The sequence below is a fragment of the Nannocystis pusilla genome, assembly GCF_020073745.1.
Lineage (GTDB): Bacteria > Myxococcota_A > Polyangia > Nannocystales > Nannocystaceae > Nannocystis > Nannocystis radixulma.
The window spans coordinates 114,757-172,118 of the sequence record NZ_JAIRAU010000001.1 but is presented as its reverse complement, the minus strand read 5'-3'; the positions used below and the strand labels follow the sequence as shown (position 1 = coordinate 172,118).

The following is a 57,362-nucleotide window of genomic DNA, read 5'->3' as shown; positions in this document are numbered from 1 at the left end:
GCGCGCTCGACCGCGACGGGCTGCGGCAGATCCTGACTGGAGGGACATGGCCTGCGAGACAGCCGGCGCAGAACCTCGCCGACCTCGAGGCGCAGATCGCGGCCAACCAGGCGGGGGCGCGGCTCATGCGTGAGCTGGCGGCGAGCAGCGGCAGCGCGGCGCTGGCGACCTACCTGCGGGCGATCCAGGACGACGCGGCGGCCTGCGTGGCCGAGCTGATCGCGCGCATGCCGGCGGGCTCGCGCCGGTTCGCCGACGCGCTCGACGACGGCACGGCGATCGCGGTGGCGTTCACGGTCCGCGGCGAGCGCCTCGAGGTCGACTTCACCGGCACGGGGCCGCAATCGGCGAGCAACGCGAACGCGCCGCGGGCGGTGACGGTGTCGGCGCTGCTGTACGTGCTGCGCGTGCTGGCGGGGCGGGCGATCCCCCTGGCGTCGGGCTGCCTGCGGCAGGTCGACGTGGTCCTGCCGCCGGGGACGATCCTGTCCCCGGGGCCAGGTGCGGCGGTGGCCTCGGGCAACGTCGAGACGGCCCAGCGCGTGGTCGACGTGCTGCTCGGCGCGCTGGCGGCCGCGGCCGCGAGCCAGGGCACGATGAACAACCTCTGCTTCGGCGACGCGGGCTTTGGTTACTATGAGACGATCGGTGGCGGGAGCGGCGCAATCGCCGGTGAAGCCGGCGCGTCCGGGGTGCACACGCACATGACGAACACGCGGATCACCGACCCCGAGGTGCTCGAGGCGCGATTTCCGGTGCGCGTGCATCGGTTCGCGCTGCGCCGCGGCTCCGGCGGGGCGGGGCGCTGGCGCGGGGGCGACGGGCTCGTGCGCGAACTCGAATTCCTGCGCGACGGGATCGAAGTCTCGATCGTCGCGGAGCGGCGTACGCGGGCCCCGTTCGGGCTCGCAGGCGGGTCTCCGGGGGCGTGCGGGCGCAACCTCCTGGACGGGGTGGAGCTGCCCGGACGGGCGCGGACGACGGTGGGCGCGGGGCAGCGGCTGACCGTCGAGACGCCCGGCGGCGGAGGTTACGGCGCGCCGGACAGCGGCCCCCGGGGCGCGCTGAACCCGGGGTTTTGCAGGGCCGGGGGGGTTACGCTACCTTGCGGCCGATGCTCGAAGCACTGATCCCGTACATCCGGCCGCCCGAGAAGCTGATCGCCGATCTTCCCGTCATCGGGCCGCTCAAGCTGCAGGTGTTCGGGCCGCTGGTCGCTCTCGGGGTCATCCTCGGGTACCAGCGCTGCCTCCAGTTCGCCAAGAAGCGCGACATGGACGAGTTCGTGGCCCGCGACCTGATGTTCTACATCCTGATCACGGGCTTCGTCATCTCGCACTGGGTCTCGGTGCTGTTCTACTTCCCCGAGGACGTGGCGCGGAACCCCGCGGTGCTGCTGATGATCTGGAACGGCCTGTCGAGCGTCGGCGGGTTCTTCGGCGCGCTGGTCGGGTTCTTCTGGTACCTGCGCAAGATGAAGCAGCCGTACCTGATCTGGGCCGACATGCTGGTGTTCGGCCTGCTCGTCGGCTTCACCCTCGGCCGCCTCGGCTGCGCGTTGGTCCACGACCACCCCGGCGCCATCACCGACCCGTCGCACCCGCTCGCGGTCGGCCCGTGGCCCGGCGGCGAGTACCGCTTCGACAACGGCCTGCTCGAGTTCATGTACCTGGTGCCGATCGTGCTGTTCGTGCACTTCGTGTTCAACTGGGCCAAGTCGGCCCCGGGCCGGATCGCCGGGCTCGTGTGCCTGCTCTACGCCCCGTTCCGCTTCGCGCTCGACTTCATGCGCGAGAAGGACAAGACCTACCTCGGCCTGACCACCGCCCACTACGCGACGATGGTGCTCCTGGCCATCGGCGTGTACCTGCTGTTCATCCGCAAGCCGCGCGAGGCCGACTTCGCCTACGCCAGGGACAGCGAGCGCATCGCCAAGGAGCGCGCCGAGGCCGAGAAGAAGGCCGCGGCCGCCGCAGCCGCCACCTGACGGGTCAGGAGACGCCGAGGACATGCTCCCAGGAGCATGTCCTCGCGCTCATGTGCCTTCGGACATGCCCGAACGGACACGCCCTCAGCGCGGGCTCCAGCGGGGCAGCCAGTCCGCGCCCTTGCGCTCGGTGAGGCGGGTGACGCCGGTGCCGTCGGGGCGCATCAGGTACAGCTCGGGGTCGCCGTCGCGGTCGGAGGCGAACACCAGCAGCTCGCCGCTCGGCGCGAAGGTCGGCTCGCGGTCGGAGCTGGTGCCGGCGGTCAGCGGGACGATCGCCCCGGTCGCCAGGTCGGCGCGGCGCAGCGCGGCCTTCTGCGGGCCGGTGCGCACGCTGTAGACCAGGCCCTTGCCGTCCGGCGTGAACACCGGCTCGGCCTCGCCGGGCTCGAACGACTTGCGCGCGTCGAGGACGTCGGGGGTCAGGCGGCGCAGCTCGGTGCCGTCCGGCTTGCACACGAAGATCCGGTCGGCGCTCTCGCGGTTGCTGATGAACGCCAGCAGAGCGCCGTCCTTCGACCACACTGGGCCCCAGTCGTCGAGCTGGAAGTGGGTCAGGCGCTGCGGCTCGCTGCCGTCGGCGCGCATGACGTAGACCTCGGCGTTGCCGTCGCGGCTCGAGACGAAGGCGATCTGGCGCCCGTCGGGCGAGAACGCCGGCTCGTAGTTGCCGGCCGGGTGGTCGGTCAGACGGCGCAGCTTCGGGGCTGTCTTATCGGCCAGGCCGACAGTATAGATGTCGCGGAAGCTCGAGAAGGCGGCCTCGAACGCCAGCGTGCGGCCGTCCGGCGCCCAGTTGGGGCTGCGCACCTGCGGCGCGGCGTCGCTGCGCCACACCGGCTCGCCGAGCTCGCCCGCGGCCCCGAGCGGTCGCACCTCGATGCGCTCCTCGTGCCCGCCCTCGTGCTCGTCGACGGTGATGACCGCGATCCACTCGCCGTTCGGGGCCACCGGCCCCGGCAGCACCGACGGCGGGCCGGCACCGGCTGTCCCGGAGAGCATGGTCTTTACACCCTGTCCCGAAGGCAAGATGACTTCGATGCTGGCCCCCTCGTCGCGCTCGGCGAGGTAGTAGATCCGCCCGCCGACGGCCTCGCGCTCCTCGGCGGTCAGCGGCGGCGAAGGCGGCGCCGCGGGCTCGGCCGCGGGGGCCTCGACGGCCGGAGCCGCAGCCGGGCCCGGAGCGGCCGGGCTCGCCGGGCTCGCCGGAGCGCCGCACGCCAGCGCCAGCGCCGCGGCGCACGCGGCAGGATGAAGAAACATGGAGCGTCGATGCATCGCGGAGCCGTTCGTGGCGAGGGTGCGAGACGATCGCTCATAGCGCAGGAACGCCGCCGCCGGCAACCCGCGGAGGGCGATCTCGGTCGGATGTGCGAGGCTCGCGGGCGCGCCAGGTTGAAGGCGATGACGCGTGTTCGCTGGCGGTCCACGATCGCCGCCCTGAGCCTCGCGGCCTGCGCCGCGCACGGCCCGACGCCGACCGCGGGGACGCCCGAGGACCCCCGCCGCCGCTCGCCGAGTGGGACGGTCCGAGCATCCCCGAAGCGCTCGTGGAGAGCGGGCGGTGGCCGCGTCCGCGTACGCGAGCGGCATGCGCGAGGCGTACCGCGCGATCGACCGCGGCACTCTCGCTCACAGGCCCGCGGCGCGGAAGGCCGCGAACACGAGCCAGCCGACCAGTGCGGCCAGGCCGACCGGGACCAGCACGGCGGCCACGGCCGCGGCGACGACCAGCCGGCGGTCGACGTCGCGGCGGCGCGCGGGGTCGCGGAGGTGCCCCTCGAGCAGGTCGAGGTTGCGCCGGTTGGCCTTGAAGCCGAAGTCGAAGATGTCCCCGAGGACAGGTACGGCGCCGACCAGGGCGTCGAGCAGCACGTTGCCGGTCATGCGCGCCAGCGTGGCCGGCGAGGCGCCGAGGCCGGCCGCGCGCACGACGATCCAGCCCGACAGCACGGCGCCGATGGTGTCGCCGAGGCCGGGCGCGAGGCCCAGCAGCGGGTCGATGCCGAATCGCCACTCGGTACCGGGGACCCGCACGGCGCTGTCGAGCCAGGTGGCGACCTGGCGCACGTCGTCGGGCGCGCGCGGCGAGGACGGACGCTCGGCAGGCATGCCGGCAATGTGCGTCGTGAAGCCGCCGGAGGCAACGCGCGGCCCCGCCGCTGCGGGGCCGCGCCGGCAGGCTCAGCGGACGAACACCGCCCCGAACGCCTGCAGGTTCTTCTCGCCGTTGTCGCCGCCGCAGCTGGCGAGGTCGCCGACCGAGTGACCGAGGACCTGGCACATGCCCCCGGCCCCGCCGATGCCGATGTACGAGTCCGGCGAGGTGCAGTCGTCCTCCTGGTTGGCGACGATGCCGATCCGCACCTGCGGCCAGCCGGCCACCGGCCACGGCACTGAATTAAAGCCCTCGGCGTTGCAGAACGGCTGCAGCGAGCTGCCGGCGATCAAACTCTTCCACGCGTCGCGCCCGACCCCGGTCGCCACGTAGCCCGCGTTCATCAGGTTCTGCATCGACGGCCGATTGAGCCCCGGCAGCTTGATCGTCTTCAGCACCAGCGGGCCGCCGCCGATCTCGTACTCCATGCCGACCAGGACGTCGGCGAAGGGCACGCTCATGAAGCTCTGCAGCTTGGCCTCGTTGTGGTCGAGGTCGGGGAACTGCGGCTGGTAGGTGGCACCATTGGTCCACAGCGCGGCGGGATAGGCGAAGGTGCCGAGCCGGCCGTCGGCCTTGAGGACGAGGGTCCAGCCGCCGCCGTCGATCGTCATCTCGCAGAACACGTCGAACGGGGGCTGCGGCCCGGCACCGTCCGGATCGATCACGTAGACGCCGTTGCCGGCGCCCGGGTTGGTCTGCTTGATGGCCTTGCAGCTGCCGGCGATCGCACAAACGCCGGCGCTGCAGAAGCCGCTGGCGCAGTCGCTGCCGGCGTCGCACTCGAGACCGAGGCCGCACTTGCCGCAGCTGCCGCCGCAGTCGACGTCGGTCTCGCCGCCGTTCTCGAGGCCGTCGCCGCAGCTGGCTGCGACGCAGCTGTTGTCGCAATAGTCGTCGTCGATCTGGTTGCCGTCGTCGCACGCCTCGACGCCCTGCCAGACCACCCCGTCACCGCACCCGGCCGCCTTGCAGCTGTTGAGGCAGGCGTCGTTGTCGGACAGGTTGCCGTCGTCGCACTGCTCGCCCGCGCCGGGCTGGACGAACAGGTCGCCGCAGAACGGATTCTTGCACGCGAGGGTGCAGGCGCCGGTGTTGCTGTTGGCCTCGCCGGCGTCGCACTCCTCGGGCGGCTGCTCGAAGCCGTCGCCGCAGCTGGCGAGCTTGCAGACGTTGGTGCAGGCGTCGCCGTTGTCGTCGTTGCCGTCGTCGCAGGCCTCGCTCGGGCTCGTGTCGCCGTCGCCGCAGACGTTGAGGTCGCAGCCGGCGTTGCACGGCTTGCCGGGGCCGTTGTTGCCGGCGCCGTCGTCACACTGCTCGTCGACGGCGTGGACCAGGCCGTCGCCGCAGACGGCGTCCTTGCACGCGACGGTGCAGTCGCCGCTGTCGCTGTTCATGCCGCCGAGGTCGCACGCCTCGCCGTGATTGGGCTGGTGAATGCCGTCGCCGCAGGCCGGGAGCTCGCAGCTGTCGGTGCAGTCGTCGTCGTCGTCGCCGTTCTGACCGTCGTCGCAGCCCTCGCCCGGGTCGACGATGCCGTTGCCGCACTCCTCGAGCTCGCACAGCGGCGAACAGCCGTCGCCGCCCTCGAGGTCGCCGTCGTCGCAGGCCTCCTCGGGGCCCTGGTCGCCGTCGCCGCAGACGTTGAACTGACACTGATCGTTACACGCCTTGCCCGGACCGTTGTCGACGCCGTTGTCGCACTCCTCGACGCCGTCGCCGGTGTTGTAGAGGGCCCCGTCGCCGCACACGGCGATCCGGCATGCGGTGGTGCAGGCGGCGTTGTCGGCGTTGCCCGGCCCGTCGTCGCACTCCTCGCCGATGTCGACCTGGATGTGACCGTCGCTGCAGGTCGCGGCCGTGCAGCTCTCGGTGCACTCGTCGGTGTTGTCGAGGTCGCCGTCGTCACACTCCTCGGTCGGCGCGACGATGCCGTCGCCGCAAGTCGCCAGGGCGCAGGCGTTGGTGCACTCGTCGGCGTCGTCGTCGTCGCCGTCGTCGCAGCCCTCGCCGGGGCCGACCGCCCCGTCGCCGCAGACGTTGTCGGTGCAGTTCGCCTTGCAGCTGCCGGTGTCCGTGTTGTCGGCGCCGTCGTCACACTCCTCGCCGGGGCCCTGATCGCCGTCGCCGCAGGTGTTGGCCTGACACTGCAGGTTGCACGGCTTGCCGGGCCCGTTGTCGTCGCCGTCGTCGCACGCCTCGCCGGCGTCGATCTGCCCGTCGCCGCACACCGGATCGGGCCCGCTCGTGGTCGTCGTGGTGTCGGTGTCCCCGGTCGTCGTGCCGGTGTCGCCGGACGTCGGCTCGACCGTCATGCCGCCGGTCATGCCCTGCGTCGTCGTCGTCGGGTCGGTGACGCCCGAGGCGGTGGTCGACGTCGTCGGTACGCCGCTCGAGGTCTGTGCGTCGGTGGTGCTCGAGGCCTCGCTCAAACCCTCGGTGCCGGCCGTCCCGGCGTCGCCGCAGGCCGCGAGCAACAAGCTGGTCGAAAAGACAGATCGCCGCAGGCCACGCTCAATCATCCGCATGCTCACCCCTCCACGCCTCGCGGGTCGCCCAAGGATCGGGGGGCGATCATCCACAGATGTCTCCACGAGACCTCATATGCCTGCCAGAACCGGCAGAGGCACACAAGCGGCCGCGGAGCGGGGCAAAAGCGCGCGGGCGGGCGCGGTCGATCGGGCGATCAGAGCGCGGCCGGCAGCGGAGCGACGGGCGCGCTCGCGCGGCCGCGGACGAACAGGCGCTTCAGACCGAGCTTGGCGGCGAGGGCCGTACCTGTCCCAATGGCCATGACCGCAGGGGCAGCCAGGCCGCCGGTCAGGGCGACCGCGCCGGCGGCCACGAGGACGCCCACCGAGGTCGAGGCCGCCCCGGTGCCGGCCTCGACGGTGGCGTGCACGCAGGCCTGCTTGCCGGTCATGGTGCCGCGGCGGTAGGCGATCACGCCCTCGGCCGCGCCGAAGGCGGCGTCGACGACGAGGCCGACGAGGCCCGCGCGCGCCGCCGTGCGCGCGATCTGGGCCCCCGCGGCCCGGGCGGTCGCGACCGCGGCCACGCCCGCGACCTCGGCCGCGCCGGCCTGCGCCGCGACGTCCGTCAGCAGCGAGGGCGCCGAGGCGGCCACGGCCTCGGCCGCGGTGCGCGTGAGCACGGTCTGCAGGCCGGTCTGGGCCACTCCCGGGAGGACCTCCCGGCCGCCGGCGTCGTACAGCGTGCGCGCGGCGGAGCGTGCGGCGAGAGCGGCCTGGCCGGCGAGCGCCCCCATGACGAGATCGCGGTGACTGCGGGCAGGGTCGGTCATGGTGCTGACGCTAGCAAACCTCGGGAGCGTGCGCCCGCCGCGGCCGCGAGGCGCTGGCACACGCGACCGGAGGTGCGCGAACCGGGCTGCGCACGCGCGGCGCCGAGGCCGCGGGCGAGGGAATGCAACGGCTCTCAGGACATGTTCCAAAGGACATACGACGCCGCTACGGCACGAGCCCATTCCTCAAATTGTTGCCGCGCCCGGTCGGCCACAGCAGGCACGAGGCGCTCGAGCCGGGCACGGTGTAGACGCGCACGCTCTCGACCATGTCCTCGGCGTCCTTGAGCGAGACGACGATGTCGACCTGGCCGTCGCCGTCGACGTCGGCGAGCGTCGGCACGGGCATGGCGCCGCGGCGCGGCAGCGCCAGCTGGTGCTGGATCGCCCCGTCGCTGCCGAGCACGAACAGCGCGCCCTTGTCGTCGCCGGTGCTGTAACTGTTGAACACGACCTCGGGCACGCCGTCGCCCGAGAGGTCGCCGATCGCCACGCCGCCGGCGGCGACCTCGGGGTCGGTGGTGTACTCGGTGCTCCACAGCACCTCGCCCGCGGCGCTCACGGCGTGCACGCGCCCGTCGAAGCCGACGAACACGATCTCGAGGCCGGGCTGGTCGCCGCGCAGGTCGGCGACCGCGACCTGGTTGGTGATGCCGACGATGTTGGTGTCGCCGTAGTCCCACAGGCCCGAGAGGTAGCCGGGCAGGTGCACGGGCGGGTCGAAGCCGGCGCGGCGGCTGCCGTCGTGGCCGACGACCCACACGGCGACGCCCCTCTCGCGGTCGGTCTGGGCCGCGTTCTGCACGCTGGCGAGCATGATGACCTCGCGCTGGCCGTCGCCGTCGATGTCGGCGATCGCCGGGGCGGTGTTGGTGAAGTGGGCCTGCAGCGCGGTCTCCTCGTCGTCGGCGTAGCCCTGCATCGCCTCGGCGAGGACGTGCAGGTAGCGGACGCCGGGTGTCTTCGTCACGGGGAAGATGTCGGCCGCGTCGAACGCCTCGCCGCTGCCCTTATGAAAACTGGCGTAGGCGTTGTCGTGCGGCGCGATCAGGTCGGCCTTGCCGTCGCCGTCGAGGTCGCCGACGGCCAGGTTCTGGTCGTAGCAGCCGGCGAGGTAGCACTTGTCGTCGCAGCCGGAGCTGCCGCTCTGGTTGGGCGGGAAGCCGGGCACCGGGCTGCCGTCGCCGCGCCAGGCGTGGACGACGTCGGTCGGGCCGCCGTGGCCGACGCTGACGGCGATGTCGAGCTCCCCGTCGCCGTCGAGGTCGCCGGCGCCGATGCTGCGCAGCTCGTCCTCCCAGGTGACCGGAAAGCCAGGTGCCATCGTGCCGGTGCTGTCGACCAGATAGACCTGGTCGCGGGCCGCGAACGCGACCTCGAGCTCGGGCCCGCCGATGAAGTCGGCGACCACGGGGCTCGACCAGATCCGCCCGCCCTCGGCCTCGACCTTGAACAGGACCTCGCCGTCGCTGGCCCACGCGAGCAGGGCCCGGCCGCGCGGGGCGACGACCTCGTTGTCGCCGTCACCGTCGAGGTCGGCGACCGCGGGCGAGCCGAGCCAGGCCTCCTCCCAGCGATCCTTGAGGGTGATCGAAAGGACAGGTTCGGCCGCGATCGGCGAACCGACGCCCCCGTCGCAGCTCGGCGGCGTCGGCTCACCGGTCGGGTTGCCGGTGGTCGAGGTGGCGGTGGTGCCCTCCTCGGTGTCGACGCCCGGGTCGACGCCGGTGGTCGGCGCCTGCTCCTCGGTGGTGCCCCCGGTCGGCCCGCTGAGGCTGCCGGGCCCGCCGGTGATCTCGGTGTCACTGCCCGCCGGATTCGTGAGCGTCGCCGACGCCTCGGTCTCACCTTGCCCGGCGGCGGTGCTGCACGCCAGCGCCGCGACCGGCACGGCCGCGCCGAAGATCTTCCACGTCACCCCTGCCCGCATCGCGCACCTCCGCGGCGACGATACGCCAAAACACGTCGGCCCAGGCCGGGGCCCGGGCCGCGCGTCGACGCGCCGGGCGACGGCGCTCAGTCCTCGGCGTCGCGGCTGCCGAAGGCGGCGCGGATGTAGCCCCAGCGCGAGGTCGCGAGGTGCTTGATGACGTCGAGCGTGCCCGCCTTGACCGCGCCCTTGCCGAGCTGACCGTCGCGGTACAGCTCGGAGGTCTTGTGGCGCTGGAGCTTGCCGCTCGACGTCTTCGGCAGGCTGCCCGGGGCGAGCAGCACGACCTCGTCGGGCTTGAGCGCGAGGGTCTCGAGGATCTTGGCGGCGATCTTGTCGCGCAGGTCGTCGGCGTGGGGCGTACGGACCTCGGCGGCGACGATCACCCGCTCGCGCCCGAGCGACGCGTCCTCGACGCCGAAGGCGACCACGTTGCCGCGGCGCACGCCCTCGACCTGCGAGGCCTGCCACTCGAGGTCCTGCGGGTAGTAGTTGCGGCCGTGGATGATGATGAGGTCCTTGATCCGGCCGCATACGTAGAGCTCGCCGTCGACCAGGTAACCGAGGTCACCGGTGGCCAGCCAGCCGTCCTTGAGCGCCTGCATCGTGCGCTCGGCGTCGCCCCAGTAGCCGCGCATCACGCTCGGACCGCGCAGCTCGATCTGGCCGACGCGGCGGTCCGGCACCGGCTGGCCCTCGGCGTCGACGATCCGCAGCCCGTGCTCGGGGAAGGCGCGGCCGCAGCACACGACCTTCAGCGCGTCGTCGGCCGCGCTCGGGGCCGCCTCGCCGCGGACCAACTTCTCGGGGTCGACGGCCTCGGCGCGCAGGTCCTCCTCGAGGCCGACGAAGGTGACCGCGAGGCTGTGCTCGGCCATGCCGTAGCACGCCAGGAACGCGGTGCGCTTGAAGCCCCAGGCGGCGAAGCGGTCGGCGAACGCCCTGAGCGTGTCGTACTGGATCGGCTCGGCTCCGCAGCCGGCCACGCGCAGGTGCGAGAGGTCGACGCCCTGCAGCTCGTGGTCCTTGATCCGCGTGGTGCACAGGCCGTAGGCGAAGTTCGGCGCGAAGGAGACGTGGGCCTTGCGCTCCGACAGCTGGCGCAGCCACAGCGCCGGCCGCTTGAGGAACAGCAGCGGCGACATGAACTGGACCCCGCGCACCTGCAGGACCGCCGGCGCGAACACGAAGCCGATGAGGCCCATGTCGTGGTAGAGCGGCAGCCAGCTGAGGCCGATGGTCTCGTGGTCGGCGTGGAGGCCGGCGCCGAGCGCCCGGATGTTGGCGATCAGGTTGGCGTGGGTGAGCGTGACGCCCTTCGGCCGCGAGGTGCTGCCCGAGGTGAACTGCAGGAACGCGACGTCGTCGGGGCGCACGTCGACGCCGATCGGGGCGGCGCGCTCGTCGACTTGCTTGACGAACGACTGGTAGACCTCGACCGCGCGCACGCTCGGCACGTTGCTCATCAGCTTGCCGAGGATCGGCCGCACCTTGCCGTCGGTGACCACCAGCGCGCACCCGGCCTGACGCAGGATGTGGGTGGTGTTGGCGAGGTAGCCCTCGAACTGCCCGAGGTTCATCGGCGGGTACACCGGCACCGGGATCGCGCCGGCGTACATCGCCCCGAAGATCGCCTCGACGAACTCCGACGAGTCGGGGAGGATGAGACCGACCCGCTCGCCGGCGCGGACGCCCGCGGCCTGCAACGCGGCGCCGAAGCGCCGGGCTCGGCGCGCGGTCTCGGCGTACGAGAAGAACTTGACCGGGTCCTTCTCCTGGACGAGGTGCGAGTAACCACCCTCGGGCCGGCCGTCGGCCGCGCCGTCGAGCGCCTGCGTGAGCGTCTCGGGCCGCTGCATCGCGCTCAGGCCTCGCCGCGCTCCTGCGCGATCACCTTGACGACCTCGCGCGCGACGTCGCCGACGGTGACCACGTGCTGGAACAGCTCCATCGGCATGGTGATGCCGAACTGGTCCTCGAGGTCGGACACCATCTCGAAGCTCTGCATCGAGTCGAGCCGCAGGTCCTGGATCAGGTGCGACTGCTCGGTCACCGGCGAGGCTGGCTTTTCGGCCAGGTTCTCGTCGAAGTAGGCGAACATCTTGGCCAGCACGGCTTCGTAGGTGGGGCTTGCGGCTTCGGTCACGGCGCTCCCAGGGTGACGGCGGCTATATCGCAACTGGGCCGCGACCGGAAGCCGCGCGCGCGGCGGCCTCCGTTAGCGGGGTCACAGCGCCGTCTCGTACACGCGATAGGTGGCGACCTGGTAGCCGCCCATGCTCTTCACCGCGGCGTTGACCCGATCGTTGTCCTCGAGCGTCCAGCCGATCTGGCCCTCGGTCCAGCCGAGCCGCTGCGCGGCCCTGTGCGTGGCGAGGAACAGCAGCGTGTCGATGCCCTGGCCGCGGTACTTGTTCTTGATCCCGAGCAGGATCAGCCGCCCCCCCTTGACGACCTTGCGGACCTTCAGGTCCCACAGGAGACGCACGATCCCGAACGGGAACAGCCGGCCGTCGAGCTTCTTCAGCACCGGGTTGACGTCGAGCATCGTGATCACGAACGCGACCGGCTCGCCCTTCACCTCGGCGATGATCGGCAATCCGGGCTCGAGCACCATCTTGAGGTCCTTGGCGATGTGCAGGTACTCCTCGCGCCCGACCGGGACGAAGCCCCAGTTCTTCTCCCACGCCTCGTTCATGATCTCGAGCGAGCGCAGGACCTCGGCGTCCCAGTCGTCGAAGCGCATGTCGCGGACGGTGATCCCGCGCCGCTCGGCGACCCTGGCCGCGAGCTTGGCGACGCGCTCGGGGATCGGGCGCCGGGGGTCGATGCCCCAGTGCAGCAGGTCCTTGGCCTTTTGCAGACCTGTCCCTTGGAGCAGGCGGTCGTAGTACGGGGGGTTGTACGGCATGTTGATGCCGGGGTCGCGCTCGAAGCCGTCGACCAGCACGCCCGAGATGTAGTTCATCGACAGCTCGAACGGCCCGATCATCGCCGTGCAGCCGCGCGCCTTGAGCCACGCCCTGGCGGTTTCGACCAGCGCCTGCGCGAGCGCGGGGTCGTCTGGACATTCGAACATGCCCAAATAGCCAGTCTCCTGGCCGTGGTATTTCACGAAGTCCTCGTCGCGCACGGCGGCGACCCGCGCGACGTCGCGCCCGTCCCGGCGCGCGATCCAGAACGCCGCCTGCACGTGCTTGAAGAACGGGTTCTTGGCCGGGTCGAGGTAGTCCCGCCGGTCCATCAACAGCGGCGGCACCCAGCGCGGGCTCGGGTGGTGCTCGCGGTTGATGTACCAGGGCACCCGGATGAACCGCTCGACCAGCTTGCGGTCGCTGAGAGGGACTTCGATGAGCTCGAACGACATGAGCAGCTCCGACGGGGCCGATGGACCGCACCAGGCGGCTCAGGCCCAGCCGCGGGGCTACCGCCCAGAGCTCGCGAGGTCAAGTGCGCAGTCACCGCTGCGAACGCCCGAGGGGCTTCCCCCCGCGCTCCCGGCCGCTTCGCCGGCTATCCTCGCTGACGTGCCGGTGCCCCGCGCGCGCATGCGTCATGCTTTCTTTCAGGATGACCTTTCGGTCATGTCCGATGATACCGGCGGCGCTCGCCCGCGCTCGAATGTCCGCCGACGCCGCGCCCGGCGCCCGCATCACCCCGTGGAAGCGAGTTGACCATGCGACATGTCCTTAAAGCCATCTTCATCATCGCCCCGCTCCTGCCCGCCTGCGGCGAGCCGACCCAGGGCAAGGACCCGACCGACAGCGACGCGTCGTCCGCCACGCTGACGGGGGTCGGCAGCTTCACCGGCGCGAGCACGACCACCGACTCGACGACCGGCACCGAGACGCAGGGCGGCAGCGAGAGCGACAGCCAGGGCACGACGACGACGACGACGCCGACGACGACGACGCCCACCACCGACCCGGTCGACAGCACGACGACGACCACGACCACCGGCTTCCCGCAGACCAACACGTCGCTGCCGGACTCCACCGGCTTCGAACCGCCGACCTGCGACCCCGTGATGAAGGCGACGATCCGCGACTTCCGCACGAGCCACCCCGACTTCGAGACGTTCGGCGGCGACGCAGCCTACGAAGGCATCGTCCAGGAGGACCTCGGCCCCGACCAGAAGCCGGTGTACGCCCACCCCGGCGCGACCGACCAGACCACGGGGCCGGCGGAGTTCGCCCAGTGGTACAACGACACGCCGGACGTCAACATGGCGTTCGAGATCGACATCCCGCTGACCGAGGTCCAACCCGGCCAGTTCACGTACGAGAACAACGCGTTCTTCCCCATCGACGACCAGGGCTGGGGCAACGAGGGCAACCCGCACAACTTCCACTTCACGACGGAGATCCACACCGAGTTCACGTACCAGGGCGGCGAGGTGTTCACGTTCACCGGCGACGACGACCTGTGGCTGTTCATCAATGGCAAGCTGGCGATCGACCTCGGCGGACTGCACCCTTCGCTCAGCGACACCATCGATCTCGACCAGAACGCGGGGTACCTCGGGATCACGATCGGCCAAAACTACGCAATGGATATCTTCCACGCCGAGCGCCACACGACCGAGTCGAACTTCCGCATCGATACCAGCATTCAGTGCTTCGTGATCCCGGGGTGAATTGCGCAGAGGTCACCGCGAGTCCGAAGACGCGGGGCCTGAAGATCGTCGAGAGGGCGGACGAGGGGCGGCGTGGCGGGTCCCTCGCGACGCGAGACCTGCCATGCCAGGTGCTCGACGCGGAGTGCTTTGCTCGAGCATGTCCGAAGAGTCATCCCGCGTCTGCGCGCCAGGCATGGGGCCCCTCGCTGCGTCCCACCACGCCGCCCCTCGTCCGCCCTGTGGGAATCGTCGTGGCCCCGCTTGTCGCCGCGGGCAGGACTCAGTGTGTCGCAAGGTCAAAGCTTCGCGTGTCCCGGGTTAGCCGAGCCTATGCGGCGGGCAGCGGCGAGCGCTTGTCCCACGCGGCCTGGGCGTAGGGGAGAAGCGAGCCGCGGAAGCACACGACGACGACGAACCACGAGCGGATGTCGGGCCGCGGCTCGCCCGCCTCGTGGTGCGTGGGGTTCGCGGCGGGCTGGAACTCGAGGCAGTCCTTGAGCGGCGCGAGCGTCGACTCGATGGCGGCGAGCGCGGCCCGGGTCGCCTCGACGCGGCGCCCGGGCAGCGTCTCGTCGCCGGCGTACTTCAACCTGAAGTGGACGAATCGGTGGGCGTCGTGGGTCGGCGACCACGTCGCGAGCGACCACTGTGCCCGCAGCTTGTGTCCGGCCGCCAGCGCCACGATGTACCTTGCGACCTCTTGGACGTCGATCACGGCGGGTCATGATACCTGCACTCCGCGAGCGTCGCGACGAGCGGGCAGCGCCCGAGGTGGCATCGGGCTCGGGCCGACCGGTCTCGTGCATCAGGAGCGGCGACCGTTGGCCTTGCGCGTCGAGCAGGATAGCTTGTCGTCGATGACGATCCTGGCCGAGAACCCGGAGACGGGCGAGCTCACCGACCCCCGCGAGCTGCCGCGGACGATCCGTGCGCTGCTGCAGGGTCACCCGCAGGTGCGAAGCGTGCACGAGCTGGGCAAGCTGCGGCTGCCGGGGGGAGAAGTGTCGATCGCCGACACGCATCACTTGCACAAGCAGCCGCTCGTTCGCAGTGTGCCTCGCCGCCAGCACCCGGTGACGCTGCTGTGCGGCGACGACCCGACCGAGGTGGGCGCGGTCGTCATTCGCTTCGGCGAGGGCGAGGTCGCGACCGTGGAGCGAGCGATCAACACGTTCCCCTACGACGAGGACGACCGGCTCCGCCTCAAGGGCACGCTCTGCGCCGTCTTCGACTACCGCACCGTCCGCAACCTGCATGAACCCGAGCGCGAGCGGATCTCGGCGCTGCTGGTGCTGGGCGACGAGCACCCGGGGGCGCTGATCGCCATCCCCGGTCTGAGCCGCGCGTGGAACGTCCTCGTGTTCCGGCCCGCGCTCGACGGCGACACCTTTTATTCGATGTGGTGGGCGCTCGACGGCGAGGGCTCGCCGCTGGCGCTCGTCATCGACTGTGCGCTGTTCGCCTGACGCGGTGCCCCGATCAATCGGACTGTTCGGCCAGGTACTCGGCGGCGCGCTTGACGTAGACCGTCCAAGCGTGCTCGATCCACTCGCGGTCCTTGGCCGTCAGCTGGCGGACCACCCGGAACGGGTTGCCCATCACCATCTCGCCCGAGCGCACCACCTTGCCGGGCGGGATGACGGTGCCGGCGGCGACGAACGACCACGGCTCGACGACCGCGTTGTCGAGCACGATCGAGCCCATGCCGATCAGGCTGTTGTCGCCGATCGTGCAGCCGTGGAGGATCACCTTGTGGCCGACGGTGACGCGCGCGCCGACGGTGGTGTGGGAGATGCCCTCGGTCGCGTGGATCACGGTGCCGTCCTGGATCGACGTCTCGGCGCCGATCACGATGGCGCCGTCGTCGCCGCGCAGGACCGCGGCGGGCCACACCGAGGCGCGCGGGCCGACGACGACGTCGCCGATCAGCGTGGCGGCGTGGTGCACGAACGCGGTCGGCGCGACCTGGGGGCGGATGCCTCGCAGCTTCTCCAACATGCCGGACTGCCCTGTCCTCTCGCCTATCGAGCTGACTGAAAGGTCAGGTCAGCACCAGGAAGGCGACCACGCCGCCGCCGACCAGCAGCAGCAGCAGCACGATGATCCAGGCGGAGCCGCCCTCGCCCTTGTTGGTGGGCTCGGGGGGCCGCGCGGTGCGTGGGTCGGGCGGGATGGTGCGGTTGCCGGGGGGCGGGCGCTTGCCGGCCTTGCTGTCGCCGCCGGGCGGGGGCGGCGGGACCTTGTCCTTGCCGAGGCCGAGTTGGTCGACCAGCGACGGCTCGTTCTTGTCGGGCAGCGGCTCGGTCGGGGTCGGCGACAGCGCGAGGCGGTTCGGCGTCACGCCGCCGGGCGCCGGGGTGAACACGTCGACGTCGAGCGGCTGGCTCGGGTCGAGCGCCTTCGGCTCGGCGATCGCCACCACCGGCTGCGCCCCCGCGGAGGCCTCTTTCTTGTCCTCCTGGCCGAGCGAGCGGAAGTGCAGCATCTCCTCGTTGATGAGGTTGATGATGAGGTTGTTGCCGCCGGGCGAGCGCTCCTGCTGGGCCTTGTTCTCGGCCTGGCGGCGCTCGGCCTCCTGCTCCTCGCGGACCGGGCGACAGAAGTCGATCAGGTCGCGGGCCGAGACCTTGAGCCGGTGCGTGAACAAGAACCCGAGCAGCGCCTCGGCGAAGTCGTCGGCCGTCTGGTAGCGCTGCGAGATGTCCTTGTGCAGGGCCTTGAACAGCACCTGCTCGAGGTCCTCGGGCACCTGCGGGTTGTACTGGCGGATGCTCGGGACCTCGCCGGAGCGGACCAGGGCGATCGTCTCGTAGTCGTTCTTGCCGCGGAACAGCCGCCGGCCGGTCAGCATCTCGAAGCCGAGGATGCCGGCCGCGTAGAGGTCGGCGCGCGCGTCGATGTCCTCGGCGCGAGCTGCCTCCGGGGACAGGTAGCTGTACTTGCCCTTGACCACGCCCGGGTCGGTCGACTCGAGCTGCGTGGTCGCCTTGGCCAGGCCGAAGTCGGTCAGCTTGATCTCGCCGTTCCACGAGATGAGGATGTTCGGCGGCGAGATGTCGCGGTGGATGATGCCGAGCGGGCGGCCGGTCTCGCTGTCGGTCAGGCGATGCGCGTACGACAGGCCCTTCAAGATCTCGTTGAGGATGAAGACGGTCAGCGCCACCGGCATCGGACCGCCGCGCTTCACCTGGTACTCGAGCAGCGTCTTCATGTTGATGCCATGGACGAAGTCCATGACGATGAAGTAGGTGCTGTCGCTCTCGCCGATGTCGAAGACGGAGACGATGTTCGCGTGGGCCAGTCGCAGGCTCAGCCGCGCCTCGTCGAGGAACATGCGGACGAACCGCTGATCCTTGATGAGGCCGGGGAGGATGCGCTTGATCGCGACCTTCTTCTTGAAGCCCGCCATCGACTCGGCCTCGGCGACGTACACCTCGGCCATGCCGCCGGCGTCGAGCTTGTAGAGGGGTCGGTAGCGTTGCGAGGTCATGGTTGCGCGGGGCTCAGGCTGCTGGTCGGGCCAGGTGGGCGTGGAAACTATTCAATCTCGCGGAGGGTGCAAATCGCGGTGGCAAACCGCGAAAACGCGAGGCAGTGTAACAAAGGTTTCGGCTCCAGGGCGCGCATCATCCGGGCACGGGCCCGGCGGCCGGAACCGCCGCCGGGGGGCGAGCAGGCGGCCCGGCGGGCGCCCCCGAGCTCGCCTGCGGACGCGGCGGATCATACTGCGTCAGCACCAGACGGACGACACCGAACCATATGTCGCTCTCCACGGCCAGCGGGATCCGCCGGCCGTCGGTGCTCACCCAGACGCGCATTTTATACGCTTTTTTGCCGGGAATTGCCGCGCCGTAGCGGTCGACGCGGGTGATCACCCCCTCGAATTGTTGCACCTGGTCGGGAGCGATCCCCAGCGACGTGCCGATCGGCGGCATGCCCTCGAAGCGGACCGGCCCCTTGCCGGTGATGTCGACCCGCAGCAGCACCGTGCCGTCGAGGCCGTACGCCTTGACCTTCTCGCCCGGCTTCAGGTCGAGCGAGCGCACCCACGCCATGATCGACAGCGGGTCGAAGGTTTCGACCGGCAGGCGCTTGCGCAGCGTCGACGACCGCTCGTCGCGCTTGTCGGCGATCTCGACGAAGCCGCGGCCGAAGTACGTGGTCGTCGTCTCGCGCCGCTTGTACGCGCCGGGCAGGCCCTCGCGGCGGGTGATCGAGCCGGTCTCGATCGGCGCGCCGGTGGTCGCGTCGACGTAGGCCGCCATGTCGTAGACCAGCGTCGTCAGCAGCGCGACGACGCCGCTGGTGCGCGCCGAGCCCTCAAGGCGGATGCGGTCCGGCGAGCCGTTCGGGCCCGGCTCCCGCGCCACCACGCCGGCCTCGGCGATGCCGGTCGGGTTGCCGCCAAAGATGATGTCGTACTTGAAGCGCTCGCCCGGCAGCAGCGTGAAGCCGAAGCTCGGCGGCCGCGGCGACGCCTGCAGCCGCCGCGAACGGTCGACGAGTGGCGGCCGCGCCAGCTCGCCGCTGCGCCCGACCAGCGGCGACAGACCCCGCTCCTCACGACCCTGCACCAGCGCGTTCGGCGGCTCGACCCGCGGCAGGCGTGAACCGTCTGTCGCAAAAAATCCGAGGTCGATCTCCGGCGCCGCCAGCCGACCCTCGGGCTTCGCCGGCGGCTCCGGCGGCGGCTCGACGCGCGGCTGCTTCGACGGCGTGATGCGGACCGACTTGTCCGATTTGTCCCTGGTTGCGGTGGGAGCGGTGGGAGCGGCGGGAGCGGTGCCCGTCGGCGTCGCGTTCGCGGGCGACGTCGTCGTGGTCGGCGGCGTCTCGTCGCGCTGCGTCGTTCGTGCGACCGCCTCGCCGGACATGCTCCAGGTCGCGACGCCCGCGCCGATGCACGGCGCCGATGTAGCGAGGGCCGCGAGGGCCGCGCTCAAGGTCGCGCGTGTAGGCCGCGAGGGACTGGGGCGCTTCGTCATGACGCGAGGCAAAGATGGTAGAGTGCCGGCCCTTTTCCGCCAACTCTAAGGAGCTCTTGAGTACCGCATTGCCAGCTCTGCCGCCCCTCGTGGTGACGCAAGGCGACCCCGAGGGGATCGGCCCCGAGCTCCTGCTCCGCCTGGGGGACGCCGGCGCGCTCCGCACAGGAGATCGCGTCATCGCTGACGGCGAGCGCCTCACGGGGCTCGCCCGCGCTCTCGGCACCCCCTGGGCGGCCCGCGGACTCGACGCGCTCGCGCCGCTGATCGACGACGTGCGCGGCGGCCAGGTCGCCGCGCTCGTCCGCGGCGTCGACCTCGTGCTCGAGCGCCCGGGCGCCGCGCTGGTGACCGCGCCGATCGACAAGGCCGCGTGCAAGGCCGAGGGCTTCGCGTTCCCCGGCCACACCGAGTACCTGGCCTCCCGCGCCGGCGTCGACGAGTTCGCCATGCTCATGATCGGCCCGCGCCTGCGCGTCGTGCCGGTCACCATCCACGAGCCGCTGCGCCGCGTGCCCGAGCTGCTCACGCCGGCCGCGATCGTCCGCTGCGGCAAGCTGCTCGCGCGCACCCTGCATCACCACCTCGGCCTACCCTCGCCGCGGATCGGCGTGCTCGGCCTCAACCCGCACGCCGGCGAGCGCGGCATGCTCGGCGACGAGGAGCAGCGCATCATCGAGCCGGCGCTCGCCGAGCTCGCGGCGTGGGCCGCCGCGGCCGCGTCGCCGTGCACCTTCGTCGGCCCGCTCGCGGCCGACTCCGCGTTCGTCACCCACTCCGAGGGCGGCCTCGACGGCCTGCTCGCCATGTACCACGACCAGGGCCTCGGGCCCTTCAAGCTGCTGCACATGCGCGACGGCGTCAACATGACCCTCGGGCTCCCGTTCACCCGCACCTCACCCGACCACGGCACCGCGCGCGACATCGCGGGCCGCGGGGTCGCGGACCCCAGCAGCATGCTGGCGGCCGTCGCCCTCGCTCGGGGACATGTACCATGAGCCAGGCATCCAAGACCCGCAAGTCCGCCGCGGCCTCGCCGGCGCCCGCCGCCCCTGCGGCCGCTCCGGCTCCGAAGGCCTCCAGGGCCGCCGCAGCGACCTCGAAGGCCGCGCAGGCCGTCGCCCCCGCGCCCGCGCCGGCCGCCCCTCCGAAGCCCTCGACGGCGGCGCAGGCCGTCGCTCCCGCGCCCCCTTCGATCCGCGAAGCCGCTGAACCGGTGGTCCCGGCGGCGGCCGCCGTCTCGCCCGCGACCGCGCCCGTACCTGTCCCTCCGAACAGCATCAAGATCCGCGGCGCTCGCACCCACAACCTCCAGGGCGTCGACCTCGACCTGCCGCGCGGCAAGCTGGTCGTCCTCACCGGCCCCTCGGGCTCCGGCAAGTCGAGCCTCGCGTTCCACACCATCTTCGCCGAGGGCCAGCGCCGCTACGTCGAGAGCCTGTCGGCCAGCGCGCGTCAGTTCCTCGCGCAGCTGCCCAAGCCCGACGTCGACCTGATCGAGGGCCTGTCGCCGTCGATCGCCATCGAGCAGTCGTCGCCGGGCAAGAACCCGCGCTCGACCGTCGGCACCTCGACCGAGGTCTACGACTTCCTGCGCCTTTTGTTCGCCCGCTGCGGCGAGGTCTTCAGCTGGCGCACCGGCAAGCCGATGAAGCGCCACAGCGTCGAGGACATGCTGGCCGCGATCCTCGCCCTGCCGCCCGGCACCCGCTTCAGCGTGCTCGCGCCGGTCGTGCGCGACAGCCCCGGCGACCACCACGAGCTGCTGGAGGACCTGCGCCGCCAGGGCTTCGCGCGCCTGGCCGTCGACGACGAGGTGCGCGACCTCAGCAGCGAGGAGGTCAAGCTCGACCCCAAGGTGCGCCACACGATCGAGGTCTACGTCGACCGCCTCGTCCTCAAGGACAACGTCCGCGGCCGCCTCGCCGACTCGGTCGAGACCGCCCTGCGCCTGTCCGGCGGCCAGCTCAAGGTCGTCACCCTCGACGGCCAGGAGCTGCAGTTCAGCGAGCGCTTCGCCGACCTCGACCACGGCCTCGCCTACCCCGAGCTCACCCCCGGCCTGTTCTCGTTCAACAGCCCCGAGGGCGCCTGCCCCGAGTGCGACGGCCTCGGCGGCAAGCGGATCTTCGACCCGCGGCGGATCGTCCCCAACGAGCACCTCAGCATCAAGGAGGGCGCGCTCACGGCCTGGACCCGCCGCGCCGGCAAGACCGCCAGCGCCCAGCTGCAGGCGCTCGCCGAGCACTACGGCTTCGACCTGTTCGCCCCGTGGGTCGACCTGCCCGAGGACGTCAAGATCGCCATCATCCAGGGCACCGGCACCGAGGCGGTGCCCGGCCTCGCCGGCAAGAAGGCCGCCCCGTTCGAGGGCGTGATCCCGAGCCTGCAGCGGCGCCTCCGCGAGGCCGAGGACCGCGTCGACGAGGTCGACCCCGACGACGGCGGCGGCACGCTCGACGAGATCGCCGAGCTGATGGCCGAAGTGACATGTCCCATGTGCCAGGGGCAGCGCCTGCGCCAGGAGGCGCGCATGGTCAAGATCGGCGGGCGCAACATCGCCGAGCTGGCGACCGTGCCGATCGAGCAGCTGGTGCCGTTCCTCGACGCGCTCGACCTCGGGCCCGAGACCGGCGAGGTCGCCGAGGCGATCCTGGCCCAGGCCAAGCAGCGGCTCAAGTTCATGCTCGAGGTCGGCCTCGGCTACCTCACGCTCGACCGCACGACGATGACGCTGTCCGGCGGCGAGGCCCAGCGGATCCGCCTCGCCACCCAGATCGGCGCCGCGCTGGTCGGCGTCACCTACATCCTCGACGAGCCGAGCATCGGCCTCCACCAGCGCGACAACGACCGCCTGATCGCCTCGCTCGTGCGCCTGCGCGACCTCGGCAACAGCGTCATCGTCGTCGAGCACGACGAGGACACCATCCGCGCCGCCGACTTCCTGGTCGACATGGGCCCCGGCGCCGGCACCCAGGGCGGGCGGGTCGTCGCCGCCGGCCCGCTGCAGGAGGTGCTGCAGAACAAGCGCTCGCTGACGGCCGCGTTCCTCACCGGGCGCATGACGATCCCCGTGCCGGAGAAGCGGCGCGGGGGCGTCGGCCCGGCGCTCGTCATCTCGCGGGCCACCGGCCACAACCTCAAGGACATCACCGTCAAGATCCCGCTCGGCGCGCTGACCTGCGTGACCGGCGTCAGCGGCTCCGGCAAGTCGAGCCTGGTGATCGACACCCTGCTGCCGGAGGCGGCGCGGCGGCTCAACGGCGCCTCGACCTTCGGCCTCGCCCACCACGGGATCACCGGCCTCGAGCAGCTCGACAAGGTCATCCACGTCGACCAGTCGCCGATCGGCCGCTCGCCTCGCTCCAACCCCGCGACCTACACCGGCCTGTTCGCCGAGCTGCGCACGCTGTTCTCCAACCTGAGCGAGTCGAAGATCCGCGGCTACACGCCGTCGCGCTTCTCGTTCAACGTCAAGGGCGGCCGCTGCGAGTCGTGCCAGGGCGACGGCGTGCGCCGCATCGAGATGCACTTCCTGCCCGACGTGTACGTCACCTGCCGCAGCTGCGACGGCCGCCGCTACAACCGCGAGACGCTGGCGATCACCTACCGCGGCAAGAGCATCGCCGACGTGCTCGAGATGTCGGTCGCCGACGCCTGCGAGTTCTTCGCCAACTACCCCAACCTGCGCCGCGGCCTCGAGACGCTGCGCGACGTCGGCCTCGGCTACGTCACCCTCGGCCAGAGCGCGCTCACCCTGTCCGGCGGCGAGGCCCAGCGCATCAAGCTGGCCAAGGAGCTGGCGCGCAAGAGCACCGGCAAGACCCTCTTCATCCTCGACGAGCCGACCACCGGCCTCCACTTCGGCGACATCAAGCAGCTGCTCAAGGTCCTCGACCGCCTGGTCGACGAGGGCAACACCGTCGTCGTCATCGAGCACAACCTCGACGTCATCAAGTGCGCCGACTGGATCGTCGACATCGGCCCCGAGGGCGGCGAGCGCGGCGGCAAGCTGCTGGCCGCAGGGCCGCCGCAGCAGGTCGCGAAGGTCAAGGACAGCGCCACCGGCCACTACCTGGCCCGCGTCCTCGGCATGGCCTGAAGGACGTCGTGGCTCACGGCGCGTCTTCGGACGGCCCGACCGCCCGATCTCGCGACCCCGGGAGCTCACCGCTCGACTCCACCTCGAGGAGCAGCCCGTCGTCGAACGCGCGCCCGAGCCAGCGCTGCAGCAGCTCGAGATCGCGGGCGAAGGCAGAGAGCGCGCTCTCCACCTCGTCGAGCATGCGCTCACGAGCGTGGAGCAGCTTCGGGGTATAGACGCCGCCCGCGCCGAAGATCAGCGCCTCGGCCCGCGAGCGTTCGTCCTTCGGCGCGGCCTCGTCCAGGATCGTCTTGAACCGCGCGAGCAACGTGTCGCGCGGCGTCGGTCCCGCGTTCGTCGGGAGCATCAGCATGCGCATCACGAAGGTCGGCAGGATGTGCTCCGGATCTTCGCCGCGGAACACGGGCTCGAGCAGGTTGCGACGGTGGTCGAGCAGGATCGGCGTCGGTTGGTCGACGAACGCCGCGACGCCGACGCTCCCCGCCACCGCGCCACCCGCGATCTGAAGCGCCACCCGTCCCTTCGCCTCCTCGTCGGCGAGCTCCCACACGCCGGCACCGATCGCCACCGCCGCACCGATGATGAGCGAGATCATCGTCCGACGGATCTCCCGCGCGTTCGAATCGGCGTCGATCTTGACGCGGACCGACTCGGCGCTGTCGCCGAGACAGTCCGCGGCGTAGACCGACGCGTCGAGCTGGGACGAGAGCGCCGCGAGCTGCATCGCGATCGCCTGCCTCCGAACCAGGAAGGAGCGTTCGCCCTCCCTTCCGGTCCTTCGATCACGGAGCATGCGCGCGAGCACGGGCTCGAGCCCCGCCGCGAGCACCGTGCGTCGCACCTGGCGGGGGATCGCGTCGAGCTCGGCGGCGAGCGACGGATCTTCCTCGGTGAGCGCGAGCGGCATGCGGAACTCGTCTCCCGGATAGGCCCGATTACAACGCGACGAGTGCGCCTCCGAGGCGACGACGGCCCGCCGCGGCGGGCGAGCAGGCATTCCAGGTCCGAATGGAATCGCGCAGGCATTCGCTGCGGCGAGGACTGCGACGAGGACGAGGAGGACAGGTCGTCTCATACGTGCTCCGGTGCGGCAGAGTTGGAGCTTCCTGCTCCCCGGCGCTCGAGCATTGCAAGGCGATGTTGGCAGGCCAACATACGTACTGGCGTCGCCTCCGACGTGGAGGTAGCTCGTCGCTATCCGAAACCGGGGGGTCAAGACATGACCCCTTCAATATTTAATCAAATGTTAATCCGAATCCCTCACACCACTCATTGAGAGGCGGGCGCCTGCTCCGCCAGCGAGGTCTCGTCGGTCGCAACGAATGGCGAGCGAGCGGCAGCGAATCACCGGCGCTGCGCCTCACTCCCGGCCGAGCCACTTGCGCGCGCGCGCCAGCCGGTCCTCGTCGACGAACAGCACGAAGAACGCGCACATCTGCAGGGCGAAGAACACCAGCTCGCGCATGGTCACGGCGATCGTGACGAACATGCCGAGGCCCATCGCGTAGCCGAGCGGGCGCAGGCGGCGGACGGTGAACAGCAGCGGCGAGGCCAGCTCGAACGCCAGCGCCAGGTGCTGCAGGAAGGCCCACACCGGCATCGAGACGTTGCGGACCATCCACGCCGCCGCATCGGTCATGAAGTTGAGCTGGACCTGATGCCACAACGTGTCGCTGTGGGCCAGCCAGTCGCCGAACCTGACCTTGCAGACACCCGCGCCGAACAGCTGCGCGAGCATCGTGAACTGCAGCGCCCGCAGCGGCCAGGCCGAGCGGATCGTCGGCCGCCCCGCGGGGTCCTTCTCGATCGGTGGCGCGAGCGCGAGGATCAGCAGGCCGCCGACGAAGATCTTGTTGATCGTGAACGCGGCCAGGCGATCGGCGCCGGTGACGTAGGCGGTGCCGAGCAGGACCGGCCAGATCGCCAGGCGCGGCCTGACGCCGAGCACCAGCGCGACGATCGCGGCGAAGTAGGCCGCGCCGAACCACGGCAGCGCCGCCTCCGACAGCAGCGGCACCGCCTGCTGGAACCCGCCGCTGGCCGCGCCGCCCGGGTGGTAGCCGACCGGCGTGAGCCACTCGGCGGCGAAGCGCCAGCGGAACGCCACGTAGTACAGCAGCGTCGCCGCGAACAGGCTGCGGAACACGACCAGGCGCCCGGCCGCGACCGGGCCGAACACGAACTCGAGCGCCCGCCGCCGCGTCATCGCGACTTACCCGTCTCTTCGGACATGTCCTTGCGGTCACTCTCGCGCAGGTCGTGGCTCGACAGCACGCGCACCGGCGCGGCGCCTGGGTCGGGCTTGTGCCAGCGGCCCGCGGGCGGGCGGGCGCGGTCGATCCGCTGCGCGCCGGCGAGGAAGCGGACCGCCACCACCGGGCTGCGCGCCGGGTCGAGCTCGCGGTCGCGGGCGGCGAGCCAGCGGGCGAGGTCGAGGCGCGCGGCGTCGGAGCGGTGGCCGAAGCGCTCCATGAAGCGGTCGAACCGGCTGCGGTAGCCGAACGGCTCCATCGGGAACAGCGCCCGCTCGTCGATCGCCTCCCACTCGCGCCGGCCGCTGCGCAGCACCTGCACGAAGTAGTACGAGACGCTCTCGGGCCGGTGGCGGAACAGGCAGGAGATCGATCCGAGGTCGCGCACGATCGTCGGCCACCACGCCGCCGGCGCGGCCTGGATCGCGCCCTCGCTGATCGGCACCAGCCAGACCACGAGCACCAGCAGGGCCGCGGCGACGTCGCGTCGCAGCGGGCGCGCGGGCGCGGCGGCGGGCTCGGTCACCCGGGCAGCACCTTGCCGGGGTTGCAGGTGTGGTTCGGGTCGAGGCTGTCCTTGAGGCCAGCCAAGAGTGCGACCCCGACCTCGCCCTTCTCGCGCGCGAGCCACGGCGCGTGGTCGGTGCCGACGCCGTGGTGGTGGCTGACGGTGCCGCCGCCGGCGACGATCGCGTCGGTGGCGGCGCGCTTGACGGCCAGCCACTGCTCGACCTCGGCGCCCTGCTTCTGCGGGAAGATCATCGTGAAGTAGAGGCTCGCGCCGTCGACGTAGCCGTGCGACAGGTGGCACATGACGATCGCGCGCGCGTCGGCGTCGGCCGGGTTGTCGCGCAGGGCGTCGTGGATGGCCCGGTGGACGCCGCGGTAGAGGTTGTGCAGGTCGGACCAGCGGACCGAGGTCTCGAGCGTCTCGACGGCGATCCCGCGGTCGAGCATGGGGTCGCGCATGTACGGCATGGCGAACCGCTTGGCGTACCAGCGCTCGCCGGCGCGGCGGCCGAGGTGGACGCCGCCGAGGCGCTCGATGACCGCGCGGGTGCGGACGCCCGACTCGAGCACCGTCTCGCGGTCGCCCTCGAGGCCGACCAGCAGCAGGCAGCGGCCCTCGCCGTAGCCGCGCCACGCCAGCGCCTGCATCGCCGCGCGCTCGATCGCCCCGGGCGGGTGCTGCGCGCCCGAGAAGCTCTGGAGGAAGTGCGTCTCTGGCCCATCGGACAGGCGGAGCATCGCCACCGGCAGCTCCTCCTGCAGGATCGTCCGCACCGCTTTGGCGCCCGCCACGAAGTCCTTGAAGAAGTAGCCGCGGTAGTCCTTCTCGGCCGGCACGCGGTGGATCTTGACGGTCGCCTCGGTGATGACGCCGAGGATGCCCTCGCTGCCGGCGACGAACTGATTGAGGTTGGGCCCGACCGCCGAGGCGGGGAAGCTCTCGGTGCGCCACGGGCCGCGCGGGGTCGCCAGCTCGGCGGAGACCAGCCACTTCTCGGCCTTGCCGTAGCGGTACGACTGCTGCCCGGCCCCGCGCGCGGCGATCCACCCGCCGAGGGTCGAGAACTCGAACGACTGCGGGTAGTGTCCGAGCGTGTAGCCCTCGCGCTGCAGCGTGCGCTCGAGCTCGGGCCCGTAGATGCCGGCCTGCACGCGGGCGGTCAGCGACTCGGCGTCGATCGCCAGGACCCGGCCGAGCCGCGTGGTGTCGAGCGTGACGACGCCGCGCTGGCCGTCGCGGCGGCGCGCGTTGACCCCGCCGACCACGCTCGAGCCGCCGCCGAACGGGATCACGGCGATGCCCTCGCGGTCGCAGTGGCTCACCAGCGCCTGCACCTCCTCGCCCGTGCCGGGGTACACCACCGCGTCGGGCGCCTGTCCCAGGTCACCTGACCGAACGGCCAGGAGGTCGAGGTAGCTCTTGCCGCGGGCGTGGAAGGCCCGCTCGTAGCGGTCGGTCTTGACGTGGCCGGCGCCGACGAGCGCGCGCAGGGCCTGCAGGTCGGGCTCGGCCAGCGCCGGCTCCGCCAGCTCGACGCGCTCGAGCGGCGCGGCCGGGCGGTGCGGCAGGGTCTTGCGGCCGAGCGCGTCGGCGACCCAGCGCCACACCTCCGGTTCGCGGCGGCCCAGTTCGAAGCCCGTGTGGACGAAGCCCCAGCCGTTCCAGCGCAGCGCGCGTCGGTCGATCATCGGTCTGTCCCTTCGTACATGTGAGAGTGTCGGGTCAATAGCGCAGGGTCAGCGCCCCGGGCAACACGGTGAACGTCGCCGGCAGCCGGCCCGGCGCCTCGCCGTCGACGTCGAGCAGGACCTCGGCGCCCGGGGCCGCGCGCGCCTGCACGCGCGCGCCCGAGAGGTGGCGCACCTTCGGGTGCTTCAGGTGCTCGCCGCGGTAGATCGCGTTCGGGTCGCGGACGAAGTCGAGGAGGCCCATGTCGTGCATCGCGATGACCTCGAAGCGCCCGTCGCTCGGGTCGGCCATCGGCGCCACGTGCATGCCGCCGCCGAAGTAGCGCCCGTTGCACACCGCCGCGGTGTTGACGACCAGCGCCAGCTCGGGCCCGTCGTCGACCTGCAGCACCACCTCGGTCGGGCGGTAGCGCAGGAGGCCGCGCACGGTCGCCGCGAAGTAGGTGAACTTGCCGCCGAACAGCTTGGTGAAGCGGGCGCGGTTGACCTCGCGGTCGACCACGCCGGACACGCCGAAGCTGGCGATGTTGATGAAGTAGCGGGCGGCCGGGCTGCCGTCGTCGGCGACGTAGTCGAGGCGGCCGACGTCGAGCGGCCGCAGGCGGCCCTCGGCGATCTGCCGCACCTGGGCGTCGACGTCGCCGGCGGCGCCGAAGCTCTTGCGGAAGTCGCCGCCTGTCCCGAGCATCAGGAGCGAAAGGACAGCCGTCTCGGAGACCTTGACGTCGGGGGCGCCGGGGCGGGGCGGCTCGAAGAAGCCGTTGACGACCTCGTTGTTGGTGCCGTCTCCGCCGCAGGCGATCACCAGCTCGACCCCGTCGCGCAGGGCCTCGCGGGTCAGCCGGGCCGCCGCCATCGGCGCGTCGGTGAAGACGACCTCGACCGGGCCGAGCGCCGCCTCGAGCTTCGCGTGCACCTCGGGCCAGGCCCGCGCGAGGCGGCCGCGGGAGGAGTTGGGGTTGACGATCGCTCGCGCGCGCATACGAGGCCCTTTAGCGCCCCCACCACTTTACGGCCCGGCGGGGCCGGATGTCATGCGACGGTGGCATAGCGGTCCAGCACGCGGTCGACCTGACGGACCTGTTCGGCGCGGTCCCACCCGCGCGTGGCGGCCATCAGGCGCGCAGCGGACTCGAGCGCGCGCAGACCGGGGTCGCCGAGCTGGCCGAGGCCGGTGCGGCGCAGCACCGCGTCAGCGAGCTCGACCGCCCACTCCGTGCGGGCCGCGTGCACGATCTCCGCCCCGACCTCCGGCAGCCCCGGCCGCAGCGGCGCGCCGAGCGGCGGGTCGGCCCGTATCAGCGCGATCACCTCGCCGGCCCGCGCCCCGTAGTTGCGCGCGAGGTGGTGCAGCAGCGGCTCGGGCAGCGTCGGGTGGCGGGCCTGCAGGTCGGCGACGTAGGCGCGGAAGTTGCCGATCGCGCCGCCGGGCAGCGGCGTGCGGTGGGTGATGGTCGGCGTGCGCGGGCGGCCGAGCAGGCGCAGCGCGAGGTCGACGACCTTCTCGGCGAGCGCGCGCGAGGTCGTCCACTTGCCGCCGATCGCGGAGATCAGGCCGGGCACGCCGTCGGTCTTGCCGTGGTCGCAGACCTCGGCGCGGCGGCTCTTCTGATACGACCCGGACTTCGGGCCGTCGTCGTCGACGAGCGGGCGCATGCCGCCGTAGCTGTGGAGCACGTCGTCGCGGCGCAGCTCGGCGCCGGGGTAGAACTGGTTGACCGTGGCGACGAGCCCGGCGATGTCGGCCTCGGTGACGCGGAAGTTGTCGGGGTGGCCGGCGTAGACCTCGTCGGTGGTGCCGATGAGCGCGTGGTCGCGCCACGGCAGGACGAAGAAGTGTCCTGTCCCGGCGGCCATCATCAACGCGACCTCGCGCGTGAGCTTGCGGGTGATGATGTGGATCCCCTTCGAGCGGACCAGGTGGGCCTGCGGCGGCTGGCCGAGGGTCTCGAGCATCAGGTCGGCCCACGGCCCGGTGGCGTTGACGACCACCGGCGCGCGCAGCTCGACGAAGCCGTCGCCGGGCAGGCGGCCCTCGACCTTCGCGCCGACCACCCGCGCGCCTTCGCGCACGAAGCCGACCGCCTCGCAGTAGTTCACGACCTCGGCGCCGGCCGCCGCCGCGCTCAGCAAACACTCGAGCTCGAGCCGCTCGGGCGAGAACATCTGACAGTCGTAGAGCAGCGCCCCCCCGACCAGGCCGTCGCCGCTGAGGCTGGGCTCGGTCGCCAGGACCTCGGCCGGGTCGAGGGTGCGGTGGGCCGGCAGGCGCTGGTCGGGGTCGGGCAGGCGGTTGCGGTCCCAGGCCAGCAGGTCGTACACGGTCAGGCCGAGCCGCATCTCGGTCAGCGAGTTGGCCGCGCCGCGGTAGATCGGCAGCAGCATCGGCAGCGGGTAGACCAGGTGCGGCGCGTGCAGCTCCCACAACCGCCGCTCGCGCAGCGACTCGCGCACCAGCCCGAACTCGAAGTTCTTGAGGTAGCGCAGGCCGCCGTGGATCAGCTTGGAGGACGCGGCCGAGGTCGCGCTGCAGAAGTCCTGCTTCTCGACCAGCACCACCCGGAGCCCGCGCAGCGCCGCGTCACGGGCGACGCAGGCGCCGGTGACCCCGCCGCCGAGGATCACGAGGTCGTAGGTCCGCTCAGCCAGGCGCGCGAGGCTCCGCATGCGGGGCAAACCTACTGTCCTTCCGACCGGGCCACCAGGCCCTCGTGCGCATTGTCCGCGAGACACCGTTCAGACCGTGCCACTGGGGCCAGCGATCGCGTATTCTCTGCCCGCCGCATGCAGGACCGACCGATCTCCGAGTTCATTCGCCGCCATTACCGCCACTTCAACGCGGCGGCGCTCGTCGACGCCGCGACGGCGTACCGGGCCCATCTGGACCGCGGCGGCAGCATGCTGGTGACCCTCGCCGGCGCGATGAGCACCGCCGAGCTCGGTCTCAGCCTGGCCGAGATGATCCGCCAGGGCAAGGTGTCGGCGATCAGCTGTACCGGCGCCAACCTGGAAGAGGACGTGTTCAACCTCGTCGCGCACGACCATTACGTGCGCGTCCCGCACTACCGCTCGCTGACCGCGCAGGACGAGCAGGCGCTGCTGGAGCGGCACCTGAACCGGGTGACCGACACCTGCATTCCGGAGATGGAGGCGATGCGGCGCATCGAGACCGCGGTGCTGGCCGAGTGGGAGGGCGCCGACCGCGCCGGCGAGCGCTGGTTCCCGCACCAGTTCATGTACAAGATCTTGCGGTCGGGTGTCCTGAAGGACAGCTTCCAGATCGACCCGAAGGACAGCTGGCTGATGGCGGCGGCCGAGCGCGACCTGCCGATGTTCGTGCCCGGCTGGGAGGACTCGACGCTCGGCAACATGTACGCCGGCCACGTCATCGAGGGCCACGTCAAGAACGTGCACACGGTGCGCACCGGCATCGAGTACATGACCGAGCTGGCGAGGTGGTACACGGGCACCGCCGACAAGAGCTCGATCGGGTTCTTCCAGATCGGCGGCGGCATCGCCGGCGACTTCCCGATCTGCGTGGTGCCGATGCTGCACCAGGACCTGCGGCGCACCGACGTGCCGCTGTGGGGCTACTTCTGCCAGATCAGCGACAGCACCACCAGCTACGGCTCGTACTCCGGCGCGGTGCCGAACGAGAAGATCACGTGGGGCAAGCTCGGCGTGAACACCCCCAACTTCATCATCGAGTCCGACGCGACGATCGTCGCGCCGCTCGTGTTCGCCTACGTGCTGGGTTGGTGACGCCGTGAAGCACCCGCGCATCGCTCACCCCCTGGCCGAGCTGACCGCCTCCGCGGCCGAGCTCGGCTACCGCATGCCCGCCGAGTGGGAGCCGCTGTCGTCGATCTGGCTGTCGCGCCCGCACAACCCGACCACCTGGCCCGGCTGCCTGGCCGAGGCGCAGCGGCAGCACGCCGACTTCACCGCCGCCGTGCGCCGCTTCGTCCCCGTGCGCATGCTCGGCGAGTCGATCTCGATCGCCACCGACGACGCGTGGATCCGCGACTACGGCCCGATCTTCGTCAAGCGGATCTCCGACGGCGCGCTGGCCCTGCACGACTTCCACTTCAACAATTGGGGCGGCAAGTACGGCGACTGCCAGAACGACGACCTCGTGCCGCAGAAGGTCGCGCTGCTGCTGAACATGCCGCTGTGGGTCCACGACTTCGTGCTCGAGGGCGGCAGCATCGAGGTCAACGGCGTCGGCACGGTCATGACCTCCGAGTCGTGCCTGTTCCACCCCGGCCGCAACGCCAGCCTCGGCCGCGCCGACATCGAGCGCGAGCTGCACGCCGCGCTCGGCACCACCCACGCGATCTGGCTGCCCGCGGGCATCGCCGGCGACGACACCGACGGCCACATCGACGACCTGGCCCGCTTCGTCAAGACCGACACGGTCGCCGCCGTGCGCGCGCCGGCCGGGCACCCCGACCACGAGGTGCTCGAGCGCAACTGGACCGCGCTGACCGAGGCCCGCGACCAGAGCGGCAACAAGCTGCAGCTGGTCGAGCTGCCGGTGCCCGACCCGATCTTCTGGGACTTCCCGCCCGAGGACGACTGGCCCGGCGGCATCCGCCAGGTCCCCGCCAGCTACGCCAACTTCCTGTTCGCCAACCGCGCCGTGCTCGTCCCGACCTTCGACCAGCGCAGCGACGAGGTGGCCCTGAAGATCTTCGAGCAGCTGTTCCCCGACCGCGTCGTCGTCCCGGTGGCCGCGAAGTACCTCGTCGTGGGCCTCGGCTCGCTGCACTGCCTCAGCCAGCAGCAGCCGTTCTGAACGGCGCCGTCGTCCCCGGAAGAGCGGCGGCATGGGTCTCAGCTACCGCTTCGAGTTCATCGCTCCGCGCAGCGGCGCCGACGCGTTGCTGGCGGCCCTCGCGGACCGGGTGGAGGACGGCTACGCCCGCCGGCTGCGCGCCTGCCGGCCGTGGGCGCCGAACACTCCGCACCGCGGCGACGCCGGCGTGCGCGGGTTGCCGCCGGCGTTCGACATCGTCAACCACTACGACCTCGTGGTCCTGGTCCCGGTCGACGCCGAGGTCCGGCGCTACTTCGACGGCTACAACGAACCGCTCGCGCGTCACCTGCAGAACGGCAAGGCCGGCGTCGGCCTCGTCTACATGGCGCTCCGCGCCGGCCCGCGGTACGTGGTCCTGACCCTGAACCCCGCGAGCAGCGGCATGAGCCTGCTGTTCGCCGGGCCAGGCAGCGCTCGTCGGGTCATGACCTCGCTCGCCGCGGCCGGCCAGGCCCGCGCCGCGTTCCTCGACCGCGAGGATGACGAGCAGTGGGAGCTGCTGTTCCCGCGCAAATCGGCGTCGACGACCTCCGCATGGGCCCCGCGGCCGCCCGACGACCCGCAAACGCCGAGCGACGTCGACGCATACTGCGAGCTCGCGCTCGAGCTCGCAGGCCTGCCCGCCTGACCCGACGCGCCGTCGTCGCATAAACATCTCAAGACCCCGAGGACATGTCCATTTAGACATATCAATATAGACACACCGTCTCCGACGCATGTGTCGATCTGCTCTCTCCTCAATCCATCGAGCGATTCACATTTAAAAATTCACGACCTGGCTCGCCGCGCCGCGGCCGACTGCTCGTCCGCCGCGGATCGCCGCGGATGGGCCGCATTTGCCCGCGGAGGCCGCCGCGCCGGCGCTGTGCTCGTACCCGCCGAAATTCGTGCGTGCATCGGCGTTGGCGTGAGATCGGGTGCGTCCTCCTCGGCCTCGCCGGTGGTTGCCGCGGTGGCGCCGCCGGCCATCTTTCCGGCGCATGTATGACGCCTCGCGTGCCATCGACCTCAGCACGCTGCTCGAGCACTCGGACCAGCTCTTGCGGCGGATCGTCACCGGTCGCGGGCACCTGCGGCGCTGCGGCGACGGCGTCGGCGACCGCTGGCCTGTCCTCGAGGACACCCAGGGCCGGCGTCTGCGTGTGACCCCGTGGCTGCCGATGGACGACTTCTCGCCGCGGCTGGCCGGGCCTGGCGGCCGCCATCCGCGCGGCCTGCGAGATTTCTTCGATCACGACGTCCTGCTCACCGGCGTGCTCGAGCGCGACGCCGGCGGCGAGCTGGTGCTCGTCGCCAAGCGGGCCCAGGTCGTGCGAGACCTGCACCTGCGGCGGCTCGACGCCGAGCAGCTGGCGGCCGTCGCCGGCGTCGGCGGCGAGGGCACCGTGGGTTACGGCGCGCTCGCGGGGGAGCTCATCATCGACGGCGGTGACCAGCTGCGGCTCGTCACCGCCGACCGTGGCGGCCCGTGCGAGGTCAGCTTCACCCTCGACGTCGTGCGCCGCGACGACCTCGTGCTCGGCAAGCCGATCCTCGTGCACGGGCTGATCCGCAAGGCCACCCCGTGGCTCGGCGCGATCCGCCGCGCCGCCCTCGACCCTGCGGCCTCCTGACTGCCATGCGCGCGATGGTCCTCGAACGCGTCGGCGAGCCGCTGCAGCTCGTCGATCGACCGGCCCCCGAGCCCGGCCCGCATCAGGTCGTGATCCAGGTCGCCGCCTGCGGCGTGTGTCGCACCGATCTGCACGTCGTCGACGGCGATCTCCCCGACCCCAGGCTCCCGCTGATCTGCGGCCACGAGATCGTCGGCCGGATCGTCGCACGCGGCGCCAGGGCCGGCGAGTTTCCCTCCGGCACCCGGGTCGGTGTGCCCTGGCTCGGCGGCGCCTGCGGACATTGCAACGCCTGTCTTCGGGGCCAGGAGAACCTGTGCCCGAACGCGCGCTTCACCGGCTACACGCTCGACGGCGGCTACAGCGAGCTCGCGGTCGCCGACGCGCGGTTCTGCTTCGAGGTGCCCGCGCGCTACCAGGACGTCGAGGCCGCCCCGCTGCTGTGCGCCGGCCTGATCGGCTACCGCAGCTATCGCCTGGCCGGCAACCCCGGCGCGCTCGGCCTCTACGGCTTCGGCGCCGCCGCGCACATCCTCTGTCAGCTGGCCGCGCACGAGCGCCGGCGCGTCTACGCATTCACGCGCCCGGGCGACGCCGAGGCCCAGGAGTTCGCACGCAGCCTCGGCGCCGTGTGGGCCGGCGGCTCCGACGATGTCCCGCCCGAGCCGCTCGACGCCGCGATCCTGTTCGCGCCCGTCGGCGCGCTGGTCCCCGCCGCGCTGCGGGTCGTGCGTCCCGGCGGCGTGGTCGTGTGCGGCGGCATTCACATGAGCGACATCCCCGGCTTCCCGTACGAGCTGCTGTGGGGCGAGCGGGTGCTGCGTTCCGTCGCCAACTTGACCCGCGCCGACGGCCACGCCTTCTTCGCCGCCGCCGCCCGCACCCCGCTGCGCCTGGCGACGCACACCTACTCATTAATAGAAGCCAACCAGGCGCTCACCGACCTGCGAGCCGGCGCGTTCACGGGCGCTGCGGTGCTGGTGCCGTGATTCGTACAACCATAGCACCTGCTCTTTTAGAGCATGTCACATTCACGCCGGGCTCACGCGCAGCGTGAGCCGCAGCTCATCGCTCTCGGCGGCCGCACTCTGCCCGGGCGCGCTGAGGAAGAGGTTCGAGCCGATCGTCGCCCCGTCGTACTGGACGTCGACAGCGGTGCGGTAGTTGCCCGCGCCTCCGTCCTCGATCAGCAGCTTGATCGCCGCGCTGTGGCCGTCGTCGGTGGTCGTGTCGATGCGCGCCTCCTGCCCGAGCCGGGCGACGATCCGCGCGTTCGACAGCGGCGCGCCCCTGTACGTGACCGTCAGCTCCGCCGTCGCCGCGGCGGCGGCCGGGGCCGTCGCCGCGGGGCCCGGCGAGGCCGCGCAGCCGGCCATGACCGAATGACAACCGACGAGCGCGACGAGAGACAGAGTGACACGATTCATCCATCGACCTTGACGCATGGAGCGGCACCATAGCACGCTCACACGCCGTCGCCAGTCGATTCGCCGCGGGGCTCTCGCTCAGCGCCGGGCCTCGTCAGACCATGTCCTTTTGGTCATGTTCGAACGAGCAGCCGCGACCAGCAGCCGCTTCTCGGCCGCGGCCACGGTGGCGCGGGCCTGGTGGACCGCGTCGACGTTGACGGAGATCGACGTGATGCCGAGGCGCACCAGCGTCTCGGCGAACTCGGGCCGGTTCGACGGCGCCTGCCCGCACAGCGACGACGTGAGCCCGTGGGCGCGGGCGGTGGCGATGATCCGGGCGATCGCGTCGACGACGGCCGGGTCGGACTCGTCGAACAGCTCGGCGCAGATCTCCGAGTCGCGGTCGACCCCGAGCATCAACTGCGTGAGGTCGTTGGAGCCGATCGAGACGCCGTGGATCCCGAGCCGCGCGTACTCGGGGATCCAAAACGCCACTGAGGGCACCTCGGCCATCACCCAGCGCAGCAGCCCGCGGTCGTCGCCGAGCGGGCTGCGGTCGATCCGCTCGATGCAGCGCTCGAGCTCCCAGCGCGTGCGCACGAACGGGATCATCAGGTGGAGGTTTTGCGTCTCCTCGCGCACCTCCGCCAGCGCCTCGAGCTCGAGGTCGAACAGCGCGGGATCCTTGATGTAGCGATAGCAGCCGCGGTACCCGATCATCGGGTTGTCCTCGCGCGGCTCGTGGCGCTCGCCGCCGCTGAGCCCGCGGAACTCGTTGCTGCGGAAATCGTAGGTCCGGTAGATCACCGGCCGCGGCGCGAACGCCCGCGCGATCTGCCGCAGGCGGTCGGTCATCGCCGCCACGAACTCGCGCCCGCCGCCGCGGGCCACCAGGTCGCGCGGGTGCTGCCCGGCCAGCGCGTCGAGGATCATGAACTCGGCCCGCAGCAGGCCCACGCCGTCGACCGGCAGCGCCGCGGCCTCGACGGCCCGCTCGGCCAGCGCGAGGTTGACGTAGAGCCGGGTCGCCAGCGCCTCGCCGGGGCTCGCGGCCTCGCCGACGCTCGGCGCGACCACCTCGACGCGCTCCGGCTTGGCGCCGGCGAACACCTGCCCGCGCCGGCCGTCGACCGTCACGACCTCGCCGTCGCGCAGCACGCGGGTCGCCTCGCGCGCGCCGACGACCGCGGGGATCTTCAGCTCGCGGCTGACGATCGCGGCGTGGCACGTCATGCCGCCGGAGTCGGTCACGACCGCGGCGGCGCGGCGCATCGTCGGCACCCAGTCGGGCGACGTCATCGCCGCCACCAGCACCTCACCCGCCTCGAGCTTGCCGCCCTCGTCGGGCGACCGCAGCACCCGCACCTTGCCGCTGGCCGTCCCCGGCGACGCGCCGAGCCCGTGAAGCAGCACCCGCCCGCGCATCGCCTCGCCGGCGTCCCTGGCGCCCGTCGGCAGCGTGGTGATCGGCCGCGTCTGCACGAGGAAGAACTCGCCGCCGGCCTCGGCCCACTCGACGTCCTGCGGCGCCTCGTAGTGCGCCTCGACCTTCACGCCGAGGCGCGCGAGCAGCAGCAGCTCGTCGTCGGTGAGCACGCGGCGGGTCGCCTCGTCTGTCCCGAGGGACACTTTATTCTCGTGCCCGCGAGGGTCGCGGACGATCTTGAATTGCTTGGCCCCGACCCGCGCCGAGCGGACCGCCGGCCCGCTCTTGCTCAGCACGTAGGTGTCGACCTCGACCTGCCCGCCGACCACGACCTCGCCGAGCCCGAACGCCGCCTCGATCACGATCGTGTCGCGGTCGCCGGTGGCCGGGTCGGCGGTGAACATCACCCCCGCGCGGGCCGCGTCGACCATCTTCTGCACCACCACCGCGATCGTCGGCTCCTCGCCGATGCCCTCCGCCTTGCGATACGCCAGCGCCCGCTGCCCGTAGGCCGAGGCCCAGCAGGCGACGATGCGCTCGCACAGCGCCGCCGCGCCGACCACGTTGGTGTAGGTCTCGTGCATGCCGGCGAACGAGGTCGAGCCGGCGTCCTCGCTGGTCGCCGACGAGCGCACCGCCACCGGCACGTCGGCCCCCAGCTCCGCGTAGGCCGCCGCGACCGCCGACCGCACGTCGGCCGGCACGCCGGCCCGCTGGACCAGCGCCCGCAGCCGCGCCGACGCCTCCGCCAGCCCCTGCGGCGAATCACCGTCTGTCTTTTTGAACATGTCGTAAAGCTCATCCCGCACGCCGCCGGCGTCGACCGCGGCGAGGAAGGCCGCCGTGGTGACGACGAAGCCCGGGGGCACCGGCAGCCCGGCGCGGGTCATCTCGCCGAGGTTGGCGCCCTTGCCGCCGACGCTGGGCACGTCGGCGGAGGACAGCTCGGAGAGCCATGCGATGTACGTCGCCATGGCCCAACTATGGCGAATGTCGCCAGGACGGCTACTGGGACGACCGCGGCCACTCGGTGTGGACGAACACTCCGGGCGCGTCCACTCGCTCGTACGTATGACTGCCGAAGTAGTCGCGCTGGGCCTGGATGAGCGACGCGCTGCCGCGCGAGCGGGTGAGTGTGTCGAACCACGCCAGCGAGGCGGCCAGCCCGGGGATCGGGTGACCGGCCGCGGCCGCCGCCGCGACCACGCGCCGCCAACCGGGCAGGCGGCGCGCCACGTCGGCGGCGAAGTCGGGCGCGAGCACCAGCAGCTCCGGGCGCTCGGACCCCTCAGGCCCGGAGGGCCGTGAAGCAGGCGCGAACGAGGCCCGGATCCGCTCGAGGAACGCCGCGCGGATGATGCACCCGCCGGTCCAGATCCGGGCGATCTCCGCCAGGTTGGTCCCGTAGTCGCGCGCCTCGCTGGCGGCCTGCAGCAGCGCGAAGCCCTGCGTGTAGCTGGCGATCTTCGCCGCGTACAGCGCGTCGCGCAGGTCGTCGGGGGAGACGCCCTGCACCACCCCGCGGCTCGGCCGCAGCGCCGCCTCGGCGCGCTCGCGCAGGTCCTTGGCGGCCGACAGCAGGCGCGCGTCGACGGCCGCGGCGATGGTGGGGATCGGCACCCCGTGCTCCGCCGCCGCCACCACCGTCCACTTGCCGGTGCCCTTCTGCCCGGCGCGGTCGAGGATCGCGTCGATGAGCAGCGCCCCCGGGTTCTGCGGGTCGGGCGCGCGCAGGATGTCGGCCGTGATCTCGATCAGGTAGCTCTCGAGCTCGCCGCGGTTCCACCCGGCGAACGTGTCTGCCACCTGTCCCCAGGGCCAGCCCATGCCCTCGCGCATCAGCGACGCGACCTCGGCGATCAGCTGCATGTCGCCGTACTCGATCCCGTTGTGCACCATCTTCACGAAGTGCCCGGCCGAGCCGCGCCCGCAGTACGTCACGCACACGCCCGACGGGCTGCGGGCCGCGATCGCCTCGAGCGGATGGCGCAGGCGCTCCCACGCGTAGCGGTCGCCGCCGGGCATGATCGACGGCCCGAGCAGCGCCCCCTCGGCCCCGCCCGACACGCCCATGCCGACGAACCGCCACGGCCGCGCCTCCGCGCGCGCGACCCGGCGGTCGGTGTCGGTGTAGAGGCTGTTGCCGCCGTCGACGACGATGTCGCCGTCCTCGAGCAGCGGGTCGAGCTGGTCGAGCACCGAGTCGACCGCCGGCCCGGCGTTGACCATCAGCACGATCCGCCGCGGCCGCTCGAGCATCCCCACCAGCTCCGCGAGGCTGGAGGCCACCCGCAGGTGCGCCTCGGGGTGCGCCGCCGCCAGCGCGTGCGCGTGCTCGACGGTGCGTTGATAGCCCGCCACGCGCAGCCCGCGGCTGGCGAAGTTGCGGGCGAGGTTGCCGCCCATGACGCCGAGGCCGACCACGGCCAGATCGCACAGCCCTGTATCACTCATCGCTCTCACCCTCCGAATCGATGTCGGTCGCGATCACGAGGTGCGGCAGCGCCGTCGTCGGCAGCCCGGCCTCGCGCCGAATCACTCGGCGCAGCGCGGCCTGCTTGCCGGCCCCCTGCGCCATCATCACCGCCAGCGGCGTCGCCCGCAGCACCGGCAAGCTCAAGCTCATCCGCCGCGCCGGCGGCTTCGGGCTGTCGGGCACGTACACCGCCGCGCCCGCGGCCTGCAGCGCCGGGTGCCCCGGGAACAGCGACGCCACGTGCCCGTCCTCGCCGAGCCCCAGCAGCGCCACGTCGAGCCCGCCGGCGAACGACCGCACGAACTCGCGGGTGAACCGCTCGATCGCCGCCGCCGGATCGACGTCGTCGTCGGCCCACAGCGGCAGCATCTCGCCCGGCGGCGCGAGCCCCAGCCGCAGCAGCGCCCCGCGGTTGCTGTCGCTCGCGCTCGCCGGCACGCAGCGCTCGTCGACCCATGTGAGCTGTACTCTCGACCATGTCCCTTGCGGCAGGTCCTTCAGGACATATGGTAGCACCGCCAGCGCCGAGCCGCCGGGGATCGCCAGGCGACAGCCGCCGCGGTGGGCGTCGGCGCGGGCGATCGCGCGGGCCAGCCGGTCCGCCGCGGCCTCGACCGGGCGCGGCGACGACACGATCTCGAGCGTCGGCGTCATCCCTCCGACCACCCGCCCTCGCAGCCGTTGAACAGCTTGTCGGCCTCGGCCGGGCCCCACGAGCCGGCCGGGTAGTCCACCGGCGGCGGCGCGTCGGGCCCGTCCCACGCCCCGCGGAACGCGTCGGCGAAGCGCCAGCTGGCCTCGATCTCGTCGGCGTGGAGGAACAGCGTCTGGTCGCCGATCAGCGCGTCGAGCAGCAGCCGCTCGTAGGCCGGCGCGGTGCGGTCGCCGAAGCGCTCGCGGTAGTCGAAGTCGAGCTCGGCCGGGGCCATCACCATCGCCGAGCCGGGCCGCTTGACCCCGAAGGACAGCCGGATCGCCTCGCGCGGCTGGATCGACACGGTCAGCGCGTTGGGGCGGATCTGGCACAGGTCGCCGTGGCGCAGGCGCTCGCGGAACTCGTCGTCGGAGAGGCCCTCGGGGCGGTTGAACAGCTGCACCGGCGGCACGCGGAACTGGATCCGCACCTCGGTGAACTTCTTCGGCATGCGCTTGCCGTGGCGCAGCAGGATCGGCACCCCGCCCCAGCGCCACGAGTCGCACTCGGCGCGGATCGCCACGAACGTCTCGGTGCGCGAGCCGGCCGGCACCCCGCCCTCGTCGTGGTAGCCCGGCACCTTCTTGCCGCCGACCTCGCCGGCCGCGTACTGCCCGCGGACCGAGTAGCGCAGCGCGTGCTCCGGCCCCGGCGCGTGCAGGCTGCGCAGGAACTGCACCTTTTGCCCGCGGATCGCCGCCGCGTCGAGCGAGCTCGGCGGCTCCATCATCGCCAGCGCCAGCACCTGTAGCATGTGGTTCTGCAGCATGTCGCGCAGCGCCCCGGTCGAGTCGTAGTAGGCCGCCCGCCCGCGCTCCATCCCCAGGTCCTCGGCGACCGTGACCTGCACGTGCTCGACGTGGTGCCGGTTCCACAGCGGCTCGAAGATCGCGTTGTGGAAGCGGAAGCCGAGCAGGTTCTGCACCGTCTCTTTCCCGAGGTAGTGGTCGATGCGGTAGATCTGCTCCTCGCGCAGCGACTCGTGCAGCTGGCGGTTGAGCGCCGCGGCCGACGCCAGGTCGTGGCCGAACGGCTTCTCCACGACCACCCGCCGCCACGCGCACTTGTCGTCGGCCCGCACGTGCAAGAGCCCGCCGACCGCCAGCAGCGCCACCGTGGGCGCGAACAATTCTGGCTTGAGAGACAGGTAGAACAGCCGCCCGGCCTCGCGCCCGCCCGGCAGCTCGTCGAGGCGCTGCGACAGGCGCGCGAGGTCTTCGGGCACGCCGACGTCGCCGGGCAGGTAGTGCACGCGCGGCGCGAGGGCGTCGAAGTCGGCCCGCTGCTCCTCCGGCATGGCCTCGCGGATCTGCTGGCGATAGGCCTCGTCGTCGAGCGGGCGGCGGGCGACCCCGAGCACGTGAAAGCCGCCTTGCGGCCGCCCGCGCGCGGCGAGGCTGGTGAGGGCGGGCATCAGCTTGCGCAGCGTGAGGTCGCCGCTCGCGCCGAAGATCACGACGTGCGCCGGGGGCTTGGCCGAAGTCGAGGACATGGGCGCGGCAATGGTAGCCCGCATCGCCGCGCGCGGCAGCCCCCGGCGGGCGACCGGCGAGCCGGGCCGCGCGTGGTACAGTGCCGCGCGGCCATGGATCCCGAGCGCAAGCGTCACGCCGAACTCCGCCGCCACGAGCGACGCTGGGACCTGTTCGGGCCCTACCTCGCAGAACGCGCGTGGGCCACCGTCCGCGAGGACTACAGCGAGGACGGCGACGTCTGGGACTACTTCCCCCACGACCACGCGCGCTCGCGGGCCTACCGGTGGAACGAGGACGGCCTGCTCGGCATCTGCGACGACCACCAGCGGCTGTGCTTCGCGCTGGCGCTGTGGAACGAGCGCGACCCGATCTTGAAGGAGCGGCTGTTCGGGGTCACCGGCCCGCAGGGCAATCACGGCGAGGACGTCAAGGAGGTCTACTTCTACCTCGACAGCACACCGACCCACAGCTACATGCGGGCGCTCTACAAGTACCCGCAGGCCGCCTACCCCTACGAGCGCCTGCTCGCCGAGAGCGCCCGTCGCTCGCGCACCGAGCCCGAGTTCGAGCTGGCCGACGCCGGCGTGTTCGACGACGACCGCTACTTCGACGTCTTCGTCGAGTACGCCAAGGTCGGCCCGACCGACATCCTCATCCAGATCACCGCGCACAACCGCGGCCCCGATCCCGCCCCGCTGCACCTCCTGCCGACGCTGTGGTTCCGCAACACCTGGGCCTGGGTCGACGACCCGCGCGTCCCCTCGCTCGCCCCCGTGCGCCGGCGCGACCACCTGCCGGCGATCGTCGCCGAGCACGACGAGCTCGGCGAGCTCGTGCTCGTCGGCGACACCCGCGGCGACGTCATCTTCACCAACAACGAGACCAACCTCGAGCGCCTCTACGGCGCCAAGAACCGCGTCCCGTACGTCAAGGACGCCTTTCACCGCCACGTCGTCGGCCGCGAGGGCGGCGTCCTCGGCGCGAGCGGCACCAAGTCGGCCGTCCATTGCCGCGCCGTCGTCGCCCCCGGCCAGGCCTGGACGCTGCGCCTGCGCCTGTCCCAAAAGACAGCCTCACCGCAGTGCCCCGACGAGCCGGTGGTCGACCTCGCCGCTCCGTTCGCCGGGTTCGACGCCGTCATGGCCGCGCGGCGGGCCGAGGCCGACGTCTATTACGACGACATCCCGGCGACGATGACCACCGACGAGCGGCAGGTGTTTCGCCAGGCGATCGCCGGCCTGATGTGGTCGAAGCAGTTCTACCACTACATCGTCCGCGACTGGCTCACCGGCGACCCGGCCCAGCCGCCGCCGCCGCGCCGGCGGGCGAGCGGGCGCAACACCGACTGGCGGCACCTGTTCAACCGCCACGTCATGTCGATGCCCGACACCTGGGAGTACCCGTGGTACGCCGCGTGGGACCTGGCGTTCCACTGCATCCCGCTGGCGCTGGTCGACCCCGGGTTCGCCAAGGGTCAGCTCGACCTGCTCACGCGCGAGTGGTTCCTCCACCCCAACGGCGCCATGCCGGCGTACGAGTGGAACTTCAGCGACGTGAACCCGCCGGTGTTCGCGTGGGCGACCTGGCGGGTCTACAAGATCGAGCAGCGCCACGAGGGCCGGGGCGACCGCGCCTTCCTCGAGGGCATGTTCCACAAGCTGCTGCTGCACTTCACCTGGTGGGTGAACCGCAAGGACTCGGCCGGCAAGAACATCTTCCAGGGCGGCTTCCTCGGCCTCGACAACATCGGCGTGTTCGACCGCAGCGCCGGCCTCCCGCGCGGCGGCGTGCTCGAGCAGAGCGACGCCACCGCGTGGATGGGCATGTTCTCGCTCAACATGATGACGATCGCCCTTGAGCTCGCGCGCGAGAACCCCGTCTACGAGAAGATCGCCAGCAAGTTCTTCGAGCACTTCCTCTCGATCGCCGACGCCATGAACAACCTCGGCGGCGAGGGCATCGGCCTGTGGGACGACCAGGACGAGTTCTTCTACGACGTCCTCCACCTGCCCGACGGCCGCGCCCTGCGCCTGCGCGCCCGCTCGCTCGTCGGGTTGATCCCCCTGCTCGCCGTCGAGACCGTCGAGCCGCGCTTGCTCGAGCAGATGCCCGGCTTCCGCCGCCGCCTCGAGTGGTTCCTCGCCCACCGGCCCGACCTCGCGCGCCTGGTCTCGCGCTGGTACGAGCCGGGCGCCGGCGAGCGCCGCCTGCTCGCCCTCGTCCGCGGCAGCCGCATGAAGCGGCTGCTGCGGCGCATGCTCGACCCCAACGAGTTCTTGTCCGACCACGGCGTGCGCTCGCTGAGCAAGGTCCACGCCACCCAGCCGTACCGCCTGCACATCGACGACACCACCCTCTCGATCGGCTACGAGCCCGGCGAGTCGCGCACCGGCCTGTTCGGCGGCAACTCCAACTGGCGCGGCCCGGTGTGGTTCCCGATCAACTACCTCCTCATCGAGGCGCTACAAAAGTTTCACCACTACTACTCCGACGACTTCCGCGTCGAGTGCCCGACCGGCTCCGGCAACTACATGTCGATCCGCGAGATCGCCGACGAGCTGTCGCGCCGGCTCACCAGCATCTTCCTGCCCGACGCCCGCGGCCGCCGCCCCTACGCCGGCGACGACCCGCGCCAGCACGACCCCCACTGGCGCGACCACCTGCTGTTCCACGAATATTTCAATGGGGACACCGGCCAGGGCCTCGGCGCCAGCCACCAGACCGGCTGGACCGCGCTCGTCGCCAAGCTGCTGGTCCAGCAGTGCCGCGAACGCGACGACGACCGCTAGCCGCAGCGCGCCGGCTCTCCCTCTCATGTTATGAGAGGTCATGGACCGGCTCGACGCGATGTCCGTCTTCCTCACCGTCGTGGACGCCGGCAGCTTGTCTGCGGCGGGCCGCCGACTGCGGGTCCCCCTGGCGACGGTCAGCCGCAAGGTGGCGGAGCTCGAGCGCTACCTGGGCGCCCAGCTCCTCGTGCGCACCAGCCGACGGGTCGAGCTGACCGACGCGGGCCGCGAGTACGCCGCCGCCGCCCGGCAGATCCTCGAGCAGGTGGACGAAGCGGAGCAGGCCGCCGCCGGCGAGTACCAGGAGCCGCGGGGCGAATTGAGCGTCACTGCGCCGCCACTGTTCGGAGAGCTCCACGTCCTGCCGATCGCCAACGACTTCCTCGCGGCGCACCCGAAGATCGACATGCGCCTGTTTCTGACCGACGCCGTGGTCCATCTGGTCGAGGAGCAGGTGCACGTGGCGGTCCGTATCGGCGAGCTGCACGACAATTCGCTCGTCGCCCGTCGCGTCGGCGCCACCCGTTCGATCACCTGCGCCAGCCCTGCCTACTTGCGGCAATTCGGCAGCCCCGAGACCCCCGAGGACCTGATCGATCGCGAGGGCATCACCTACCGCAGGTTCTCGCTGTCTGCCTGGCGCTACCTCAAGGACGGCGTGCCCACGACGGCCGAGCCGCGGACCCGGCTCGCCGTCAATTCGCCCGCCGCCGCCACGCTCGCCGCGCGGGCGGGCCTCGGGATCACACGGGCGCTGGACTTCCAGATCGCGCGAGACCTGCGAGAGGGCCACCTCGTGCCGCTCCTCGTGCCTTTCGAGACCGCGCCGCTCCCGATCCACCTGGTCTTCTCCGGCCACGGGCGCGTCCCGCTGAAAGTCCGCGCCTTCCTCGACTGGGTCGCGCCCAGGTTGAAGTCGCGGCTGGCGGCCGAAGGCGTCGGCGCGCCGCCGGCCTGACGCCGGCCCGGGCGTCCTCTCGATATCTGGAAGGCTCCCTCGCGGATCCCGCATCTGCTCGCGCCGGGGGCGAGCACTTAGATCTGGATGGCCCGGCCACATGCGCCAGGGCTGGAGGTCGACATGCATCGAACAGCCAGTGACAGAATCGGCGTCGGAGTCATCGGCGCCAGCACCGTGAACCCCGGGTGGGCCATGACTGCCCACATTCCCGCGATCCAGGCGCTGCCGGACTTCGAGCTGCGAGCGGTCAGCACCAGCAACCGGGCCTCGGCCGACGCCGCCGCCGAGGCCCTTCGGACGCCCGCGTTCGCCAACCCCGAGGCCTTGATTCTCCATCCCGGGGTCGATCTGGTGGTGGTGTCGGTCCGGGTCCCTTATCACCACGCCCTGACCGCCGCGGCGCTCGAGGCCGGCAAGATGGTGTTCACGGAGTGGCCGCTCGGTCGAACCCTGGAGGAGGCCGAGGACCTCGACGCTCGCGCGCAGAGGGCCGGCATGCGCACCGTGATCGGCCTCCAGGCCAGGTTCGCGCCGGCGGTCCAGGAGGCCCGCGACCTGATCGCCCGGGGCTACGTCGGCGAGGTCCTGTCCACCAACCTGGTCGGCGCCGGGATGGTCTGGGGCGATCGGATCGCCAGAGCTCACGCCTATGCCGTCGAGGCCGACCACGGGGTGACCCTCATGACCGTGACGATGATGCACGCGCTGGAGGCGATGAACTTCGTCCTCGGCGACTTCACCACCGTCAACGCCGCTGCAGCGGTGCGCCGGCCGCTGGTCCGCGTGATCGAGGATGGAAGCCCGTTGCAGGCGACCGCCTTCGATCACATCGCGCTCGGCGGGACCCTGCAGAACGGAGCGATCGCGTCGCTGCTGTTTCGCGGCGCCGCTTCGCGCGGCGACAACTTGCGCTGGGAGATCACCGGGACCGAGGGCGACCTCGTCCTCACCGCCGCCAACGGCAATCTCCAGGTCGCCGACCTCACGCTGAGAGGCGGCCGCGGTGAGCAGACCTCGGTCGCTCCGATATCGACGACCCCGCCCGACGGCGTCGGCGCCAACACGCTGCGCCAGTACGCGGCGCTCGCCCGCGACCTCCGCGAGAACACCCGGCTCGTCCCCGACTTCGCCCATGCCGTGACCCGTCACCGGCTCCTGGCTGCCATCGAGAAGGCCGCGCGCACCGGCGTGCGGCAGGAGGTCGTCTGACATGGCCCCGCGAATGAAGCAGTGGGAGCTGCGGACTCCCGGCCTGGACGCGCTGCGCCTCGTGCAGGCGGAGCGTCCGGTGCCGGGCCCCGGCGAGGTGCTCGTCCGTACGCGCGCGGTGGCCTTGAACTACCGCGACGGCGCGCTCATCGACGGCGCCATGGGGGCGGCCTGGGACGGCGCCATGGTCCCGGGCTCGGACATGGCGGGAGAGGTCGTGGCCCTCGGCCAGGACGTCAGGCGTTTCGCCGTCGGCGACCGCGTCATCACCGTCGACAACGTCGGGTGGATCGACGGACCGATCCCGCCGGCCGACGTGAACAGCAAGCCGGTCCTCGGCCGCCTGGCCGAGTATGTGGCGGTGCCCGCCGCCCAGCTGGTCGCGGCCCCCCTATCGCTGGACGCGGCGGCGGCCAGCACCCTCCCTGTCGCCGGACTGACCGCGTGGTTCGCCGTCGTCGAGCTCGGCGCCGTGCGGGCCGGCCAGACGCTGGTGGTCCAGGGGACCGGGGGCGTGTCCCTGTTCGCGCTGCAATTCGCGGTCGCCCACGGGGCCCGCGTGATCGTCACATCCAGCAGCGACGACAAGCTCGAGCGGGCCCTCGCGCTCGGAGCGAGCGACGGCATCAACCGCGTGCGCCAGCCCGAGTGGCAAGACCGCGTGCTGGAGCTGACCGGCGGACGCGGCGCCGAGCACATCCTCGAGATGGCCGGCGGCGACAACATCGCCCGCTCGCTGGAGGCGGTGTCGCTCGGCGGACGCGTGTCGATCATCGGCCTGCTCGACGAGTGGGTCCTACGCATTCCGACGATGCCGCTCCTCTTCAAGCGGGCGACACTCGCGGCGATCGCCGTGGGACACCGTCGTGCGCTCGAGGACATGGTCCGGGCCATCGACCACCTCCGCATCAAGCCGGTGATCGACAGGGTCTACGACTTCCGGGCCGCCCCCGAGGCCTTCGCCCACCTCCGCCGCGGGCCGTTCGGCAAGGTCGTCATCACGCTCGACGACTGACAGCGAAGGACATGCCCCCGAGGCTCAGTCGTCCAGCGCCTCGGGCGAGTCGCCCTCGACGTCGAGCTCGAGGTTCTCGTAGAAATCGTCGCTGACGATGAACAGCGGCCAGTCGGGCTCCACCTCGACGAAGCCGCGGCGCTCCTGGAACAGCGCCACGTCGTCGAATTCGCCCTGGTACCAGCCCCACAGGAAGCGCACGCGCAGCGGGTCGATGTTGCGCGCGCGCAGCTCGTCGACGACGTCGGCGATCTCGACCTCGTCGAACTCGTCGATGTAGCCCTCGGCCTCGTCGATCAGCTTGCCGAGGTGTGCCGTCCCGCGCTTCGTCAGCTTGTAGAGCTGCGCCTTGCGATCGATCTCGATGTAGCCGTCCATCACCAGCTTCTCGAGCACCTCTTCGAGCTGCGCGTGCTGGGGTTCGAGCAGCACCGGCAGGCGGATCCCGCCCTCTCCCGGCTTGAGGTCGAGCCGCTTGAGGACGTAGATCCCGGCGTAGACGAGCTTCTTGGCGTGCGAGATGGTCATGGTGCCCTCAGCAGGTGTACCAGCGTGCGCTCTCGAGCTGGACGAACGCGTCGCCGGCGAGCGACCAGTCGGTCGCGCCGGCGCGGCGGCGGAGCCAGGCGACCACGTCACCTGTCCCGTAGTACATGCGGCGCCCGGCCAGCGCGGGCGGCTTGGAGATCCGCGCGCGCCGCGGGTTGCACAGCGCGAGCACGATCGGCTGCCCCGCGTCGGCGAGCGCCGGCACGCGCGTGGCCAGGAACTCCGACAGCAGCGCGACGGCCGAGTCCTCGGCCGACAGCGTGAACTCGAGGTTGATGTCGCTCGGCACCCCGCCGCGGCGGGGTACCGCGATCTGGTCCTCGTCGGGGCTGTGGAGCGCGAGCACCAGCGGTGACTCGACCCACAGCGCCTGGTCTTCGCCGACCAGCTCCACGCCCGGCAGCACGCACCAGCCGTAGCGCGTGTGCTCGTGGTCGACCGGGACATCGTGGTCCTGGTCGAGCCCGAACAGGGCCAGGGGCGGCGCCTGTTCGAACGGCAGGTCGCGGAGCGAGGTCATCAGGCGCGCAGCGGCACGCGGGTCCGCTTCGCCTTGATGCCGAAGCCGCCGCCGCGGCGACCGCCGCCGCCGCTCGAGCGACCCGAGCCGCCGGAGCCCCACGCGCCGCCGCGGCTGCCGTAGGAGCGGCCCGAGCTCGCGCCGGACTTCGGCGGGAACTTGCTCGGGTTGGCGGCGCGGTGCGCGTCGCGATGCGCGGCCAGGGCGCCCGCGCGGGCCGGGCTGGTGCTGTAGGGCACCATGTACATCGGGCGGTAGCCCGGCATGAACATGTTGGAGAGGAACGAGCCGAGCATCATGCCCGCGGCGATGTCCCACATCGGCGAGTGGTAGTGCGCGTACGGGCCGGCGCCGGCGATCTGGTACTGCGCGGCGCCCTCGCCGACGATGTCGCGCTTGATCGTGAAGATCTTCTCGCCGTCGGCGGCGCTGCCGTCGCCGTTCTTGTCGAAGAAGCCGGTCACGACCTGAGACTTCTCGTCCTCGTCGCGCACCGAGACGCTGATGACCTCGTCGCCGGTGTAGATCTCGTTGACCCGCTTCTCGAAGTCTTCCGGGCCCTCGGCCTCACGGTAGGCTTGATTGACCGCGTCCCAGTCGATCTCGACCCGCGTGTCTTCGGTGACGACCCAGCGCTCGTTCGAGCGCCCCGACTCGCAACCGGTGACGCCGCCGAGCGCGACGGCCGCCGAAAGCGCGACGACGAGAGGACGGACCGCAACCCTTGACAGTGGAATCTTCATGGTTCCTTGCACGGCGCGAGCTTCTCCGCGCCGTTCGCAAAAACTAATGCCCACCACCACCCTCGTCAAGGATCGGCGCGGGGCGGCCGCGTGTGCTCACGGGCTCGCTGTCGCGGCCGCGCCCTTCGCGTCCTCGTTCGCGCCGGCGCGCGGGCTCGTGGACTTGGGCGCGGTCGCCGGGGTCTTTTTGGCCGGCTGCTGCCCCGACGCGGCCTCGATCGCGGCGTCCTCGCTCGGGCGCTCGCCGTACCCGCCGCGGAACTCCTCGGGCAGCTCCGAGCCGTCGACGCGCTCGAGCAGGACGACCCCGTGCGTGTCCTCGAGCACGCGGAACTTGCCGCGCTGGACCAGCCGCTGGTAGCGGCGCTCGTCGTCCTTGCCGAAGCTGTAGACGTCGGTAAAGAGGATGATGAATTGCGCGTCGTTGATCGCCGGCCAGTGGTACGCGTGGCGCCGGTTCGAGAAGTGCGGCCCGATCTCGTGGCTGACCGACACCTTCGCCTCGGGGCCGATGCGCGCCACGATCTCCTGCACCTTCGCGTAGCGCTCCTTCATCTCCGGCGTCGGCCGCCGGTCGAGGCGCGTCCAGCCGGCCACGAACGAGGCGTTGTCGACCAGCACGCCGCGCTTCCACGACACCAGCACCGACCCGGTGAGCATGCCGAGCATCAGCGTCCAGGCCACGCGCGCGCGCGCCAGCCCCAGGGTCCGCCAGCGCTCGCTGTCGGCCACGCGGGCCACGCCGTCGGGCAGCGCCGCGAACAGCATCGGGAACAGCAGCGCCGAGTATTGATAGTGGAGCGAGAACAGGTGCTTGCGGGTGGCCAGGCCGAGGAACAACAGGCCGTGCAGCATCAGCACCACCTTGCGGCCGGCGGCGAACGGCAGCGCCAGCAGCGGCAGCAGCAGGTGGAAGAAGAACAGCAGCTTCTCCTCCTTGAACAGCACCTGCAGCGCGAACAGCGGGTTGACCAGCAGCGTGGTGAACAGCCCGCGCGCGCCCTCCTGCTCGTGCGGGATCATCTCCTCGTAGAAGTAGATGTACGAGTACGCCTTGTCGGCCGACATCAGCAGGCTCGAGTCGGCCATCACGAACATCTTGACGATGGTGAGGTAGACCAGGCTGGCGGCGATCGTCACCAGGCCGGTGCGCGTGCGGCCGATGAGGATCGCGTACGCGCCGATGAAGCAGTTGAGCAGGCTGATGTCCTCGCGGGTCGCCAGCAGCAGCGCGAACACCAGCCAGTAGCGGCGCATCGCCCCGGCGTCGAGCAGGTACACCGCCCACATCGCCAGCGGCACCATCAGCGCCACCGAGTGGAAGTCGAACATGTTGACCCCGTGCAGCGCGGGGTACAGCAAGTAGACGAGCGCCAGGATCGTCGCCATCCACTCGTTCTTCAGCCGCCGCCGCGCCGCCAGCCATAGCGGCAGCACCCCGCCGGCGAGCCACAGCGTCTGGATCACCAGCAGCGTCTCGGCGTGGGGGTAGAGCAGGTAGATCGGCGCGAGCAGCAGCAGGATCGGGTCGAAGTGGGCCGACACGTGGTTGCCGCCGCGGATCAGCGAGCAGTCGAGGAAGTGCCCGTGCGCCGTCTGCCACACCAGGTTGTCGTAGATCCCGAGGTCGTAGACCGTCGTCGCCAGGTTGCGGTGGTCGAGCAGCGAGAACCAGCTGAGCAGCGCGCAGTAGCCGACGAGCCCGGCCACGAGCACGCCTCGCGCCAGCCGCCCGTCGCGGGCCGGCACGAACGGGTCCTCCGGCGGCGCGAACCGCTTGAGCCCGAGCAGGCGGTAGAAGAACACCATCGCCAGCGCCGTGACCGCCGCGGTCAAGAACGAGGTGAAGATCGGGTGCTTGACCTCGATGCGGGCCACGTGGAGGCCGACCAGCAGCGGCCCGGCGAGGACGACGAAGGCCCAGCGGTTGGTCGCGACCACCGAGTCGCCGAAGCCGAGCTCGGGCTCGCGCTGCCGCCGGCGCCGCCACACGGCCACGTAGGCGGCCGTGGTCGCCAGCAGCGAGACGGCGACCGCGGCCAGCATCGCGTACCGCTGCCCGATCGACAGGTCGTTCTTGATGATGTGGCGCAGGCTGCCGGTCAGCAGGGGCCACAGCGCCAGCCCCGGCGAGATGGCGATCAGCAGGTACAGCGGGCCCCATCGCCACAGCTGCGCGACCGTCGCGTCGATGGTTCGCAGCAGGCGTCCCTTCGGCTGCTCGGTCTCCTGGGTCGTCGTCATAAGGCCGTCTCACGGGGCCCGGAGCGGCCGAAGTACCGCGTTCTCCGGGGCCTGAAAAGGAACGCGGGAGTGTATCAGCGGGCCCAGCAGGGCAGCAAGCCGCGCTCTTTTGCGGCACACTTCACCCGTCGTGCTCCTGTTCCTCGTTCGTCACGCCATCGCCGCCGACGCGTCCCCCGATCGCCCTGACGCCTCGCGCCCGCTCACGGCCGCGGGCGAGCGCAAGTTCACCGAGGCGGTCCGCGGCGCGCGACGACTGGGCTGGCGCTTCGACCGCCTGTACCACAGCCCGCTCTTGCGCGCGGTTCAGACCGCCGAGCTCCTGCGCCCGCTGCTCGACGGCGACAGCCGGAGCCTGCCGGACCTCGCGCGCCCGCCCGACGTCGAGATGCTCGCGCACATCGAGGGCGAACGCGTCGCGCTGGTCGGCCACGAGCCGCATTTGAGCGCGCTGCTCGCCTGGCTCACCACCGGTGAGATCGCTCGCGGCGAGCGATTCCCGCTCAAGAAGGGCGGCATGGCCCTCCTCTCGGGACCGCCCCGGCCCGGGGCGATGGAGCTCCAAGCGCTGGTCCTGCCGAAGATCCTGCGAAAACTCGGCGCCTGATACTCTGGTCCGCTCCTCGATCATGGCGCCCGTCGAGCTCACCCACCCGAGTCTCTACATCAACCGCGAGCTCAGCCAGCTCGAGTTCAACCGCCGAGTGCTCGAGCAGGCCATGGACCCGCGCGTCCCGCTGCTCGAGCGCCTGCGCTTCATCACGATCGTCAGCACCAACCTCGACGAGTTCTTCGAGATCCGCGTCGCCAGCATCAAGGAGCAGGTCGGCTTCGGCCTGCCGCAGCTCGGCCCCGACGGGCGCACCCCGCAGGACGCCCTGCGCGCCCTCAAGGACGCCGCGCAGAGGCTCGTGCGCGAGCAGTACGTGTTCTTGCAGCAGCAACTGCTGCCCGCGCTCGCGGCCGAGGGCATCCGCCTGCTCAAGCTCTACACCTGGACCCCGGAGCAGAGCGCCTGGCTCGAGGACTACTTCGACCGCGAGGTCCTGCCGGTGCTCACGCCGATCGGCCTCGACCCGTCGCACCCGTTCCCCAACATCCAGAACAAGAACCTCAACCTGATCGTCGCGCTCGCCGGCAGCGACGCGTTCGGGCGCGACAGCGGCACGGCGGTGGTCCAGATCCCGCGCAGCCTGCCGCGCCTGGTGTTCTTGCCGCCGAGCGTCGCCGACTGCCCGCACGGCTACGCGCTGCTCGGCTCGATCGTCACCACCTTCGTCCACAAGCTGTTCCCCGGCATGCAGGTGCGCGGCTGCTATCAGTTCCGCGTCACCCGGGACAGCGAGCTGTGGGTGCAGGAGGAGGACGTCGAGGACCTGCTCAACGCGCTCAAGGGCGAGCTGCGGACCCGCAACTTCGGCGACGCCGTGCGGCTCGAGGTCAGCGACACCTGCCCGCCGGAGATGGCCGAGCTGCTGCTCAGCAAATTCGACCTCCAGCCCGACGACCTCTACCGCGTCGACGGCCCGGTCAACCTCCACCGGCTCGCGGCGATCTACGACGTCATCAAGCGGCCCGAGCTCAAGTACACGGCGTTCATCCCCGGCCCGCGCCGCACCCCCGGCGCCGAGGTCGACCTGTTCGCCGAGCTGCGCCGCGGCAACATCCTGCTGCACCACCCGTACGAGAGCTTCTCGCTGGTGCTCGAGCTGGTGCGCCAGGCCGCGCGCGACCCCAAGGTGCTGGCGATCAAGCAGACGCTCTACCGCACCGGCGCCGACTCGCCGATGGCCGAGGCGCTGCTCGAGGCCGCGCGCGCCGGCAAGGAGGTCACCGCCGTCGTCGAGCTGCGCGCCCGCTTCGACGAGGCCGCCAACATCGACCTCGCCACCCGCCTGCAGCAGGCCGGCGTCACCGTGGTCTACGGCATCGTCGGTTACAAGACCCACGCCAAGGCGCTGTTCATCGTCCGCCGCGAGGACGGCCGCTACCGCCGCTACGTCCACCTCGGCACCGGCAACTACCACAGCGTCACCGCCCAGTTCTACACGGACTTCAGCTTCCTCACCTGCGACGACGCCATCGGCGAGGACGTGCACAACGTGTTCATGCAGCTGACCGGCCTCGGCAGCGTGCCGCGCATGAACAAGCTGCTGGTCTCGCCCTTCACCCTGATGGAGCGCCTGCTCGCCCTCATCGACCGCGAGGCCGACAACGCCCGCCAGGGCAAGCCGGCGCGGATCGTCGCCAAGCTCAACGCCCTCACCGAGGTCAAGGTCATCGAGGCCCTCTACCGCGCCTCCCAGGCCGGCGTCTCGATCGACCTGATCGTCCGCGGGATCTGCTGCCTGCGCCCCGGCGTCCCCGGCGTGTCCGACAACATCCGCGTGCGCTCGATCGTCGGCCGCTTCCTCGAGCACCACCGGATCTACCACTTCGCCGCCGGCGGCGAGGAGGTCACCTACTGCGCCAGCGCCGACTGGATGTCGCGCAACCTGCAGCGCCGGGTGGAGACCGCGTTCCCGATCGAGGAGCCGCTCCTGCGCGCCCGCGTGGTCGCCGAGGGCCTCACCACCTGCCTCGCCGACAACACCCAGGCCTGGGAGCTGCAGTCGGACGGCTCCTACGTCCGCTGCACCCCTGGACCCGGCGAGGAGCCGCGCCCGGCCCAGGAGACGCTGCTCCGCCTGCTGTCCGCCAATCAAGGCGCCGCCCAGGCCCAGCGCCAGATCCTCGAGGACCTGCTGGTCCGTCAGGACATGCTCGAATAGTCTTGTCCATTCGGGCATGTCCATGCAGACATGCCCGAACGATCATGTTCACTCGGCCAGCTCGACGTCGTCGCGGTCGACCAGCACGTAGGTCTCGACCGCCTGCGCGCGGTCGTCGAGGTCGGGCTCGGCCGCGCCCGCGGGCGCCAGCCACAGCCCGGCGTTGCCGCCGTAGACCAGCCAGGACACCCCCGCGCCGCTGTCCTCGACCGGGCAGGCCCACGCCGGCGCGTCGACGTCGAGGCTGCCGTCGGCCCGCCGCTGCAGCCCGCGCGCGCGCCGGGGTCCGGCCCCGTCGAGGTCGACCGTGCGCACCCGCTGCGGCGGCGCCAGCCGGCGGAACGTCAGCTGCACCGGCTCGGTGAACGACGCGTCGTCGACCTCGACGGTCAGGAATTCGGCGCTCATGCGCCCGGTATCGCACGGACGCGGCCGCACGTCACCAGCACCCGCGGCGCGTCGATCGGCGCCCACTGCTCGACCGCGAAGCAGCCGCGCCCGAGCCACAGCCCCGCGCGCGAGGCCGACGCGCGCCGCACCAGCTCGCCGCGGGCCGCCCACCGCGACGGTCGCCACAGCGACACCTTCGGCGGGTGCGCCAGCTCGACCAAAAGTCCCCCGCCGCGCACCGCCGCGAGCCCGTCGGCCGGCGGCTCCACCCCGCCCAGGGTCGCCACCACCACCAGCGCGTCGAGCCCGCTCGCGCCCGCGAGCTCGGTCCAGCCCAGCCGCTCGCGCAGCATCGTCGTCGTCGCCCGCGCCGCTCGCCCCCCGAGCCCGCGGCCCGCGTCCGGACCTGTCCACAAGGCCACCTTCCTGTCCGCCAGCGTCGCGAGCAGCCACTCGGCGAGCGACGGCCCTGGCAGCAACAGGTCCATGTCCCGCGCGATCTACCACGCCCGCGACCGCGCGTGAGCGTCGGCATCCGCTACAGTCTCGCCGTGCTCGTCCTCGGTGACCTGCCCGGACCCGACATCGCCCCCAAGCCGGCCGTCCTCTCGCGCCTGCGTCGCGCCGGCCTGCCCGTCCCGCCCGGGTTCGCCCTCGACCTCGCCGAGCTCGCGCGGCCCGACGTCCGCGCTCGCCTCGCCGACCTGCTCGCCGGCGGCCCCGTCATCGTCCGCGCCGCCCTCGCGCGCGAAGACAGCGCCGACGCGGCCGCGGCCGGCCTCGGCCTCTCGATCCCCGACTGCCGCGACCTCGACGACCTCGATCGCGCCGCCGCGGCGATCGCCCACGCCGCGCGCGACCCCTGGCTCGAGCGCTACAGCGGCGGCGCGCCGGCCTTTCAGCTGCTCGTCCAGCGCCAGGTCGAGCGCCGCTGGCTCGCCGTCGCCGCCGCCGACCGCGGCGGCGCCCGCCTGCTCGAGCTCCACGACGCCGCCCGCCCCGACGCCCTCGCCGCCGGCGCCGATCCGCGCTGGTCCGGCCCGCTCGCGCTCGCCGAGCCCGACCTGCGCGCCGCCGTCACCAGCATCTTCGACCATGTCGAAACAGTCATGTCCGAAGTGCCAGCCCTCGACCTCGAGCTCGTCGTCGACCCGGCCGGCGCGACCTGGCTGGTCCAGGCCCGCCCGCTCGCGCGCCCGCTGACGCCGGGCTGGCGCGAGTTCCTTGCGGTCGTCGCCCCCGGCGAGGACCACGTCCCCGGCCTGCCCGACCTGTGGCGCCTCGACGCCGAGCACAACCCCGCCGCGCTCTCACCGGCCCACGCCGGCGTCGTCACCTGGCTCGTCGGACAGGGAGCCGGCGACCTCGCCGTCCTCGCCGGGTGGCTGTACTTCGCCGCGACCTCCGGCCCGGCGCGGGACATCGATCCGCAGCGGGCGCTGGCCGACCTGCGCGGGCGTCACCTCCCGACCGCGCGTCGCGTCCTCGCCGAGATCGTCGCCGGGCTCGCCGGAGATCTGCGTCTGCTCCTCGCGCGCGCTCTCGAACATCTGCGCTGCACCCTCGCCGTGCACGCCGAGGTGCGCGTCGAGCTCCCGCGCGAGCTCCCGGCCCCCGATCCGGCCGCCGCGCTGTCCCTGCGCGACCGGACCGATTACCTCGACGTCCTGCCCGCCGCGTGGGACATCGCCAGCCCGGCGCTCGCCGACCTGGTCGATCCGACATGTCTCGAACGCAAGGCGGACCCTGCCGCCGCCGACCCGCCGGAACGCGGGCGCGCGGCCGTGCTGGTGCGCGAGCTCGACGACCACCTGTTCGCTCTCGGGCTCGCGCCGCTGCGCCGGGTCTACCTCGCCGCGGGCGAGCGTCTCGGGCTCGGCGCCGACGTCTTCCTGCTCGCGCCCGACGAGCTGGGCGACGCGCTCGCCGGCCGGGCCGTCCCCGATCTCGCAGCGCGTCGGCGCGAGCACGAGCAGCACGCGGCGCTGCAGCCGCCGCTGGCGCTGTTCGACGGTCGACCCGTGCCGCTGTCGCCGCGGAGGCGGCTGTGCGGGATCCCCGTCGGCTCGCCGGCGCGCGGCCCGGTCGCCCGGCGGAGCGACCTCGCCGATCTGCTCGCCAGACCGCCGGCCGCCGGTTCGGTCGTGGTCCTGCCCGCGCTCACGGCCCAGGCGGCGGTCGCTCTCCGGGCGCTCGCCGTGCGCGCCGTCTGCTGCGAGTACGGCGGAGCCCTGAGTCACGCCGCGTTGATGGCCCGCGAGCTCGGCCTGTCGGCGTTGATCGGGTGTAGCGGCTGCAGCGAGCTCCACGACGGTCTGATGGTCGAGGTCGACACGCGGGTGGGTCGCCTGCGGATGCGCCCGAGGGACATGTCCTGAACGACAGGTCGTTTTCGACCTGTCGCAAGCGACCGGCGCGCCCTAGATCTCGTCTTCCGACAGGTGCTCCTCGCGGAGCTTCGGCGCCGGGCGCGGCTTCGCCGAGGCCGGCGGGGCGGCGGCGGGCCTGGGCGCGGCGGCCTTGCGCTCGGGCACCTCGGCGTCCTCGGCGTCCTCGACGAGTGGCGCCGTCGACAGGTTGACGCGGGCGCGCAGCTCCTTGCCGACCTTGAAGAACGGCAGTCGCTTCGGCTTCACGTGCACGGAGCCGCCGGTGCGCGGGTTCCTGCCCTCATAGGATTTGTACTGGCGCACGGTGAAGCTGCCGAAGCCGCGGATCTCG

48 protein-coding genes (2 of these 48 only partly in view) are annotated in these 57,362 nt (G+C 71.8%); 18 read left to right on the top strand and 30 right to left on the bottom strand.

What is annotated here, in order from left to right; all coding sequences use genetic code 11:
- Both K7C98_RS00715 and K7C98_RS00710 read left to right on the top strand, forming a co-directional pair.
- A protein-coding gene (locus K7C98_RS00715) for a hydantoinase B/oxoprolinase family protein (protein WP_224189523.1) crosses the window boundary here: on the top strand, positions 1–1,130 show its 3' portion. Its footprint begins 2,470 nt before the window's first position; the window shows 1,130 of its 3,600 coding nt (coding positions 2,471–3,600); its start codon lies off the left edge, out of view; its stop codon occupies positions 1,128–1,130.
- Complete coding sequence (locus K7C98_RS00710) at positions 1,115–1,987, top strand: prolipoprotein diacylglyceryl transferase (protein WP_224189522.1); 873 nt, start codon at positions 1,115–1,117, stop codon at positions 1,985–1,987. Before K7C98_RS00715 ends, K7C98_RS00710 begins: the two co-directional genes overlap by 16 nt.
- 84 nt (positions 1,988–2,071) lie before the next feature.
- Here the strand turns inward: K7C98_RS00710 and K7C98_RS00705 are convergent, their stop codons facing one another.
- The 8 genes from K7C98_RS00705 to K7C98_RS00670 all read right to left on the bottom strand — a co-directional run bounded on the left by K7C98_RS00705 (position 2,072) and on the right by K7C98_RS00670 (position 12,746).
- The gene (locus K7C98_RS00705) at positions 2,072–3,250 is read right to left on the bottom strand and encodes a TolB family protein (protein WP_224189521.1); all 1,179 of its coding nucleotides are present in this window, start codon (positions 3,248–3,250) and stop codon (positions 2,072–2,074) included.
- Positions 3,251–3,619: 369 nt separating this feature from the next.
- Positions 3,620–4,099 (bottom strand): DUF4112 domain-containing protein, encoded by a 480-nt coding sequence (locus K7C98_RS00700; RefSeq protein ID WP_224189520.1) that lies wholly within the window; start codon positions 4,097–4,099, stop codon positions 3,620–3,622.
- A 72-nt stretch (positions 4,100–4,171) separates the two neighbouring features.
- The gene (locus tag K7C98_RS00695; protein ID WP_224189519.1) at positions 4,172–6,667 is read right to left on the bottom strand and encodes a DUF4215 domain-containing protein; all 2,496 of its coding nucleotides are present in this window, start codon (positions 6,665–6,667) and stop codon (positions 4,172–4,174) included.
- Between the two features lie 164 nt (positions 6,668–6,831).
- A complete protein-coding gene (locus K7C98_RS00690) occupies positions 6,832–7,449 on the bottom strand; it encodes a hypothetical protein (protein WP_224189518.1) in 618 nt (205 codons plus the stop codon).
- Between the two features lie 166 nt (positions 7,450–7,615).
- Positions 7,616–9,379 (bottom strand): FG-GAP repeat domain-containing protein, encoded by a 1,764-nt coding sequence (locus K7C98_RS00685; RefSeq protein ID WP_224189517.1) that lies wholly within the window; start codon positions 9,377–9,379, stop codon positions 7,616–7,618.
- A gap of 86 nt (positions 9,380–9,465) precedes the next feature.
- Positions 9,466–11,238 (bottom strand): fatty acyl-AMP ligase, encoded by a 1,773-nt coding sequence (locus K7C98_RS00680; RefSeq protein WP_224189516.1) that lies wholly within the window; start codon positions 11,236–11,238, stop codon positions 9,466–9,468.
- Between the two features lie 5 nt (positions 11,239–11,243).
- Positions 11,244–11,525: an acyl carrier protein gene (locus tag K7C98_RS00675; RefSeq protein WP_224189515.1), complete on the bottom strand. Its 282-nt coding sequence runs from the start codon at positions 11,523–11,525 to the stop codon at positions 11,244–11,246.
- Positions 11,526–11,606: 81 nt separating this feature from the next.
- Positions 11,607–12,746 (bottom strand): N-acetyltransferase, encoded by a 1,140-nt coding sequence (locus K7C98_RS00670; RefSeq protein ID WP_224189514.1) that lies wholly within the window; start codon positions 12,744–12,746, stop codon positions 11,607–11,609.
- Positions 12,747–13,055: 309 nt separating this feature from the next.
- Between K7C98_RS00670 and K7C98_RS00665 the strand changes: the two genes are divergently transcribed.
- Positions 13,056–14,015 (top strand): fibro-slime domain-containing protein, encoded by a 960-nt coding sequence (locus tag K7C98_RS00665; RefSeq protein WP_224189513.1) that lies wholly within the window; start codon positions 13,056–13,058, stop codon positions 14,013–14,015.
- A gap of 310 nt (positions 14,016–14,325) precedes the next feature.
- On the opposite strand, the gene K7C98_RS00660 is transcribed toward K7C98_RS00665, so the two are convergent.
- Positions 14,326–14,712, bottom strand: a complete 387-nt coding sequence (locus K7C98_RS00660; RefSeq protein WP_224189512.1) for a hypothetical protein — start codon at positions 14,710–14,712, stop codon at positions 14,326–14,328.
- Between the two features lie 142 nt (positions 14,713–14,854).
- Here K7C98_RS00660 and K7C98_RS00655 point away from each other — a divergent pair, with 142 nt between their 5' ends.
- The gene (locus K7C98_RS00655) at positions 14,855–15,463 is read left to right on the top strand and encodes a hypothetical protein (protein ID WP_224189511.1); all 609 of its coding nucleotides are present in this window, start codon (positions 14,855–14,857) and stop codon (positions 15,461–15,463) included.
- A 13-nt stretch (positions 15,464–15,476) separates the two neighbouring features.
- On the opposite strand, the gene K7C98_RS00650 is transcribed toward K7C98_RS00655, so the two are convergent.
- From K7C98_RS00650 to K7C98_RS00640, 3 genes are all read right to left on the bottom strand, one after another.
- On the bottom strand, positions 15,477–15,995 hold the full coding sequence (locus K7C98_RS00650) for a gamma carbonic anhydrase family protein (RefSeq protein WP_224189510.1): 519 nt from the start codon (positions 15,993–15,995) through the stop codon (positions 15,477–15,479).
- 43 nt (positions 15,996–16,038) lie between these two features.
- Positions 16,039–17,487 (bottom strand): serine/threonine protein kinase, encoded by a 1,449-nt coding sequence (locus K7C98_RS00645; RefSeq protein ID WP_224189509.1) that lies wholly within the window; start codon positions 17,485–17,487, stop codon positions 16,039–16,041.
- Positions 17,488–17,623: 136 nt separating this feature from the next.
- A complete protein-coding gene (locus tag K7C98_RS00640) occupies positions 17,624–18,940 on the bottom strand; it encodes a DUF3108 domain-containing protein (protein ID WP_224189508.1) in 1,317 nt (438 codons plus the stop codon).
- A gap of 131 nt (positions 18,941–19,071) precedes the next feature.
- Between K7C98_RS00640 and pdxA the strand changes: the two genes are divergently transcribed.
- The gene (pdxA, locus tag K7C98_RS00635; protein WP_224189507.1) at positions 19,072–19,980 is read left to right on the top strand and encodes a 4-hydroxythreonine-4-phosphate dehydrogenase PdxA; all 909 of its coding nucleotides are present in this window, start codon (positions 19,072–19,074) and stop codon (positions 19,978–19,980) included.
- Positions 19,977–23,084, top strand: a complete 3,108-nt coding sequence (gene uvrA, locus K7C98_RS00630) for an excinuclease ABC subunit UvrA (RefSeq protein WP_224189506.1) — start codon at positions 19,977–19,979, stop codon at positions 23,082–23,084. Before pdxA ends, uvrA begins: the two co-directional genes overlap by 4 nt.
- 13 nt (positions 23,085–23,097) lie before the next feature.
- Here uvrA and K7C98_RS00625 read toward each other — a convergent pair whose 3' ends face one another.
- The 6 genes from K7C98_RS00625 to K7C98_RS00600 form a co-directional block, all read right to left on the bottom strand.
- On the bottom strand, positions 23,098–23,994 hold the full coding sequence (locus K7C98_RS00625; protein WP_224189505.1) for a hypothetical protein: 897 nt from the start codon (positions 23,992–23,994) through the stop codon (positions 23,098–23,100).
- Between the two features lie 453 nt (positions 23,995–24,447).
- Positions 24,448–25,293 carry a hypothetical protein gene (locus tag K7C98_RS00620; protein WP_224189504.1) on the bottom strand — a complete coding sequence of 282 codons (846 nt, stop codon included), beginning with the start codon at positions 25,291–25,293 and terminating at the stop codon, positions 24,448–24,450.
- Positions 25,290–25,865: a hypothetical protein gene (locus K7C98_RS00615; RefSeq protein WP_224189503.1), complete on the bottom strand. Its 576-nt coding sequence runs from the start codon at positions 25,863–25,865 to the stop codon at positions 25,290–25,292. Before K7C98_RS00615 ends, K7C98_RS00620 begins: the two co-directional genes overlap by 4 nt.
- A complete protein-coding gene (locus tag K7C98_RS00610; RefSeq protein WP_224189502.1) occupies positions 25,862–27,538 on the bottom strand; it encodes an FAD-binding oxidoreductase in 1,677 nt (558 codons plus the stop codon). Before K7C98_RS00610 ends, K7C98_RS00615 begins: the two co-directional genes overlap by 4 nt.
- Positions 27,539–27,572: 34 nt before the next feature.
- Complete coding sequence (locus tag K7C98_RS00605) at positions 27,573–28,520, bottom strand: diacylglycerol/lipid kinase family protein (protein WP_224189501.1); 948 nt, start codon at positions 28,518–28,520, stop codon at positions 27,573–27,575.
- Between the two features lie 50 nt (positions 28,521–28,570).
- Entirely contained in the window at positions 28,571–30,205 is a 1,635-nt protein-coding gene (locus tag K7C98_RS00600; RefSeq protein WP_224189500.1) for a glycerol-3-phosphate dehydrogenase/oxidase, read from the bottom strand.
- 117 nt (positions 30,206–30,322) lie between these two features.
- Between K7C98_RS00600 and K7C98_RS00595 the strand changes: the two genes are divergently transcribed.
- From K7C98_RS00595 to K7C98_RS00575, 5 genes are all read left to right on the top strand, one after another.
- Entirely contained in the window at positions 30,323–31,300 is a 978-nt protein-coding gene (locus K7C98_RS00595) for a deoxyhypusine synthase family protein (RefSeq protein ID WP_224189499.1), read from the top strand.
- Positions 31,301–31,304: 4 nt separating this feature from the next.
- Positions 31,305–32,336, top strand: a complete 1,032-nt coding sequence (locus tag K7C98_RS00590) for an agmatine deiminase family protein (RefSeq protein WP_224189498.1) — start codon at positions 31,305–31,307, stop codon at positions 32,334–32,336.
- Positions 32,337–32,367: 31 nt separating this feature from the next.
- Complete coding sequence (locus tag K7C98_RS00585; RefSeq protein ID WP_224189497.1) at positions 32,368–32,985, top strand: hypothetical protein; 618 nt, start codon at positions 32,368–32,370, stop codon at positions 32,983–32,985.
- A gap of 352 nt (positions 32,986–33,337) precedes the next feature.
- Positions 33,338–33,970, top strand: coding sequence for a hypothetical protein (locus K7C98_RS00580; protein ID WP_224189496.1), 633 nt, complete (start codon positions 33,338–33,340; stop codon positions 33,968–33,970).
- A 5-nt stretch (positions 33,971–33,975) separates the two neighbouring features.
- Positions 33,976–34,959 (top strand): zinc-dependent alcohol dehydrogenase family protein, encoded by a 984-nt coding sequence (locus tag K7C98_RS00575; protein ID WP_224189495.1) that lies wholly within the window; start codon positions 33,976–33,978, stop codon positions 34,957–34,959.
- Between the two features lie 42 nt (positions 34,960–35,001).
- On the opposite strand, the gene K7C98_RS00570 is transcribed toward K7C98_RS00575, so the two are convergent.
- The 5 genes from K7C98_RS00570 to zwf form a co-directional block, all read right to left on the bottom strand.
- Positions 35,002–35,397 (bottom strand): hypothetical protein, encoded by a 396-nt coding sequence (locus K7C98_RS00570; RefSeq protein ID WP_224189494.1) that lies wholly within the window; start codon positions 35,395–35,397, stop codon positions 35,002–35,004.
- Positions 35,398–35,475: 78 nt separating this feature from the next.
- A complete protein-coding gene (gene ppsA / locus K7C98_RS00565) occupies positions 35,476–37,779 on the bottom strand; it encodes a phosphoenolpyruvate synthase (RefSeq protein WP_224189493.1) in 2,304 nt (767 codons plus the stop codon).
- A gap of 31 nt (positions 37,780–37,810) precedes the next feature.
- A complete protein-coding gene (gene gndA, locus K7C98_RS00560; protein ID WP_224189492.1) occupies positions 37,811–39,259 on the bottom strand; it encodes an NADP-dependent phosphogluconate dehydrogenase in 1,449 nt (482 codons plus the stop codon).
- The gene (pgl, locus tag K7C98_RS00555) at positions 39,252–39,935 is read right to left on the bottom strand and encodes a 6-phosphogluconolactonase (protein WP_224189491.1); all 684 of its coding nucleotides are present in this window, start codon (positions 39,933–39,935) and stop codon (positions 39,252–39,254) included. The genes gndA and pgl overlap by 8 nt, the downstream gene beginning before the upstream one ends.
- Complete coding sequence (gene zwf / locus K7C98_RS00550) at positions 39,932–41,467, bottom strand: glucose-6-phosphate dehydrogenase (RefSeq protein ID WP_224189490.1); 1,536 nt, start codon at positions 41,465–41,467, stop codon at positions 39,932–39,934. The genes pgl and zwf overlap by 4 nt, the downstream gene beginning before the upstream one ends.
- A 93-nt stretch (positions 41,468–41,560) precedes the next feature.
- Between zwf and K7C98_RS00545 the strand changes: the two genes are divergently transcribed.
- From K7C98_RS00545 to K7C98_RS00530, 4 genes are all read left to right on the top strand, one after another.
- The gene (locus K7C98_RS00545; RefSeq protein WP_224189489.1) at positions 41,561–44,239 is read left to right on the top strand and encodes an MGH1-like glycoside hydrolase domain-containing protein; all 2,679 of its coding nucleotides are present in this window, start codon (positions 41,561–41,563) and stop codon (positions 44,237–44,239) included.
- Positions 44,240–44,279: 40 nt separating this feature from the next.
- Positions 44,280–45,197: a LysR family transcriptional regulator gene (locus K7C98_RS00540; RefSeq protein ID WP_224189488.1), complete on the top strand. Its 918-nt coding sequence runs from the start codon at positions 44,280–44,282 to the stop codon at positions 45,195–45,197.
- Between the two features lie 87 nt (positions 45,198–45,284).
- Positions 45,285–46,409: a Gfo/Idh/MocA family protein gene (locus K7C98_RS00535; protein WP_346660259.1), complete on the top strand. Its 1,125-nt coding sequence runs from the start codon at positions 45,285–45,287 to the stop codon at positions 46,407–46,409.
- Position 46,410: 1 nt separating this feature from the next.
- Positions 46,411–47,424: a zinc-dependent alcohol dehydrogenase family protein gene (locus K7C98_RS00530; RefSeq protein WP_224189486.1), complete on the top strand. Its 1,014-nt coding sequence runs from the start codon at positions 46,411–46,413 to the stop codon at positions 47,422–47,424.
- Between the two features lie 24 nt (positions 47,425–47,448).
- Here K7C98_RS00530 and K7C98_RS00525 read toward each other — a convergent pair whose 3' ends face one another.
- From K7C98_RS00525 to K7C98_RS00510, 4 genes are all read right to left on the bottom strand, one after another.
- On the bottom strand, positions 47,449–47,952 hold the full coding sequence (locus tag K7C98_RS00525; protein WP_224189485.1) for a hypothetical protein: 504 nt from the start codon (positions 47,950–47,952) through the stop codon (positions 47,449–47,451).
- Positions 47,953–47,959: 7 nt separating this feature from the next.
- On the bottom strand, positions 47,960–48,493 hold the full coding sequence (locus K7C98_RS00520) for a hypothetical protein (RefSeq protein ID WP_224189484.1): 534 nt from the start codon (positions 48,491–48,493) through the stop codon (positions 47,960–47,962).
- Positions 48,493–49,236 (bottom strand): hypothetical protein, encoded by a 744-nt coding sequence (locus K7C98_RS00515; protein WP_224189483.1) that lies wholly within the window; start codon positions 49,234–49,236, stop codon positions 48,493–48,495. The genes K7C98_RS00520 and K7C98_RS00515 overlap by 1 nt, the downstream gene beginning before the upstream one ends.
- 96 nt (positions 49,237–49,332) lie before the next feature.
- Positions 49,333–51,480 carry a DUF2079 domain-containing protein gene (locus K7C98_RS00510; RefSeq protein ID WP_224189482.1) on the bottom strand — a complete coding sequence of 716 codons (2,148 nt, stop codon included), beginning with the start codon at positions 51,478–51,480 and terminating at the stop codon, positions 49,333–49,335.
- Between the two features lie 130 nt (positions 51,481–51,610).
- Here K7C98_RS00510 and K7C98_RS00505 point away from each other — a divergent pair, with 130 nt between their 5' ends.
- On the top strand, positions 51,611–52,087 hold the full coding sequence (locus tag K7C98_RS00505; protein ID WP_224189481.1) for a SixA phosphatase family protein: 477 nt from the start codon (positions 51,611–51,613) through the stop codon (positions 52,085–52,087).
- A gap of 22 nt (positions 52,088–52,109) precedes the next feature.
- Complete coding sequence (ppk1, locus tag K7C98_RS00500; protein WP_224189480.1) at positions 52,110–54,251, top strand: polyphosphate kinase 1; 2,142 nt, start codon at positions 52,110–52,112, stop codon at positions 54,249–54,251.
- Between the two features lie 48 nt (positions 54,252–54,299).
- On the opposite strand, the gene K7C98_RS00495 is transcribed toward ppk1, so the two are convergent.
- Positions 54,300–54,659, bottom strand: coding sequence for a hypothetical protein (locus tag K7C98_RS00495; RefSeq protein WP_224189479.1), 360 nt, complete (start codon positions 54,657–54,659; stop codon positions 54,300–54,302).
- Entirely contained in the window at positions 54,656–55,129 is a 474-nt protein-coding gene (locus tag K7C98_RS00490) for a hypothetical protein (RefSeq protein ID WP_224189478.1), read from the bottom strand. The genes K7C98_RS00495 and K7C98_RS00490 overlap by 4 nt, the downstream gene beginning before the upstream one ends.
- A gap of 63 nt (positions 55,130–55,192) precedes the next feature.
- On the opposite strand from K7C98_RS00490, the gene K7C98_RS00485 reads away from it, so the two are divergent.
- Positions 55,193–57,019 carry a PEP-utilizing enzyme gene (locus K7C98_RS00485; protein WP_224189477.1) on the top strand — a complete coding sequence of 609 codons (1,827 nt, stop codon included), beginning with the start codon at positions 55,193–55,195 and terminating at the stop codon, positions 57,017–57,019.
- Positions 57,020–57,061: 42 nt separating this feature from the next.
- On the opposite strand, the gene K7C98_RS00480 is transcribed toward K7C98_RS00485, so the two are convergent.
- Positions 57,062–57,362: the 3' portion of an HU family DNA-binding protein gene (locus K7C98_RS00480; protein WP_224189476.1), read on the bottom strand. It continues 125 nt past the right edge of the window; 301 of the gene's 426 nt are visible here — the last part of the coding sequence; the start codon falls outside the window, past its right edge; its stop codon occupies positions 57,062–57,064.

Coding starts and splice junctions, on each gene's coding strand:
- K7C98_RS00625 (WP_224189505.1), bottom strand. CDS start 23,994: ATGCCGCTCGCGCTCACCGAGGAAGATCCGTCGCTCGCCGCCGAGCTC.
- K7C98_RS00585 (WP_224189497.1), top strand. CDS start 32,368: ATGGGTCTCAGCTACCGCTTCGAGTTCATCGCTCCGCGCAGCGGCGCC.
- K7C98_RS00685 (WP_224189517.1), bottom strand. CDS start 9,379: ATGCGGGCAGGGGTGACGTGGAAGATCTTCGGCGCGGCCGTGCCGGTC.
- K7C98_RS00605 (WP_224189501.1), bottom strand. CDS start 28,520: ATGCGCGCGCGAGCGATCGTCAACCCCAACTCCTCCCGCGGCCGCCTC.
- K7C98_RS00545 (WP_224189489.1), top strand. CDS start 41,561: ATGGATCCCGAGCGCAAGCGTCACGCCGAACTCCGCCGCCACGAGCGA.
- pgl (WP_224189491.1), bottom strand. CDS start 39,935: ATGACGCCGACGCTCGAGATCGTGTCGTCGCCGCGCCCGGTCGAGGCC.
- K7C98_RS00520 (WP_224189484.1), bottom strand. CDS start 48,493: ATGACCTCGCTCCGCGACCTGCCGTTCGAACAGGCGCCGCCCCTGGCC.
- gndA (WP_224189492.1), bottom strand. CDS start 39,259: ATGAGTGATACAGGGCTGTGCGATCTGGCCGTGGTCGGCCTCGGCGTC.
- K7C98_RS00710 (WP_224189522.1), top strand. CDS start 1,115: ATGCTCGAAGCACTGATCCCGTACATCCGGCCGCCCGAGAAGCTGATC.
- K7C98_RS00680 (WP_224189516.1), bottom strand. CDS start 11,238: ATGCAGCGGCCCGAGACGCTCACGCAGGCGCTCGACGGCGCGGCCGAC.
- K7C98_RS00530 (WP_224189486.1), top strand. CDS start 46,411: ATGGCCCCGCGAATGAAGCAGTGGGAGCTGCGGACTCCCGGCCTGGAC.
- K7C98_RS00575 (WP_224189495.1), top strand. CDS start 33,976: ATGCGCGCGATGGTCCTCGAACGCGTCGGCGAGCCGCTGCAGCTCGTC.
- K7C98_RS00665 (WP_224189513.1), top strand. CDS start 13,056: ATGCGACATGTCCTTAAAGCCATCTTCATCATCGCCCCGCTCCTGCCC.
- zwf (WP_224189490.1), bottom strand. CDS start 41,467: ATGTCCTCGACTTCGGCCAAGCCCCCGGCGCACGTCGTGATCTTCGGC.
- K7C98_RS00515 (WP_224189483.1), bottom strand. CDS start 49,236: ATGAAGATTCCACTGTCAAGGGTTGCGGTCCGTCCTCTCGTCGTCGCG.
- K7C98_RS00690 (WP_224189518.1), bottom strand. CDS start 7,449: ATGACCGACCCTGCCCGCAGTCACCGCGATCTCGTCATGGGGGCGCTC.
- K7C98_RS00525 (WP_224189485.1), bottom strand. CDS start 47,952: ATGACCATCTCGCACGCCAAGAAGCTCGTCTACGCCGGGATCTACGTC.
- K7C98_RS00650 (WP_224189510.1), bottom strand. CDS start 15,995: ATGTTGGAGAAGCTGCGAGGCATCCGCCCCCAGGTCGCGCCGACCGCG.
- K7C98_RS00495 (WP_224189479.1), bottom strand. CDS start 54,659: ATGAGCGCCGAATTCCTGACCGTCGAGGTCGACGACGCGTCGTTCACC.
- K7C98_RS00700 (WP_224189520.1), bottom strand. CDS start 4,099: ATGCCTGCCGAGCGTCCGTCCTCGCCGCGCGCGCCCGACGACGTGCGC.
- K7C98_RS00535 (WP_346660259.1), top strand. CDS start 45,285: ATGGCCCGGCCACATGCGCCAGGGCTGGAGGTCGACATGCATCGAACA.
- K7C98_RS00670 (WP_224189514.1), bottom strand. CDS start 12,746: ATGTCGTTCGAGCTCATCGAAGTCCCTCTCAGCGACCGCAAGCTGGTC.
- ppsA (WP_224189493.1), bottom strand. CDS start 37,779: ATGGCGACGTACATCGCATGGCTCTCCGAGCTGTCCTCCGCCGACGTG.
- K7C98_RS00705 (WP_224189521.1), bottom strand. CDS start 3,250: ATGTTTCTTCATCCTGCCGCGTGCGCCGCGGCGCTGGCGCTGGCGTGC.
- K7C98_RS00645 (WP_224189509.1), bottom strand. CDS start 17,487: ATGACCTCGCAACGCTACCGACCCCTCTACAAGCTCGACGCCGGCGGC.
- K7C98_RS00570 (WP_224189494.1), bottom strand. CDS start 35,397: ATGAATCGTGTCACTCTGTCTCTCGTCGCGCTCGTCGGTTGTCATTCG.
- K7C98_RS00695 (WP_224189519.1), bottom strand. CDS start 6,667: ATGATTGAGCGTGGCCTGCGGCGATCTGTCTTTTCGACCAGCTTGTTG.
- K7C98_RS00600 (WP_224189500.1), bottom strand. CDS start 30,205: ATGCGGAGCCTCGCGCGCCTGGCTGAGCGGACCTACGACCTCGTGATC.
- K7C98_RS00655 (WP_224189511.1), top strand. CDS start 14,855: ATGACGATCCTGGCCGAGAACCCGGAGACGGGCGAGCTCACCGACCCC.
- K7C98_RS00490 (WP_224189478.1), bottom strand. CDS start 55,129: ATGGACCTGTTGCTGCCAGGGCCGTCGCTCGCCGAGTGGCTGCTCGCG.
- ppk1 (WP_224189480.1), top strand. CDS start 52,110: ATGGCGCCCGTCGAGCTCACCCACCCGAGTCTCTACATCAACCGCGAG.
- uvrA (WP_224189506.1), top strand. CDS start 19,977: ATGAGCCAGGCATCCAAGACCCGCAAGTCCGCCGCGGCCTCGCCGGCG.
- K7C98_RS00610 (WP_224189502.1), bottom strand. CDS start 27,538: ATGATCGACCGACGCGCGCTGCGCTGGAACGGCTGGGGCTTCGTCCAC.
- K7C98_RS00540 (WP_224189488.1), top strand. CDS start 44,280: ATGGACCGGCTCGACGCGATGTCCGTCTTCCTCACCGTCGTGGACGCC.
- K7C98_RS00580 (WP_224189496.1), top strand. CDS start 33,338: ATGTATGACGCCTCGCGTGCCATCGACCTCAGCACGCTGCTCGAGCAC.
- K7C98_RS00510 (WP_224189482.1), bottom strand. CDS start 51,480: ATGACGACGACCCAGGAGACCGAGCAGCCGAAGGGACGCCTGCTGCGA.
- K7C98_RS00620 (WP_224189504.1), bottom strand. CDS start 25,293: ATGACGCGGCGGCGGGCGCTCGAGTTCGTGTTCGGCCCGGTCGCGGCC.
- K7C98_RS00595 (WP_224189499.1), top strand. CDS start 30,323: ATGCAGGACCGACCGATCTCCGAGTTCATTCGCCGCCATTACCGCCAC.